54 protein-coding genes (2 of these 54 only partly in view) are annotated in these 56,169 nt (G+C 63.5%); 26 read left to right on the top strand and 28 right to left on the bottom strand.

Annotated elements, in window-relative coordinates; translation table 11 throughout:
- The 3 genes in view from J5M71_RS08860 to J5M71_RS08850 are tightly spaced (at most 36 nt apart) and all read left to right on the top strand, a layout consistent with a single transcriptional unit that may run on beyond the window.
- On the top strand, nt 1-204 hold the 3' portion of the coding sequence (locus tag J5M71_RS08860; RefSeq protein WP_207831556.1) for a DUF2388 domain-containing protein. It extends 90 nt beyond the left edge of the window; only the last 204 of its 294 coding nucleotides appear in the window; the start codon falls outside the window, past its left edge; the stop codon is at nt 202-204.
- A 36-nt stretch (nt 205-240) separates the two neighbouring features.
- Nucleotides 241-561 carry a DUF2388 domain-containing protein gene (locus J5M71_RS08855; protein WP_015268501.1) on the top strand — a complete coding sequence of 107 codons (321 nt, stop codon included), beginning with the start codon at nt 241-243 and terminating at the stop codon, nt 559-561.
- Nucleotides 558-2,513, top strand: a complete 1,956-nt coding sequence (locus J5M71_RS08850) for a DUF4105 domain-containing protein (protein ID WP_207831554.1) — start codon at nt 558-560, stop codon at nt 2,511-2,513. Before J5M71_RS08855 ends, J5M71_RS08850 begins: the two co-directional genes overlap by 4 nt.
- 126 nt (nt 2,514-2,639) lie before the next feature.
- Here the strand turns inward: J5M71_RS08850 and J5M71_RS08845 are convergent, their stop codons facing one another.
- Nucleotides 2,640-3,041, bottom strand: a complete 402-nt coding sequence (locus J5M71_RS08845) for a GFA family protein (RefSeq protein WP_207831552.1) — start codon at nt 3,039-3,041, stop codon at nt 2,640-2,642.
- Nucleotides 3,042-3,309: 268 nt separating this feature from the next.
- Between J5M71_RS08845 and J5M71_RS08840 the strand changes: the two genes are divergently transcribed.
- From J5M71_RS08840 to J5M71_RS08800, 9 genes are all read left to right on the top strand, one after another.
- Nucleotides 3,310-4,617, top strand: coding sequence for a CitMHS family transporter (locus tag J5M71_RS08840; protein ID WP_207831550.1), 1,308 nt, complete (start codon nt 3,310-3,312; stop codon nt 4,615-4,617).
- A 72-nt stretch (nt 4,618-4,689) separates the two neighbouring features.
- Nucleotides 4,690-5,460, top strand: a complete 771-nt coding sequence (locus J5M71_RS08835; protein WP_207831548.1) for a TerC family protein — start codon at nt 4,690-4,692, stop codon at nt 5,458-5,460.
- A 343-nt stretch (nt 5,461-5,803) separates the two neighbouring features.
- Nucleotides 5,804-7,462: a Na/Pi cotransporter family protein gene (locus J5M71_RS08830; RefSeq protein WP_207831545.1), complete on the top strand. Its 1,659-nt coding sequence runs from the start codon at nt 5,804-5,806 to the stop codon at nt 7,460-7,462.
- Nucleotides 7,463-7,492: 30 nt separating this feature from the next.
- Nucleotides 7,493-8,896 carry a pitrilysin family protein gene (locus J5M71_RS08825; protein WP_207831542.1) on the top strand — a complete coding sequence of 468 codons (1,404 nt, stop codon included), beginning with the start codon at nt 7,493-7,495 and terminating at the stop codon, nt 8,894-8,896.
- A gap of 148 nt (nt 8,897-9,044) precedes the next feature.
- Nucleotides 9,045-10,067 carry a DUF5924 family protein gene (locus J5M71_RS08820; RefSeq protein ID WP_207831540.1) on the top strand — a complete coding sequence of 341 codons (1,023 nt, stop codon included), beginning with the start codon at nt 9,045-9,047 and terminating at the stop codon, nt 10,065-10,067.
- A 114-nt stretch (nt 10,068-10,181) separates the two neighbouring features.
- Complete coding sequence (locus J5M71_RS08815; protein WP_207831538.1) at nt 10,182-11,321, top strand: ABC transporter permease; 1,140 nt, start codon at nt 10,182-10,184, stop codon at nt 11,319-11,321.
- Nucleotides 11,318-12,109, top strand: coding sequence for an ATP-binding cassette domain-containing protein (locus J5M71_RS08810; protein WP_207831536.1), 792 nt, complete (start codon nt 11,318-11,320; stop codon nt 12,107-12,109). The genes J5M71_RS08815 and J5M71_RS08810 overlap by 4 nt, the downstream gene beginning before the upstream one ends.
- A gap of 3 nt (nt 12,110-12,112) precedes the next feature.
- Nucleotides 12,113-13,051, top strand: coding sequence for an MlaD family protein (locus J5M71_RS08805; RefSeq protein ID WP_207831533.1), 939 nt, complete (start codon nt 12,113-12,115; stop codon nt 13,049-13,051).
- Entirely contained in the window at nt 13,048-13,665 is a 618-nt protein-coding gene (locus tag J5M71_RS08800) for an ABC-type transport auxiliary lipoprotein family protein (RefSeq protein WP_207831531.1), read from the top strand. Before J5M71_RS08805 ends, J5M71_RS08800 begins: the two co-directional genes overlap by 4 nt.
- Before the next feature lie 25 nt (nt 13,666-13,690).
- On the opposite strand, the gene J5M71_RS08795 is transcribed toward J5M71_RS08800, so the two are convergent.
- The 6 genes from J5M71_RS08795 to J5M71_RS08770 all read right to left on the bottom strand — a co-directional run bounded on the left by J5M71_RS08795 (nt 13,691) and on the right by J5M71_RS08770 (nt 19,193).
- Entirely contained in the window at nt 13,691-14,920 is a 1,230-nt protein-coding gene (locus J5M71_RS08795; RefSeq protein WP_063912382.1) for a spore maturation protein, read from the bottom strand.
- A gap of 238 nt (nt 14,921-15,158) precedes the next feature.
- A complete protein-coding gene (gltP, locus tag J5M71_RS08790; protein WP_207831529.1) occupies nt 15,159-16,487 on the bottom strand; it encodes a glutamate/aspartate:proton symporter GltP in 1,329 nt (442 codons plus the stop codon).
- A 746-nt stretch (nt 16,488-17,233) separates the two neighbouring features.
- A complete protein-coding gene (locus tag J5M71_RS08785; RefSeq protein WP_207831527.1) occupies nt 17,234-17,704 on the bottom strand; it encodes an inhibitor of vertebrate lysozyme family protein in 471 nt (156 codons plus the stop codon).
- A gap of 2 nt (nt 17,705-17,706) precedes the next feature.
- Nucleotides 17,707-17,868: a DUF1328 domain-containing protein gene (locus J5M71_RS08780; RefSeq protein ID WP_003252966.1), complete on the bottom strand. Its 162-nt coding sequence runs from the start codon at nt 17,866-17,868 to the stop codon at nt 17,707-17,709.
- A 38-nt stretch (nt 17,869-17,906) separates the two neighbouring features.
- Entirely contained in the window at nt 17,907-18,197 is a 291-nt protein-coding gene (locus J5M71_RS08775) for a hypothetical protein (protein WP_207831525.1), read from the bottom strand.
- 174 nt (nt 18,198-18,371) lie between these two features.
- Complete coding sequence (locus J5M71_RS08770) at nt 18,372-19,193, bottom strand: BON domain-containing protein (protein ID WP_207831523.1); 822 nt, start codon at nt 19,191-19,193, stop codon at nt 18,372-18,374.
- A gap of 212 nt (nt 19,194-19,405) precedes the next feature.
- Here J5M71_RS08770 and algB point away from each other — a divergent pair, with 212 nt between their 5' ends.
- Both algB and J5M71_RS08760 read left to right on the top strand, forming a co-directional pair.
- A complete protein-coding gene (algB, locus tag J5M71_RS08765) occupies nt 19,406-20,752 on the top strand; it encodes a sigma-54-dependent response regulator transcription factor AlgB (RefSeq protein WP_207831521.1) in 1,347 nt (448 codons plus the stop codon).
- A gap of 11 nt (nt 20,753-20,763) precedes the next feature.
- Nucleotides 20,764-22,530, top strand: a complete 1,767-nt coding sequence (locus J5M71_RS08760) for a KinB sensor domain-containing domain (protein WP_207831519.1) — start codon at nt 20,764-20,766, stop codon at nt 22,528-22,530.
- A gap of 21 nt (nt 22,531-22,551) precedes the next feature.
- On the opposite strand, the gene J5M71_RS08755 is transcribed toward J5M71_RS08760, so the two are convergent.
- From J5M71_RS08755 to J5M71_RS08725, 7 genes are all read right to left on the bottom strand, one after another.
- Nucleotides 22,552-24,156 carry an EAL domain-containing protein gene (locus tag J5M71_RS08755; protein WP_207831517.1) on the bottom strand — a complete coding sequence of 535 codons (1,605 nt, stop codon included), beginning with the start codon at nt 24,154-24,156 and terminating at the stop codon, nt 22,552-22,554.
- 200 nt (nt 24,157-24,356) lie between these two features.
- Entirely contained in the window at nt 24,357-25,145 is a 789-nt protein-coding gene (locus tag J5M71_RS08750) for an N-acetylmuramoyl-L-alanine amidase (protein WP_207831515.1), read from the bottom strand.
- Nucleotides 25,146-25,225: 80 nt separating this feature from the next.
- On the bottom strand, nt 25,226-27,160 hold the full coding sequence (locus J5M71_RS08745) for a diguanylate cyclase (protein ID WP_207831513.1): 1,935 nt from the start codon (nt 27,158-27,160) through the stop codon (nt 25,226-25,228).
- 27 nt (nt 27,161-27,187) lie between these two features.
- Nucleotides 27,188-28,042 carry an endonuclease/exonuclease/phosphatase family protein gene (locus J5M71_RS08740; protein WP_063912373.1) on the bottom strand — a complete coding sequence of 285 codons (855 nt, stop codon included), beginning with the start codon at nt 28,040-28,042 and terminating at the stop codon, nt 27,188-27,190.
- A 12-nt stretch (nt 28,043-28,054) separates the two neighbouring features.
- The gene (gene dsbA / locus J5M71_RS08735) at nt 28,055-28,687 is read right to left on the bottom strand and encodes a thiol:disulfide interchange protein DsbA (protein WP_207831510.1); all 633 of its coding nucleotides are present in this window, start codon (nt 28,685-28,687) and stop codon (nt 28,055-28,057) included.
- A gap of 173 nt (nt 28,688-28,860) precedes the next feature.
- On the bottom strand, nt 28,861-29,478 hold the full coding sequence (locus J5M71_RS08730) for a c-type cytochrome (protein WP_003256951.1): 618 nt from the start codon (nt 29,476-29,478) through the stop codon (nt 28,861-28,863).
- Nucleotides 29,479-29,509: 31 nt separating this feature from the next.
- Entirely contained in the window at nt 29,510-29,812 is a 303-nt protein-coding gene (locus tag J5M71_RS08725; protein WP_016484276.1) for a c-type cytochrome, read from the bottom strand.
- A 201-nt stretch (nt 29,813-30,013) separates the two neighbouring features.
- On the opposite strand from J5M71_RS08725, the gene yihA reads away from it, so the two are divergent.
- Complete coding sequence (gene yihA / locus J5M71_RS08720) at nt 30,014-30,646, top strand: ribosome biogenesis GTP-binding protein YihA/YsxC (protein ID WP_085665602.1); 633 nt, start codon at nt 30,014-30,016, stop codon at nt 30,644-30,646.
- A 413-nt stretch (nt 30,647-31,059) separates the two neighbouring features.
- On the opposite strand, the gene polA is transcribed toward yihA, so the two are convergent.
- Nucleotides 31,060-33,807: a DNA polymerase I gene (gene polA / locus J5M71_RS08715; protein WP_207831508.1), complete on the bottom strand. Its 2,748-nt coding sequence runs from the start codon at nt 33,805-33,807 to the stop codon at nt 31,060-31,062.
- Nucleotides 33,808-33,882: 75 nt separating this feature from the next.
- Here polA and J5M71_RS08710 point away from each other — a divergent pair, with 75 nt between their 5' ends.
- Nucleotides 33,883-34,170, top strand: a complete 288-nt coding sequence (locus tag J5M71_RS08710) for a DUF2782 domain-containing protein (protein ID WP_013970316.1) — start codon at nt 33,883-33,885, stop codon at nt 34,168-34,170.
- Nucleotides 34,171-34,239: 69 nt separating this feature from the next.
- Nucleotides 34,240-35,190, top strand: coding sequence for a homoserine kinase (locus tag J5M71_RS08705; RefSeq protein WP_063912369.1), 951 nt, complete (start codon nt 34,240-34,242; stop codon nt 35,188-35,190).
- 111 nt (nt 35,191-35,301) lie between these two features.
- Here the strand turns inward: J5M71_RS08705 and J5M71_RS08700 are convergent, their stop codons facing one another.
- Nucleotides 35,302-36,258 carry a zinc ABC transporter substrate-binding protein gene (locus tag J5M71_RS08700; RefSeq protein ID WP_207831505.1) on the bottom strand — a complete coding sequence of 319 codons (957 nt, stop codon included), beginning with the start codon at nt 36,256-36,258 and terminating at the stop codon, nt 35,302-35,304.
- 18 nt (nt 36,259-36,276) lie between these two features.
- Here J5M71_RS08700 and zur point away from each other — a divergent pair, with 18 nt between their 5' ends.
- The 4 genes from zur (at nt 36,277) to J5M71_RS08680 (ending at nt 39,145) form a co-directional block, all read left to right on the top strand.
- On the top strand, nt 36,277-36,762 hold the full coding sequence (gene zur / locus J5M71_RS08695; RefSeq protein ID WP_207831503.1) for a zinc uptake transcriptional repressor Zur: 486 nt from the start codon (nt 36,277-36,279) through the stop codon (nt 36,760-36,762).
- Nucleotides 36,759-37,535, top strand: coding sequence for a zinc ABC transporter ATP-binding protein ZnuC (znuC, locus tag J5M71_RS08690; RefSeq protein ID WP_207831501.1), 777 nt, complete (start codon nt 36,759-36,761; stop codon nt 37,533-37,535). Before zur ends, znuC begins: the two co-directional genes overlap by 4 nt.
- Complete coding sequence (znuB, locus tag J5M71_RS08685; protein WP_207831499.1) at nt 37,528-38,310, top strand: zinc ABC transporter permease subunit ZnuB; 783 nt, start codon at nt 37,528-37,530, stop codon at nt 38,308-38,310. Before znuC ends, znuB begins: the two co-directional genes overlap by 8 nt.
- A 127-nt stretch (nt 38,311-38,437) precedes the next feature.
- The gene (locus J5M71_RS08680) at nt 38,438-39,145 is read left to right on the top strand and encodes a PA5502 family lipoprotein (protein ID WP_207831497.1); all 708 of its coding nucleotides are present in this window, start codon (nt 38,438-38,440) and stop codon (nt 39,143-39,145) included.
- Between the two features lie 109 nt (nt 39,146-39,254).
- On the opposite strand, the gene katE is transcribed toward J5M71_RS08680, so the two are convergent.
- Entirely contained in the window at nt 39,255-41,390 is a 2,136-nt protein-coding gene (gene katE / locus J5M71_RS08675) for a catalase HPII (RefSeq protein WP_207831495.1), read from the bottom strand.
- Nucleotides 41,391-41,615: 225 nt separating this feature from the next.
- On the opposite strand from katE, the gene J5M71_RS08670 reads away from it, so the two are divergent.
- Genes J5M71_RS08670 through J5M71_RS08660 form a run of 3 tightly spaced genes read left to right on the top strand, consistent with a single transcriptional unit; the run spans nt 41,616 to nt 44,107 of the window.
- On the top strand, nt 41,616-42,623 hold the full coding sequence (locus tag J5M71_RS08670) for a methionine ABC transporter ATP-binding protein (protein WP_003256960.1): 1,008 nt from the start codon (nt 41,616-41,618) through the stop codon (nt 42,621-42,623).
- Nucleotides 42,623-43,294, top strand: coding sequence for a methionine ABC transporter permease (locus J5M71_RS08665; protein ID WP_063912363.1), 672 nt, complete (start codon nt 42,623-42,625; stop codon nt 43,292-43,294). Before J5M71_RS08670 ends, J5M71_RS08665 begins: the two co-directional genes overlap by 1 nt.
- A gap of 42 nt (nt 43,295-43,336) precedes the next feature.
- Nucleotides 43,337-44,107 carry a MetQ/NlpA family ABC transporter substrate-binding protein gene (locus J5M71_RS08660; protein ID WP_063912362.1) on the top strand — a complete coding sequence of 257 codons (771 nt, stop codon included), beginning with the start codon at nt 43,337-43,339 and terminating at the stop codon, nt 44,105-44,107.
- A gap of 119 nt (nt 44,108-44,226) precedes the next feature.
- Here J5M71_RS08660 and J5M71_RS08655 read toward each other — a convergent pair whose 3' ends face one another.
- Genes J5M71_RS08655 through J5M71_RS08635 form a run of 5 tightly spaced genes read right to left on the bottom strand, consistent with a single transcriptional unit; the run spans nt 44,227 to nt 48,110 of the window.
- Nucleotides 44,227-44,859, bottom strand: coding sequence for an SCO family protein (locus J5M71_RS08655; RefSeq protein ID WP_207831493.1), 633 nt, complete (start codon nt 44,857-44,859; stop codon nt 44,227-44,229).
- Nucleotides 44,856-45,749: a heme o synthase gene (gene cyoE, locus J5M71_RS08650; RefSeq protein WP_207831491.1), complete on the bottom strand. Its 894-nt coding sequence runs from the start codon at nt 45,747-45,749 to the stop codon at nt 44,856-44,858. The genes J5M71_RS08655 and cyoE overlap by 4 nt, the downstream gene beginning before the upstream one ends.
- Nucleotides 45,734-46,813: a COX15/CtaA family protein gene (locus J5M71_RS08645; protein ID WP_207831488.1), complete on the bottom strand. Its 1,080-nt coding sequence runs from the start codon at nt 46,811-46,813 to the stop codon at nt 45,734-45,736. Before J5M71_RS08645 ends, cyoE begins: the two co-directional genes overlap by 16 nt.
- A 9-nt stretch (nt 46,814-46,822) precedes the next feature.
- Nucleotides 46,823-47,404 carry a hypothetical protein gene (locus J5M71_RS08640; RefSeq protein WP_207831486.1) on the bottom strand — a complete coding sequence of 194 codons (582 nt, stop codon included), beginning with the start codon at nt 47,402-47,404 and terminating at the stop codon, nt 46,823-46,825.
- Nucleotides 47,373-48,110 (bottom strand): SURF1 family protein, encoded by a 738-nt coding sequence (locus J5M71_RS08635; protein ID WP_207831484.1) that lies wholly within the window; start codon nt 48,108-48,110, stop codon nt 47,373-47,375. The genes J5M71_RS08640 and J5M71_RS08635 overlap by 32 nt, the downstream gene beginning before the upstream one ends.
- Nucleotides 48,111-48,173: 63 nt before the next feature.
- Here J5M71_RS08635 and J5M71_RS08630 point away from each other — a divergent pair, with 63 nt between their 5' ends.
- On the top strand, nt 48,174-48,377 hold the full coding sequence (locus J5M71_RS08630) for a twin transmembrane helix small protein (protein WP_003258925.1): 204 nt from the start codon (nt 48,174-48,176) through the stop codon (nt 48,375-48,377).
- Between the two features lie 36 nt (nt 48,378-48,413).
- Here J5M71_RS08630 and J5M71_RS08625 read toward each other — a convergent pair whose 3' ends face one another.
- The 4 genes from J5M71_RS08625 to coxB are packed head-to-tail and all read right to left on the bottom strand — an operon-like array spanning nt 48,414 to nt 52,655.
- Nucleotides 48,414-49,301 carry a cytochrome c oxidase subunit 3 gene (locus J5M71_RS08625; RefSeq protein ID WP_087501037.1) on the bottom strand — a complete coding sequence of 296 codons (888 nt, stop codon included), beginning with the start codon at nt 49,299-49,301 and terminating at the stop codon, nt 48,414-48,416.
- Between the two features lie 16 nt (nt 49,302-49,317).
- Nucleotides 49,318-49,884 (bottom strand): cytochrome c oxidase assembly protein, encoded by a 567-nt coding sequence (locus J5M71_RS08620; protein ID WP_063912355.1) that lies wholly within the window; start codon nt 49,882-49,884, stop codon nt 49,318-49,320.
- Nucleotides 49,885-49,894: 10 nt separating this feature from the next.
- A complete protein-coding gene (gene ctaD, locus J5M71_RS08615) occupies nt 49,895-51,484 on the bottom strand; it encodes a cytochrome c oxidase subunit I (protein ID WP_207831482.1) in 1,590 nt (529 codons plus the stop codon).
- 43 nt (nt 51,485-51,527) lie between these two features.
- Complete coding sequence (coxB, locus tag J5M71_RS08610; RefSeq protein WP_207831480.1) at nt 51,528-52,655, bottom strand: cytochrome c oxidase subunit II; 1,128 nt, start codon at nt 52,653-52,655, stop codon at nt 51,528-51,530.
- Nucleotides 52,656-53,024: 369 nt separating this feature from the next.
- Between coxB and J5M71_RS08605 the strand changes: the two genes are divergently transcribed.
- Nucleotides 53,025-53,666 (top strand): hypothetical protein, encoded by a 642-nt coding sequence (locus J5M71_RS08605; RefSeq protein ID WP_207831478.1) that lies wholly within the window; start codon nt 53,025-53,027, stop codon nt 53,664-53,666.
- A 131-nt stretch (nt 53,667-53,797) separates the two neighbouring features.
- Here the strand turns inward: J5M71_RS08605 and J5M71_RS08600 are convergent, their stop codons facing one another.
- Together J5M71_RS08600 and J5M71_RS08595 are read right to left on the bottom strand one after the other, a co-directional pair.
- Nucleotides 53,798-55,330, bottom strand: a complete 1,533-nt coding sequence (locus J5M71_RS08600; RefSeq protein WP_207831476.1) for a SulP family inorganic anion transporter — start codon at nt 55,328-55,330, stop codon at nt 53,798-53,800.
- Nucleotides 55,331-55,520: 190 nt separating this feature from the next.
- Nucleotides 55,521-56,169, bottom strand: the 3' portion of a protein-coding gene (locus tag J5M71_RS08595; protein WP_063912352.1) for a carbonic anhydrase. The gene runs 71 nt beyond the window's last position; 649 of the gene's 720 nt are visible here — the last part of the coding sequence; its start codon lies off the right edge, out of view; it ends in the stop codon at nt 55,521-55,523.

Here is a 56,169-nt window from a genome sequence, read left to right as displayed (position 1 = left end):
GGCTATGTCACCAGCCAGGTCACCACCGCACCGTTCGACCGCAAACTGGTCCGCCAGGCCCACGACGATGCCGCTGCCTTCGTCGCCAGCGACGGCCAGATCCGCGGTGCGTGGCTTGAAGCAGCGCTGGAATCATTACGCCACAATTGCACACGGCAACGCGTCGGCGATCTGGAACTGGCGCAGGCAATTCTCGTCCAATAACTACATCTGACTCCCTGTATTTTTCGGAGATGCTCCATGCGTAAACCGCTGATTGCCGCTACCCTCGGCATGCTGCTGCTGGCCGACCTGGCCCAGGCACAGACCCTGGTGGCCACCAGCAATATCATCGTGCGGGCCTTTGGCCGTTCGATCGATTTCACCTCTGACACCACCACTTCGATCCGCGACTCCAAAGTGGTGCGCGAAGCCCATGACGACGCCGCCAGCTTTGTCGCCAGCAACGGTGAAATTCGCGGCGCCCAGCTCGAGGCCGCCTTCAACACCCTGCGCGAGCGCGTGCCGCAAGCGCGCGACGCCAGCGACCAGGTACTGGCCGAAGCCATCCTCGCGCTGTGAACCGCGTGCGCGCCTGGCTGCTCGGCTGCGCCCTGACGCTGCTCGGCACGCCCGCCCTGGCCGACCTGCAGCTCGCGCTGCAGGCGTCCGGCCTTGATTCGCAGCAGGCCCAAGCCACCCAGGCCCTGCTCGACGAGGCCCTGGGCAAGCTGCCCCCTCGCTTCAAGCAACAGCTGAACCGCCGCGTGCAGGTCAGCTGGAGCGACAACATGCCGGCCGACGCCTATGGCCAGGCATCGTTGGTGTCCACCCTCGAACTCAATCGCCGCCTGCTGCCCAGCCTCACCGATGGCAGTGCCGCCACCGAGCGCACCAACCGCCCGCATGGCACGGTGCGTGAAGAACTGCTGGCCACCGTGCTACACGAGCTCACTCATATCTACGACCGCGCCCGGCTGTGGCCCAACGCCGACAGCGCGCTGATCACCCGCTGCAAGCGCCAGCAAGGCACGTTGGGCAAGGTCGGCCTGCCCGAGGCATGCCGTGGCCAGGCAGAACGCCGCTTCACCCTCAGCGACGACCCGCGCCTGCTCGACCTGGCCGGGTGGCAGCAGTACGTGGGCCGACGCGGCGAGCGCGAGCAGCACAACGGCCAGTTCGTGCGCAGCCCCGACAGCTATGAACTGAGCAGCCCCAAGGAGTACATCGCGGTCAACATGGAGTATTTCCTCCTCGACCCGAGCTACGGTTGCCGCCGCCCGGCGCTGAACCAGTACCTGCGTGAGCACTTCGGCTGGGCACCGCAACAGGACAGCTGCGCCAAGGGCCTGCCGTTCATCAATGCCGGCAGCGACTTCGCCCGCCAGCCGCTGGGCGAAATCGACCCCGAGCGGGTCTATGAGGTGGATTACCTGCTGGCCGAAGCCAACCAGAACCTGGTCAGCCGCTGGGGCCACAGCATGCTGCGCCTGGTGATCTGCAAGCCAGGCCGCCCACGCGGGCCGGACTGCCGCCTGGACCTCGACCAGAGCCTGGTGCTGTCGTACCGCGCCTTTGTCAACGATGTGCAGCTTTCCAGCTGGGACGGGCTGGTCGGCGCCTACCCCTCGCGACTGTTCGTGCTACCGCTGGGCCAGGTGATCGACGAATACACCAAGACCGAGCTGCGCAGCCTGGCCTCGGTACCCTTGCGGCTCAGCCGCGAGGAGATCGAAAACCTGGTGCGCCAGGCCGCCGAAATGCACTGGAGCTACGACGGCAACTACTGGTTCCTGTCCAACAACTGCGCAGTGGAGTCGTTGAAGCTGCTGCGCAGCGGCACCGCCAACCCACGCCTGAACGACCTCGACAGCATCATGCCCAATGGCTTGCTGGCCGTGCTCAAGGGCAGGGGGCTGGCCGACACCAGCGTGCTCGATGACCCCCGCGAGGCGCTGCGCCTGGGTTATCGCTTCGACTCCTACCGCGACCGTTACCAGGCCATGTTCGAGGTGTTGAAGAAACAGTTGCCAATCAAGCAGGCCAAGGTCGAAGACTGGCTGGCTCTGGACGCCGAGCAACGTCGGGGCTGGTTCGCCCAGGCCGACCTGCGCACCAGCGCCGCCTTGCTGCTGCTTGAACAGGCCAGCTTGCGCCGGCAACTGCTGCTGGCCCAGGAAGAGGTCAAGCAGCGCTACCTGAATGCCGCCGCGCGGAACGATGGCAGCGTCAGCAAGGCCGATGCGACCCTCCGGCAGATGCTGGCCAACAGTGGCTTCCTCAGCCGCCCGGCAGAGTTGCTCGATAGCAAAGGCTACGGGCTGCCACAGCCGCAGGAGCGCAAGCACCTGGAACAGGTCAGCAGCGAGCGGCAGGCGCAGTTGCTGCGCTTGAGCACGAGCCTGGACAAAGAGGTGAGGGCGCTGCTGGAGCCGTCGCGGGCCAGGGAAATTGCGGCGGTGGAAGCCAATGTGAAGCAGGTGGGCGAACATCTGCGGGCACTGCACAAGGCCGCCGGTGGCCTGCAATTGTAACGACCATTGTGCCGGCCTCTTCGCGGGCATGCCCGCTCCCACAGGATCTGTACAGCACCTGAGATCTGCGCCGCACCTGTGGGAGCGGGTTTACCCGCGAAAGGGCCGGCACAGACAGCACAAGGCCTACAGGTTCTCCTGCGCCTCCGAAGGCAAATCCTCATCCAGATGCAACCAAGGCAACCGGCTACCCACCCAGATATGCCGGTTGGCCCTGACCCGCTCCGGGTGGTCCAGGGTCGCCACCGTCACATCCACCGTGTCCGGGCTATGCGTGGTCACCAGCGCCACATGCGCCCCGCAATGCCCACAGAAGTACCGGCTGCAACTGGCCGGCGCGACATAGCAGTTCGGCTCGCCCGCCAACCACCGGAACCCCGAGCGGGGCAGGGTGAGCCAGGTCACCACCAGCCCGCCGCTGACCCGCCGGCAGATCGAACAATGGCAGTGGGCAATGTCCGTCAGGTCGCCCTCCAACCGATAACGCAAGGCGCCACAATGGCAGCCACCCTCGGTCACCTCCTGCATCACCTACCTCTCGTCGCCTTTGCTTCGGCGAAAGCTGGCTGAAAGCTTGCCCTCATAGGATAGCCCCCCACTACCGGCACAAGACCGGTCAGCCAGGGCACCCGGTAACCACCGCGCCCGGCCCAATCAACAACAACAATGGTGATTCTGATGTTTTCCTGTGCCCGACTTTCCGTAGCCACCCTCCGCATGCTCCCCGCACAGCGCCATACGCGCTGATTCGCCCGAATCGACTTTCCTTTCGCCGCGCCACGCCTGGAGTACTGCCATGCTGACCTTCCTCGGCTTTGCCATGGTCATCACCTTCATGTACCTGATCATGACCAAGCGCCTGTCGGCCTTGATCGCGCTGATCCTGGTACCGATCCTGTTTGCCCTGTTCGGCGGTTTTTCCGCCAAGATCGGCCCGATGATGCTCGAGGGCATCAGCAAGCTCGCGCCTACCGGCGTGATGCTCATGTTCGCCATTCTCTACTTCGCCCTGATGATCGACTCCGGCCTGTTCGACCCGGCCGTGCGCAAGATTCTCAAGCTGGTCAAGGGCGATCCGCTGAAAGTCTCCGTCGGCACCGCAGTACTGGCCCTGGTGGTCTCGCTCGACGGTGACGGCGCCACCACCTACATGATCTGCTGCGCCGCCATGTTGCCGATGTACAGCCGCCTGGGCATGAGCCCACGGATCATGGCCGGCCTGATCATCCTCGCTGGCGGGGTGATGAACATGACCCCCTGGGGCGGCCCGACCGCCCGTGCCGCCAGCGCCCTGCACGTGGACCCGTCAGACATCTTCGTGCCGATGATCCCGGCCATGCTGTTCGGCGTGCTGGCAATCCTTGCCATCGCCTACCTGTACGGCAGGCGCGAACGTGCCCGCCTGGGCGAGTTGCACCTGCCCACCGACGACATCGATCACAGCGAAATCACCGTTTCGCAGTACCCGGACGCGCGCCGGCCTAAACTGCTGTACTTCAACGGCGCCCTGACCGCTGCCCTGATGGTCGCGCTGATTGCCGGTGTGCTGCCGCTGCCGGTGCTGTTCATGATCGCCTTCAGCATCGCCATGATCGTCAACTACCCGTGCCTGCAGCAGCAGAAAGACCGCATCGCGGCCCATGCTGGCAGCGTGCTTGCGGTCACCGGGCTGATCTTCGCCGCCGGCATCTTCACCGGGATCCTGTCGGGCACCGGCATGGTCGACGCCATGTCCAAGAGCCTGCTGGCGGTCATCCCCGAGGCGCTGGGCCCTTACCTGGCAGTGATCACAGCGATCGTGAGCATGCCGTTCACGTTCTTCATGTCCAACGACGCGTTCTATTATGGCGTGCTGCCGGTGCTGGCCGAAGCCGCCAGCCATTACGGCATCAGCCCGGTGGAAATGGCCCGTGCGTCGATCGTCGGGCAGCCGGTACACCTGCTCAGCCCCTTGGTACCCTCCACCTACCTGCTGGTGGCCCTGGCCGGCATCGAGTTTGGCGATCATCAGCGCTTCACCTTGAAGTGGGCAGTGCTGGTGTGCCTGTGCATAATGCTCGCCGCGCTGCTGATGGGCATTTTCCCGCTGTTCAGTAGTCTTTAATAAACGCGTATTACCCCAACGCGACGCGCCCCTGATCCGGACGCGTCGCCTTTACCGTTCGAAGGAAAACACATGGAATGGCTGACCAGCCCGGAAATCTGGGTTGCCTTTTTTACCCTTACTGCGCTTGAGATCGTCCTCGGTATCGACAACATCATCATGATCTCGATTCTGGTCAGCCGCATGCCCAAGCACATGCAGCCACGCACCCGGATCTTTGGCCTGGCCCTGGCCATGGTCACCCGTATCATGCTGTTGCTGTCGATCACCTGGGTCATGCGCCTTACCGCCGACCTGTTCGTGGTGTTTGGCCAGGGCATTTCCGGGCGTGACCTGATCCTGTTCTTTGGTGGCCTGTTCCTGCTGTGGAAAAGCTCGCAAGAGATCTACCACGGCCTGGAAGGCGAGGACGAGAACCCGGAAGAGCCGAAAGGCGCGGGTGGCAAGTTTTTCTATACCATCATCCAGATCGCCATCATCGACATCGTGTTCTCGCTGGACTCGGTGATCACGGCGGTCGGCATGGTGTCCCATGTACCGGTAATGATCGCCGCAATCATCGTCGCCGTGTTGGTGATGATGCTGTGCGCCGGCACCATCAGCGAGTTCATCGACAAGCACCCGTCGCTGAAGATGCTCGCACTGTCGTTCCTGATCGTGGTCGGTACCGTGCTGATCGCCGAAGCTTTCGACGTGCATGTGCCGAAGGGCTACGTCTACTTCGCCATGGCGTTCTCGCTGGCGGTGGAAGCCATCAACATCCGCATGCGCACCGCCCTGGCCCGCAAGAACGGCAAAGAGCATGAGCCAGTGAAACTGCGCAAGGACATTCCGGGTCAATAAGATCAGGAAGTGCAGGACACAAAGGGCCCTTCGGGGCCCTTTTTCATGCCCGGATCACTGAATTCTGCCGTTTGCTGTACTGGCCTCTTCGCGGGCACGCCCGCTCCCACAGGGATATCACAGGCCCTGAGGGTGGTGTGGTATCTGTGGGAGCGGGCGTGCCCGCGAAGAGGCCGGCACAGACAATCATTCATTTCCCATGTGTTTCAAATCACAGACAGCCATGCGAAGCTGGCGACAGCTACGCAAAACAACTAAAGCTTTGAGTGAGCACTGAAAATTCTTCAAACGCTCACGCTTCTTCTCTTGGCCCGCTGGGCCAATGCAACAGGGGGCCGTCGCCATGCTGACCCTGCTCAACCTGCTCTCGGCCGTTACGCTTCTGGTCTGGGGCACCCACATTGTACGTACCGGCATCCTGCGGGTATTCGGCTCGAGCCTGCGGCGCATCATCGGCCAGAACATGAACAAGCGCCCGCTGGCGTTCGTCGCCGGCATTCTGGTCACGGCCATGGTGCAAAGCAGCAACGCCACTGCCATGCTGGTCACCTCGTTCGTCGGCCAGGGCCTGATGGCCATGACCCCGGCCCTGGCGATCATGCTCGGCGCCGACGTGGGTACCGCGCTGATGGCACGGGTGCTGACCCTGGACCTTTCCTGGCTGTCGCCACTGCTGATCTTCCTGGGTGTGATCTTCTTCCTCTCGCGCAAGCAGACGCGGGCTGGCCAGCTGGGCAGGGTAGGCATCGGGCTTGGCCTGATCATCCTGGCATTGGAGCTGATCGTGCAGGCAGCTACGCCGATTACCCACGCCCAGGGCGTGAAAGTGCTGTTCGCCTCGCTGACCGGCGACATCATGCTCGACGCACTGGTCGGCGCATTGTTCGCCATGATTTCCTATTCCAGCCTGGCCGCTGTGCTGCTCACCGCGACGCTGGCCGGTGCCGAGGTGATCAGCCTGCCGGTGGCCATCGGCCTGGTGGTCGGCGCCAACATCGGCAGCGGGCTGCTGGCCTTCATCAGCACCAGCATGCAAAACGCCGCCGGGCGCCGGGTGGCCCTGGGCAGCCTGCTGTACAAGCTGATCGGCCTGCTGCTGATCATCCCCGTACTGCACCCATTGGTGGGCTGGATGGACTCACTGAGCTTCAGCCCGCAGGAGCTGGTCATCGGCTTCCACCTGCTCTACAACACGCTGCGTTGCCTGATCATGCTGCCCACGGTCAAACCCATGGGCCGGCTGTGCAACGCCCTGCTGCCCGAACGGGAAAACGGCAACGGCCAGATACGCCCGCGCCACCTCGACACCTCGGCGCTGGAAACACCCAGCCTGGCCTTGGCCAACGCATCCCGCGAAACCCTGCGCCTGGGCGATATCGTCGACAGCCTGCTTGAAGCCATGCTCGGAGCCCTGCGTGGTACCCAGACTGCCTTGCCGCAGCAGGTCCGCGCTTTGGGCGAGGACGCCGAAGCCTTGTACAGCGCGATCAAGCTGTACCTGGCGCAGATGTCGCGTGAAGACCTCAGCGAACAGGACAACCGCCGCTGGGCAGAAATCATCGAGCTGGCAATCAACCTCAAGCTGGCCTGCGACCTGATCGAGCGCATGCTACGCAAGGTCCAGCAGCAGAAAACCAGCCAACGCCGGGAATTCTCCCAGGTGGGGCTGGAGGAGCTGACCGGCCTGCAGGAACAGTTGCTGGCCAACCTGCGCCTGGGCTTGTCGGTGTTCCTCAGTGCCGACCCGGAAAGCGCCCGCTTGCTGCTGCGGGAAAAACGCCGTTTTCGCGCCCAGGAACGGCGCCTTGCCCACGCCCATGTCAGCCGCCTGCAGCGCAAGGTAGTGCAAAGTATCGAGACCAGTTCGCTACACTTGGAGCTGATCGCCGACATGAAGCGGTTGAACTCTTTGTTCTGTAGCAGTGCCTATGTGGTACTGGGCGGCTCGGACACGGGCGGGCTGATGCTCGACAGCGTGCCGGACGAAGCCCGTCTGCCGTGATTTCGCCTACCTGAGGACCCGAGCTCGCCCATGCGTTGCCTGATGTTCGTTTGCCTGCTGATCTGCAGCCTGCCCTCATTCGCCCTCGACCGCTCGCGGGTTGAAGGTTACCTGTTGCCCAATGGCCTGCAGGTCATCCTGAAAAACGGCTATGAACGTGACCATGTGGCGATCCGCCTGGTGGTCGGCGTCGGCCTGGATGACTTCAATTGCGAGCAGAAAGAGCTGCCGCACCTGCTCGAACACCTGCTGTTCAGCGGCATCGACGAAACCGGCGAGGGCGGCCTGGAAGAGCGCCTGCAATCGCTGGGCGGTGAATGGAACGCCTACACCAGCAGCGCCGACACCACCTTCGTCATCGAAGCCCCGGCGCGCAACCAGCGCAAAATCCTTGACCTGCTGTTGGCGGTGATTCGTGACACCCGCATCGATGCCAAGACCCTGGCCACCGCCAAGCGCATCATCGAGCGCGAGGATGGCGGCCACTATGGCCACCTGCAGCGCTGGCTCGACCGCCAGGACATCGGCCACCCCGCCAGTGACCAGCTGGCCACCGAACTGGGCCTGAAATGCCCGGAGCGCTCCAACCTCGACGACATGACCCTGGAGCAGGTGACCACCTTACGTGACCGCTGGTATGCGGCCAACAACATGACCCTGATCGTGGTCGGTGGTCTCGACCGCCTGCTGCCGGCCTACCTGGAGCGCACCTTTGGCGAACTGCCCGCCACCGAGCCGGAGGAACGCCGCACCCTGGAAAGCATCGGCCAGCAAGCTGAACAGCGCCGCAACCTGACCCGCGGCTGGCTGGGTGACAGCGTCAAGCTGCACTGGCTGTTCGTCGAGCCGGTGCTGGACAACGATCACCAGGCCACCCTCGACCTGCTGTCGCACTACCTGGACTGGGCGCTGTACGACCAGCTGCGCCTGCGCAACGGGCTGTCCTACGGCCCCTCGGCAAAACGCGAAAGCTTTGGCGACACAGGCCTGCTCAGCCTCAACGCCGACCTGGAGCGCGAGGACATCGACCAGGCGGTCGAGGTGATGCAGAAGTTGTTCGACCACCTGCGCAAGGAAGGCCTCGACCCGGACACCTTCGAGCGTATCAAGTACGCCAGCGTCGCCAAGGAAAGCTGGAGCACCCAGGGCAACAGCGCCTTGGCCGACTACTACTGGGGCGCGCTGAACGACTATAGCGACGGGCGTTTTGCCAACCCGGTGCGCAAGCTGCGCCAGGTCAGCCTGGCGCAGGCCAACGCGGCGCTGAAGCAACTGCTCAAGGAAGATGGTTATGTACGTATCGAGAAGCCCTTGCTTGGCTACGATGAACTCTACGGGCTGGTTGCCTTGCTGTTGGGGCTGATCCTGGCTGCGGGGCTGTTGCGCTGGCGTCGGCATGGTCCGGAAAAGCCGAGCGGTGCTACACGCGAGTAGTGAAACGACGGTATCCTTTTGCCAGTACCGGCCTCTTCGCGGGCACGCCCGCTCCCACAAAGTTCAGTGGCAACCCGGACCCTGTGGGAGCGGGCGCGCCCGCGAAGAGGCCAGCACAGCCACCTCACCCATTCTGTTGTAGCCCCCAATGCCCCAAATCCCCCACATCGTCCAGCGCATCATCGAACTGCTCAAACGCTACCCCGGCATCATCGCGCTCTGCGGTTTCCTCTCCGGTATCGGTAGCTTCATCCTGGTCGACCGCCAGGCTGGCCTGGCCAGCTGGGTAGCCGTGCTCATGTTGGTCAGCTGGCTCTGGCTGATGCTGGAAAACACCCTCACCGGCCTGTTCGCGCGCACTTTCAACCGCGAAATCCCGCAGCCGCTGCTACGCTACGCGACGCAGATGATCCACCAGGAATCGCTGTTCTTCGTGCTGCCGTTCTTCTTCATCACCACCACCTGGAACAGCGGCCAGCTGGTATTCACCGGCCTGCTCGGTGCGGCCGGGCTGATTTCGATCATCGACCCGCTGTACTACAAATGGCTGGCACCGCGGCGCTGGCTGTTCCTGGCGCTGCACACCCTGACCCTGTTCGCCGCCCTGCTGACTGCGCTGCCGATCATCCTGCACCTGACCACCGCGCAAAGCTTCAAGCTAGCCCTGATCGCGGCCATGGCCCTGTCGTTCCCCAGCCTGGCCAGCAGCTTCCCGATCAACAACTGGCGCCGCGCCGTGGCCCTGGTGCTGGTCACCCTGGCGGTCGGCGGCGGGGGCTGGCTGCTGCGCTCCTGGGTACCACCGGCGACCCTGTGGATGACCGAGGTGGCGGTCAGCACCGAAGTGCTGAACCGCCAGCCGGGCGATTCGCTGCACGAAATAGCCGCCAGCCGCATCCGTAGCAGCGGCCTGTACGCCTACACCGCAATCAACGCGCCACGCGGCCTGAACGAACGGATCTACCACGTGTGGCAAAAGGACGGCCAGGAAGTCGACCGCATTGCTCTGGACATCCACGGCGGGCGCAAGGAAGGCTACCGGGCCTGGACCCACAAGCAGAACTTCCCGCCGAACCCGGTGGGCAAGTGGCAGGTGAGGGTACTGACCGAGGATGGGCAGGTCATCGGCGTGCTGCGCTTCAAGGTGATAGATGACGCGCAGGCGCAATGATTGAAAGGGGCCGCTTTGCGGCCCTCTGTCCTCAACAGACAGCACATAATCACCAAACAGCCCATGTCCGCTGCGCTATGATCAGCCCCTAAGCCTTAGCGCCGAGTCAGTAGCATGGAGCCGATGACCACCCCCAGCGCCACCCTGGACACCAGTAGCCAACCGGCCTGCCTGCGCATTACCGGTGACTGGACCCTGGCGCACTACGCCAGCCTCAAGCGTGAGAGCGAGCGCCTGCGCGCGCAGTACGCTGCCGCTGCCGATGCCGTCGCCGACCTCAGCCAACTGGGCCGCCTGGATACCGCCGGTGCCTCACTGCTGGCCGAACTGCTCGGTTCCGAACGCCTGTCACGCTGCACCCACGAGCTGCCCGACGCCAGCCGCGCACTGCTCAAGAACGTCTACTGCTCGGTGCAGGACTACTGCATACCGGTCAAGGAACCCGAGCGTAACGTGCTGCTGTTACTGCTGGAGCGCATCGGCTGCGCCGTCGGCGCCTTGTGGCAAGACACCCTGCAGGTGCTCGGCTTCGTTGGCCTGATCCTCGAAACCCTGCTGCGCCGCGCCCTGCAACCGCAGCGCTGGCGCTTCACCCCGGTGGTGGCGCACATCGAACAGACCGGCCTGGACGCCGCGCCCATCGTCGCCCTGCTGACCTTCCTGGTGGGCGCGGTGGTGGCCTTCCTCGGCGCCACGGTGCTGGCCGATTTCGGCGCGACCATCTTTACCGTCGATCTGGTGGCATTTTCGTTTCTGCGCGAGTTCGCCGTGCTGCTGACCGCCATCCTCATGGCCGGCCGCACCGCCAGCGCTTTCACCGCGCAGATCGGCTCGATGAAGGCCAACGAGGAAATCGACGCCATCCGCACCTTGGGCCTGAACCCCATGGAGCTGCTGGTGGTGCCGCGAGTACTGGCGCTGTTGATTTCGCTACCGTTGCTGACCTTCATCGCGATGATCTGCGGCATCGTCGGCGGCGCGGTGGTGTGCGCGCTGACACTGGACATCTCGCCAGCCATGTTCCTGTCGCTGCTACAAAGCGACATCGGCGTGCAGCACTTCCTGGTCGGCCTGGCCAAGGCACCGTTCTTCGCCTTTCTGATCGCTTCCATCGGCTGCCTGGAGGGCTTCAAGGTCAGTGGCAGCGCCGAATCGGTAGGGGCGCACACCACCTCGGCGGTGGTGCAGTCGATATTCGTGGTCATCGTGCTGGACGCGGTGGCCGCCCTGTTCTTCATGGAGATGGGCTGGTGAGTGGTCAGGAACGCGTGATCGAGGCCCGCGGCATCTGCAATCGCTTCGGCCGCCAGAGCGTCCACGAAAATCTCGACCTTGACCTGTACCGCGGCGAGATCCTCGCCGTGGTCGGCGGGTCGGGCAGCGGCAAATCGGTGCTGTTGCGCAGTATCATCGGCCTGCGGCGGCCCGACGAAGGGCAGATCAAGGTGTTCGGCCAGGACTTGGCCGGCCTGCGCGAAGAGCAGCGCTCACTGGTCGAGCGGCGCTTCGGCGTGCTGTTCCAGAAGGGCGCACTGTTCTCTTCTCTGACTGTCACCGAAAACGTGGCATTGCCGCTGATCGAGCACGCCGGGCTGTCCCGCGCCGATGCCGAGCACCTGGCCGGAGTGAAGCTGGCCCTGGCCGGGCTGCCGATCTCGGCCGCCGACAAATACCCGGCCTCGCTGTCGGGGGGTATGATCAAGCGTGCCGCGCTGGCTCGGGCCTTGGCACTGGACCCTGACATTCTGTTCCTCGACGAACCCACCGCCGGCCTGGACCCGATCGGCGCCGCCGCCTTCGACCAGTTGATCCTGACCCTGCGTGATGCCCTGGGCTTGTCGGTGTTCCTCATCACCCACGACCTCGACACCCTGTACACCATCACTGACCGCATCGCCGTGCTGTCACAGAAGAAGGTCCTGGTGGCCGGCCCGCTTGCCGAGGTCGAGCAGACCAACGACACCTGGATTCAAGAATACTTTCATGGCCCACGCGGGCGCGCAGCCGAGCAGGCCGCTACCCGTGCCGGGCAGGAGCGCTGAGCAATGGAAACCCGAGCCCATCACGTTCTTATCGGCCTGGTCACCGTCCTGGTGGTGGCCGGTGCCATGCTGTTCGGCCTGTGGCTGGCCAAGTCCAGTGTCGACGATGCCTTCAAGGACTACGAAGTGGTGTTCAACGAAGCGGTCTCCGGCCTGTCCCGCGGCAGCCCGGTGCAGTACAACGGCATCAAGGTGGGCGACGTGTCTACCCTGCGCCTGGACCCGAAGGACCCGCGCCGGGTACTGGCACGGGTGCGCCTGAGTGCCGACACTCCGGTAAAGGAAGACACCCAGGCCAAGCTGACCCTGGCCGGCGTGACCGGCAACTCGTTCATCCAGCTCAGCGGCGGTACCCCGCAAAGCCCAGAGCTGAAAGGCAAGGACGGCAAACTGCCGGTGATCATCGCCTCGCCCTCGCCGATTTCGCGCCTGCTCAATGACAGCAGCGACCTGGTGACCAACATCAACCTGCTGCTGCACAACGCCAACCAGATGTTCTCCGAAGACAACATTGGTCACCTCAGCAACACCTTGGCCAACCTCGACAAGACCACCGGTGCCTTCGCCGGCCAGCACGGCAGCATCGCCCAGGCCATCGAACAACTGGTGCAAGTGGGCAAGCAGGCCAGCGCCACCCTGGCCGAAACCCAGGCACTGATGCGCAACGCCAACGGCCTGCTGGGCAGCGAAGGCAAGCAGGCGATCGGCAGCGCCGAGCAGGCCATGCAGTCGCTGGCCGAGAGCACCGCCACCATCAACCGCCTGCTCCAGGAAAACCACGAAGCCATCGGCGACGGTGCCCAGGGTCTGAACCAGCTGACCCCGGCGATTCGCGAATTGCGCGAAACCCTCAACGCACTCAAAGGCATTTCCCGGCAACTGGAGGCCGACCCTGGCGGTTACCTGCTCGGCCGCGACAACAACAAGGAGTTCCAGCCATGAAACCGTCGCTGCACCTGCTGGCCCTGGCGGCCGCGCTGAGCCTGGCCAGTGCCTGCTCGATCCTGCCGCAGAGCGAACCCGTCGACCTGTACCGCCTGCCGGTGAGCCAGCCCAGCCGCGCGGTGCCGGCGCTGGACTGGTCATTGCGCCTGAACAAGCCGCTGGCCAGCGACGTGCTGGCCGGGCCACGAATTGCCGTGATTCCCCAGGGCGATGTGGTCAGCAGCTACAAGGGCGCGCGCTGGAGCGATGCAGTGCCGGTGCTGCTGCGCAACCGCCTGCTCGACGGCTTCCAGCGTGACGGCCAGGTACAACGCCTGAGCGCCGACGACAGCAACCTGCAAGCCGACTACGAGCTGGCTGGCGAGCTGCAGGCGTTCCAGACCGAATACCACGCGGGCGGGGCAGTGGAGGTGGTGATCCGCTATGACGCACGCCTGGTCCAGGGCCGCAACCAGCGTATTCTGGCCAGCAAACGCTTCGAAATCCGCCAGCCGCTGGCCGACAAGCAGGTGTCAGCGGTGGTTGCCGGCTTCGGCAAGGCCTGCGACCAGCTGACCGGGCAGGTGGTGAGTTGGACCATTGCGCAAGCAGCCAGCGTTCCGGCTCACTGACCCCTGCCTGCTTTTTGTGGGAGCGTCAGGCGAAGAACCAGTAGCAGACGAAGATCGCCGCGATCACCCCGGACAATTCCGCCAGCAATGCGCACCCGACCGCGTGACGCACCCGCTGGATACCCACGGCACCAAAGTACACCGCCAGCACGTAGAAGGTGGTTTCGGTACTGCCCTGAATCGTCGCTGCCACCAGCGCCGGGAAGCTGTCCACGCCATGGGTCTGCATGGTCTCGATCAGCATCGCCCGCGCCGCGCTGCCGGAGAACGGCTTGACCAGCGCCGTGGGCAGGCCCTCGACGAAGCGGGTGTCCAGGCCGAGCCAGGTCACCGCATGGCGGATACCGTCCAGGGCCAGTTCCAGGGCGCCTGAAGCCCGCAGCACACCCACCGCCACCAGCATCGCCACCAGGTAAGGCAACAGGCCCTTGGCCACGTCGAAGCCTTCCTTGGCGCCTTCGACAAAGGCTTCATACACCTTCACCCGCTTCAAGGCACCGACCACCAGGAACAGGATGATCACGCCAAACAACGTGAGGTTGCCCAGGATCGACGACAGGCTGGCCAGCGCGGCCGCCGACAGGGTGCCGAGGAAGGCCATGAACCCACCTAGCAACAGGGCCCCCGGGATCAGGTAGGCGAGCACTACCGGGTCCCATAGGCGCAGGCGCTGCATCACCGCCACCGACAGCAGGCCGACCAGGGTCGAGACGCTGGTGGCCAGCAGGATCGGCAGGAACACCATGGTCGGGTCCGCCGCACCTTGCTGGGCCCGGTACATGAAGATGGTCACCGGCAGCAAGGTCAGCGACGAGGCGTTGAGCACCAGGAACAGGATCTGCGCATTGCTCGCCGTGGTGCTGCTGGGGTTCAGCTCCTGCAGCGCGCGCATGGCCTTCAGGCCGATCGGCGTGGCGGCGTTATCCAGGCCCAGGCCGTTGGCGGCGAAGTTCATGGTGATCAGGCCCAGGGCCGGGTGGCCGGGTGGCACTTCCGGCATCAGCCGGGCGAACAGCGGGCCCAGCACCTTGGCCAGCCACTCGACGATGCCCGCTTTCTCGGCGATCTTGAGAAAGCCCAGCCATAGGGTCAGCGTGCCGAACAGCAGCACCATCACCTCGACCGACAGCTTGGCCATGGCGAATATGCTCTCGACCATCGCCGCGAAGATGCCGGCGTTGCCGCCTACCAGCCATTGGGCCAGGGCGGACACTGCCGCCACCAGGAAAAAGCCAAGCCAAAGGCCGTTGAGCATCCGTGTGTTCCCCCTGAAAAATGCCCGAATGATAGCGTATCGGGGCGCATGGCTGGAGACCGCAGGCGAGGGCTGCGCCCTCGTATCGCGACACAAGGCCGCTCCCACAGAGCTCGCTATACGCCGGCCATTGTGGGAGCGGCCTTGCGTCGCGAAAGGGCCGCAAAGCGGCCCCAGGATCTCGCAGGCAACAAAAAGCCCCGACAAGTCGGGGCTCTTGGTCATGCAGCAGTCAGGCTCAGCGCTTGGCGGTTTCGCCAACCATGGAGGCTTCCTGCTTGCCGGCCATCAGCGAGGCGTAGTACTTCTCGCCCTTGGCGGCGTCGTACATGCCCTCCCAGCGAGCGATGACCAGGGCTGCCAGGGCATTGCCCACAACGTTCAGGGCGGTACGGGCCATGTCCATGATGCGGTCGACACCGGCGATAAAGGCCAGGCCTTCCAGCGGGATGCCCACGCTGCCCAGGGTGGCCAGCAGGACCACGAAGGAAACACCCGGTACGCCAGCGATACCTTTGGAAGTGACCATCAGGGTCAGCACCAGCAGCAACTGCTGGCTCCACGACAGGTCGATACCGTACAGCTGGGCAATGAAGATGGCCGCAATGCTCTGGTACAGGGTCGAGCCGTCGAGGTTGAACGAGTAGCCGGTCGGTACCACGAACGAGCAGATCGACTTCGGTGCACCGTATTTCTCCATCTTCTCGATCACGCGCGGCAGCACGGTCTCCGAGCTGGAGGTGGAGTAGGCAAGGATCAGCTCATCTTTCATGATGCGCATGATCTTGATCACCGAGAAGCCGAACAGGCGGGCAACCAGGCCCAGCACCATGAAGGCGAAGAAGGCGATGGCGAAGTACACCAGCAGCACCAGCTTGGCCAGCGGCAGCAGCGAGCTGAAACCGAAGTTGGCGACGGTCACGGCGATCAGGGCGAACACGCCGATCGGAGCGTAGTTCATGATCATGTGGGTGACCTTGAACATGGTCTCGGAAACCGCCTGGAAGGTACGCACCAGAGGGTCGCGCAGCTCTGCCTGCAGGCTCGACAGGCCCAGGCCGAACATCACCGAGAAGAAGATGATCGGCAGCATTTCGCCACGCATCAGCGCTGCGAAGATGTTCGACGGGATCAGGTTCAGCAGGGTTTCGATGAACGCGTGCTCATGCTGCACTTCGGCCGCGGTGGCCTGGTACTTGGAGATGTCCACGGTACCCAGGGTGCTCATGTCGATGCCGGCGCCCGGGTGGAACAGGTTGGCCAACACCAGGCCGACGACGATGGCGATGGTGGTAACCACTTCGAAGTAGATGATGGTCTTCAGGCCGATGCTGCCAAGTTTCTTCGCGTCGCCAACCCCGGCGATACCCACGATCAGCGACGAAATCACGATCGGGACGACGATCATCTTGATCAGGCGAATGAAGATGTCACCAGCGGGCTGGAGGACGTTGCTGATCCACCATGCCTTTTCTGCACTGAAATGATTCAGTAGAGCGCCGATTGCAACACCCAGGACCAGACCGATGACGATCTGCCAGGCGAGGCTCAGTTTTGCCTTCTTCATGTCTTTACCCTTTGTTCTAGTGGTCATGGGCACCCGACGGAAACGCGCGTTACAGAGCCTTTGGCTAGGTCACGAGCAGCAGATGCTTCCGTCCGGCGACTTCATGTAAGGACACCGCAGGCGAGCGACAGGGCGCTCGGGCCAGCGAAAAAGGCGGCAACTATTGCGATGGCAAAGGGGGAAATCTAATGCCGGAAGCGCATAGCCCATGCCGTTTATGCATAACATTTCTGACCAAACCAGAAGGTTCGCAAGTGCTTGATTTACAACGTTCGGAATCCCGAACAAGACCAACCCGCCATATTTAGGCAGATTTGGCAGAGTGGAAAGGGCAAGGAAGATGGCCTGTTCGACAATCCGAATGGCTGAAATGCCACTTGTACAAGCACCGGGTTGGTCGAAAAAAAATGGATGTACGGTCGAGACAAAATGTGTCTCGAAGAGGAAATCGCGCAGGGGAAGAGACGTTTCCTACATGGCTCCTCGGAAGTCAGGTCTGGTCAGGTGCCCCTATGACACCGCCGACCTGAAACTTCCGATTCCGCCTTTCCTGACCCGGCCCATTGCTGGAGGCACTCCCTGTACCCCTAGGCCACTCCGATCCTGCAACAATCAGAACAGCCCGGCCCCTTGGTCATGCGCTGCCCCTCCTCGGGGCGGCGCATCATAGAAGCCTGAAATATAGAAAGGTTCAGCTTCTATTACGTGACAGTGCATGACTTTTCATCCGTACCGGGTGCAAACCCTCAGTACCAGTTCGGGTCACGCTTTAGCTGCTCCTTCAACATCGCCTTCATACCGTCGTCCGGCTCACCCAGCCAGCGGTACTGCGCATGGCGGGTGGGCGACTTGTCGTTCGGCAAACCTTCGGGTACCTCCACGAGCATCCCGTATGCATCGTCCTTGTCCCAGGTGAACGCCACGATCAGGCGCTTGTAGGTGCAGTTGTCCTGGCCTTCGCACAACGGGCCGACGAGGTACTTGTCGCCGTCTTCGGTAACGGCGGACATCTGCTGCTGGGCACTGCCGGTCAGATTGACCACCCAATCGGGCAGGCGTTCCTCGCCTTTGATCGTGTCCTGCCAGGTTTCCCGGTACTCCGGGTCCGAACCGAGCAGCTGGTCGACCCGGACCTGGCCGTCATTGGCCGCCATCGCCACCGCGCTGCCACCCAGTAACAGGGCGGCAGCCAGGGCTGTCCAACGCTTACTGCCCATCTTCAACCTCGTCCACGTCCAAAGAAGAAAGAGGCCACGAACAGCACCAGGAAGACAATGAACAGAATCTTCGCGATACCCGTGGCAGCGCCCGCGATACCACCGAAGCCCAGTACGGCAGCGACAATGGCGATGATGAGGAAAGTGATAGCCCAGCTCAGCATGGTGGTTCTCCTTTCTTTATCGAAATCGGTCCGGCGAGTCAGAACACCCAGCGGTCCTGGGGTACGACATTTTCCAGGGTGCCCGGGGAGGCAGTGGCCTGGCCGGAAGGCAGCGGGTCGGCGGCCCTGACCAGAGTGTTGGCACGGGTTGCCTGAATCTGCGTCAACAGGGCGGTCTGCGCCGCCACTTGCTCGGCCAGGCGCGCGGTCTGCCAGCTGTAATAGAAGAGGCCAGCGGCCAAGGTCAGCAACAGCGCCAGGCCGAGTGACAGCATCTGGCGCAGGGGCAGTGCGGCGTTCTGCAAGCGGTTGACGGATTGGCGGTTCATGCCTGCTCCTCCTGCTGTAGTTCTTGTTCAAACCTGAACAGGTAACTGCAGCCTGCATGCCAGCCTTTTTCTTCCAATAAAATTCTTTTAAATCAGATATTTATGGAAATACGGCAAACCCGGCAAGGACGTATCCTGCACGATGCCGCCCGGGTCGTCGTGCGAATTGCACGATCAACCCTCGACCTTGGTCGCCACCTTGAGCAGGTCGGCATCCACCCCGCGCACGCCGATGATCTGCCGGGCGATCTCCACGGCTATGGTTTTCTGCTCGCTGCTGACCACCTCGCCCGAAAGCCGCACCAAACCCTCTTCGCTGGCCACTTTCAGGTTCGGGCCATCGAGATTGCGGCTGAAGCGGTAGCTGTTCTGGATCTTGTCGATAATCCAGCTGTCACTCGGTTGCGGCCCGGTCGGCGCGCCCACCGGGACTTCCCGGGCCTTGGCCATGGCGGCGGTATCGAGGCTGACCAGGTTGTTGACCAGGTGCACACCCTCGGTAGTACGCGCCACCACCCCGGCCAGCTCCTTGGCCTCGGCGCTGTCGACCTTGCCGCGCAGGGTCACCACACCTTCGCTGCTCTGTACATCTATAGGCGCCTTCTCGGTGGCGCGGCTCCATAGCAGCCGCGCACGGATCACCGCGGCCAGGGTGGCATCCTCCAGGCGCTGGGCGTAGGCACGCAGCGCCAGCGGGCGCTCCACCAGCTGGGCATCGACCCGCAGCTGGTTGTCCACCTGCTCGATGCCACGGGTTGCCAAGGCCACATGCTCGGCCAACTGGCGTTCGACTTCGTTCTCCACCTCACCGGAAAGCCGCGCCTGCTTGCCGTTCACCTCGACCTCGATACGAAATGGGTCAAGCATGCGGTTCAGCGACAGGGCCGTTTGCAGTGCCCCCTCCAGGCGGGCGTCCTGCACCGGGCCGGCGAATGCCGGGGTGAAAACCGGCAGCAAGGTGGCGGCCAACACGGCGGCGCGAATGGAAAAAGACATGGCAGTGCCTCCTTTTGTAGAGCAAAAGCTAAAATTCCTCGCAACCAATGTGCCACCGTAGACCTCTAAGGAAATCATCGGGATATCGCAGCCGCCAGGCGTTGATTGGCCATTGGCTAGCATGCAAAGCACGGGCTCCTTCACAATTGACCATGCAACTTGCCCGATTTTTCCCACACTAAATGAAGATCTATCCTTAAGGAGCGCAGCACATGGAGTCAGCCCCGGATAACCAAGGCCGCATTCTGCTGGTGGATGACGAGTCCGCGATCCTGCGCACCTTCCGCTACTGCCTGGAAGACGAAGGCTATAGCGTGTCCACGGCCAACAGCGCCGCCCAGGCCGAAACCCTGCTGCAGCGCCAGGTATTCGACCTGTGCTTCCTTGATCTGCGCCTGGGCGAAGACAACGGCCTCGATGTGCTGGCGCAGATGCGTATCCAGGCGCCCTGGATGCGAGTAGTGATTGTCACCGCGCACTCGGCGATCGACACGGCGGTGGACGCGATCCAGGCCGGTGCCGCCGATTACCTGGTCAAGCCGTGCAGCCCCGACCAGCTGCGCCTGGCTACGGCCAAGCAGCTGGAAGTGCGCCAGCTTTCCGCTCGCCTGGAGGCCCTGGAAGGTGAGGTTCGCAAACCCAAAGACGGCCTCGACTCGCACAGCCCGGCCATGATGGCGGTGCTGGAAACCGCCCGCCAGGTCGCCACCACCGACGCCAACATCCTCATCCTGGGCGAGTCGGGCACAGGTAAAGGTGAGCTGGCCCGAGCCATCCATGGCTGGAGCAAGCGCGCGCGCAAAGCCTGCGTGACCATCAACTGCCCGTCGCTGAACGCCGAGCTGATGGAAAGCGAGTTGTTCGGCCACACCCGCGGCGCCTTCACCGGTGCCAGCGAAAGCACCCTGGGGCGAGTCAGCCAGGCTGATGGGGGCACGCTGTTCCTCGACGAAATCGGCGATTTCCCACTGACCTTGCAGCCCAAACTGTTGCGCTTCATCCAGGACAAGGAATACGAGCGCGTCGGCGACCCGGTCACCCGCCGCGCCGATGTGCGTATCCTCGCCGCCACCAACCTCAACCTCGAAGAGATGGTGCGCGAAAGCCGCTTCCGCGAAGACCTGCTGTATCGCCTGAACGTCATCACCTTGCACCTGCCGCCCCTGCGCGAGCGCAGTGAAGACATCCTGACGCTGGCAGATCGCTTTCTCGCCCGCTTCGTCAAGGAATACGCCCGGCCTGCTCGTGGCTTCAGTGACGAAGCCCGCACGGCCCTGCTCAACTACCGCTGGCCCGGCAACATTCGAGAATTGCGCAACGTGGTGGAGCGGGCCAGCATCATCTGCCCGCAGGAACGTGTGGAAATCAGCCACCTGGGCATGGGCGAACAGCCTGCAAGCAACGCCCCGCGCGTCGGCGCCGCGCTGAGCCTGGATGAGCTGGAACGCGCCCACATCGGCGCGGTGCTGGCCGCCAGCGACACCCTGGACCAGGCCGCCAAGACCCTGGGGATCGATGCCTCCACCCTGTACCGCAAACGTAAGCAGTACAACCTGTGAGGTGGCCGCCCATGAAGCTGCGCACGCGGCTTTTCCTCAGCATTTCGGCGCTGATCACCGTGGCCTTGCTCGGGCTGCTGCTGGGCCTGGTCAGTGTGCTGCAGATGGCCACAGTGCAACAGCGACTGGTGCGCGATACCACCCACGCCCTGGAAGTGGGGCTGAAGTTGCGCCAGAACCTAGGCGAACAGATGACCCTGATCCTCGATGACCAGACCTCCCCGGAGAGCCTGCGGTTGCTGCAGGACAACTTCCAGGTCCTGCTCAACCAAGGGCTGGAACAAGGCGGCGAACGCACCGGCTTCAGCAAGGCCAGCAGCAATTACCAGGCCTTCCTCCAGGCCTACCGCGACAGCCCGGCGCCGGCCCGTAGCATGGGCGTGGAGCAGCCACTGGGCGCCGCGTTCAACCAGGTGCGCACCGACCTGATCGATTCCCACAAGCAGGCCCTGGAACACATCACCCGCAGCGAGGAGCACACCCGCGACCACGCCCTGCTGGTCAGTGGCGTACTTGGCCTGATGGGCCTGGTGGTGCTGGTATTGGGCTTCATTACCGCGCACAACATCGCCCGGCGCTTCGGCCAGCCGATCGAAGCCTTGGCCAAGGCGGCCGACCAACTGGGCAAGGGCAATTTCGATGTCACCCTGCCGGTCACCCAGGCCACCGAACTGAATCAGCTGACCCGCCGCTTCGGCTTGATGGCAGAAGCCTTGCGCAAGCACCAGGCCACCAACGTTGACGAGCTGCTGGCCGGCCAGCAACGCTTGCAGGCCGTACTGGACAGCATTGACGATGGCCTGCTGATCATAAACCGCCAGGGCCGCCTGGAGCACCTCAACCCGGTTGCCCAGCGCCAGCTGGGCTGGACCGACAGCCGTGTGGGCAGCAGCCTGGCCGAAGCCCTGCAGCGCCCGGAGCTGGAACAGCAGCTACGCCAGGTACTGCGCGGCGGCAATCTCGACCGCCAGCCGGACGACCTGAGCATGGAGGTCGATGACGAAACGCGCCTGCTCGCCTACAGCCTGACCCCGGTCAGCCACCCGCAAGGGCCGATCCTTGGCGCGGTGATGGTGCTGCACGATGTCACCGAGCAGCGAGCCTTCGAACGCGTGCGCAGCGAGTTCGTGTTGCGCGCGTCCCACGAGCTGCGCACCCCGGTGACCGGCATGCACATGGCCTTCGGCCTGTTGCGCGAGCGGCTCAAGTTCCCGCCCGAGGCGCGCGAGCATGACCTGCTGGAAACCATCGGCGAGGAAATGCAGCGCCTGACCCAGTTGATCAACGACCTGCTCAACTTCAGCCGCTACCAGAGCGGGATGCAGAAGCTCGACCTGACCCCCTGCGCCATAGACGAGCTGCTAGAGCGTGTAGAACGGCGCTTTGCCGAACCGGCGGCGCACAAGCAGATCGAGTTGATCACGGAACTGGAGCCGCCGCTACCGCGTATCCAGGCCGACATCGCCCAGCTCGACCGGGTGCTGGACAACCTGTTGAATAACGCCATCCGCCATACCGCCAACGGCGGGCGTATCCGCCTGCACGCACGACGGCATGCGGAGCGAGTGATCATCAGTGTCGAGGACAACGGCGAAGGCATTGCCTATGGGCAGCAGGGGCGCATCTTCGAGCCCTTCGTACAGGTAGGGCGCAAGAAAGGCGGCGCCGGGCTGGGCCTGGCGTTGTGCAAAGAGATCGTGCAGCTGCACGGCGGGCGCATGGGCGTATTTTCCCGGCCGGGGCAGGGGACCCAGTTCTACATGGCGCTGCCGGTCTGAATGAGGCCGACGCAGGATCGCTCAATGCTCAACCCGCCGCGGCAGCCGTCCGCGGGTCACCAGTTCGGCAAACTGCCGAGCATTCAATGGCCGGGCAAACAGCCAGCCCTGGCCATAATTGACCCCTTCGCTGTTCAGCAGCACCGCCTGGTCTTCACACTCGATGCCTTCGGCAATCACCCGCAGGTGCAGGTCATGAGCCATGCGGATGATATGCGGGGCCACTCCGCTGCTGGCGGCGTCATGCCCCAAGGCATCAATAAAGGCCTTGTCGATCTTCAGGCAGTCCACCGGCAGGGTCTGCAAGTAGGCCAGGCTGCAATAACCCGTACCAAAATCGTCGATCAGCACCTGATGCCCCACCGCGCGCAGCGCCTGCAGGTTGTCGCGGGCCACCACCACGTCGATCAGGCCGCGTTCGGTCACTTCGAAGGCAATCTGGCTGGCCGCCACCCGGTGCAAAGCCAGCAAGCGCGCCGCCACCCGGCCAATGCGCGGCACCATCACATCGCAGGCCGCCAGGTTCACCGAAATGTACAGGTTGGGGTGCGAGCGCAGCAGTTGCCCTAGCTGTTCCAGCACACGCTGCAGGACAAAGTCAGTGATCTGGCGAATCTGCCCGGTGTTTTCCGCCAACGGGATGAACAGGTCCGGGCTGGTCAGGGTGCCATCCGGGCGGCGCCAGCGCACCAGGGCCTCGGCACCCACACAGCGCCGGCTGTCGAGTTCGAATATCGGCTGGTAGAGCACCTGCAGCTCGCCACGGCGCAAGGCATTCTGCAATTCGGAGCTCATCGACCGCCGCTGCAGGATCAGTTGCAGCACCAGCCAGCCGATGCAGCAGGCCGCCAGTACACTGCCGGGGAACAGAAGCCAGAGCATGCCGTTCATCCTCAACGGCAGGCTCGCCCGGGGGGCAATCAGCACCAGCTGGTAGTCCGGTGACTTGGTCGGCATACGGTAGATCAGGCGGTCGCTGAGTTCGAGCAGTGACTTGTGGCTGGTCGACCAGGCCGAGGGCGGCGGCCATACCTGCGGCGGGCCCAGTACGGGGATAGCCCTGGTGCCGTTGTCCAGCACCACCACCAGGCTGCCGCCCGGGGGCAGGTCGACCACATCGGTCAGGTGCCCACGGGAGGTGGAGACCACGAACTTGCCCCGCCCCAGCATCAGCGCGGCCAGGTTCTCGTTCGGTTCGGTCGTGGTGTTCAGCCAGTAGCTGTAGGTCGGCCCCTGGATGTCGGGGGCCCGCAGGGGTTCGAACGCGCGCTCATCACCGCGGTTGGAGCAGACGACATCACCATCCACGTAAGCGGCTTCATAAATGAAGCGTGAACTCAGGCCTACCTGCTGCAATGCCGTCAACATCGCCGGGCTGCAGCCGCGCAAGGGCTGCGCCTGCAGCAGGTCGACGCCTTCGCGCAACTGGCCGAACACCTGCTCGAGGCGCTCAAGAAAGCGCTCGCCCTGGGCGTTCATCTGTGCACTCTCGCTTTGCTTCATCTGTTGCAGGGCAATGCCGATGCTGGCGGAGAGCAACAGTGCCGCGCTGGCCAGTGCTGCCAATGTGGCCAGCATCCAGGGACGGTAAAAAATTTGGCGCAGCAAGGCGATGAAGGCTGACATCGAAGGCATCCAGTTGATAACTAAGGTATAGCAACTGAATCGGGAATCACCTTCGCCGTTTGGCGCTTCGTTTGCTTGTTGGGAGATGGCCACCGGCCAAGACTGCGCTGTCGCAAAGAACTCGATTTGCAAGCGCTACGCGGCCCCTGTGGGAGCGGGCGTGCCCGCTCCCACAGGGGCCGCGTAGCCTCGCTGACGGCTCAACGCATCCGGTTGAGCACCTGCAGCATCGCCGCCGTCTGCGCATCCGGCATGCCATCGAAGCGCTGTGGGCGGAAACGCATCTGGAACGCGGCGATCACATGGCGGGTGGCAACATCCAGTACCCCGGTCTGCTCGATCGCATAGCCAAACCGCGCCAGTTCCTGCTGATACCAGCCAACGCTTGGCGGGTTGACGCTGAAATAGGCCTGCTGCCGTGCCACGGCATTGGCATCCGGCCAGACACCCAGCCCGGCGTCGGCCAGGCGCTTCCACGGGAACAGCGGCCCCGGGTCCAGCTTGCGCAGCGGCGCGATATCGCTATGGCCAATGATGTGCCGTGGCTCGATGTTGTTACGTTTGACGATGTCCTTCAGCAGCGCGATCAGCGACTGGACCTGCGCTTCGCTGTAAGGGTGCCAGACCCGGCCATTCGGCGTGTCGGTGAAGCCTGGGTTGACGATTTCTATACCGATGGACGAGGAGTTCAGCCAGGTTCGCCCCTGCCACTGGCTATCACCGGCATGCCAGGCACGGCGGCTTTCATCCACCAGCTGGTACACCGTCGCCGGGCCATCACCAATCAGGTAATGGCTGCTGACTTCGCCATGGGTCAGCAACGCCAGGGAACGCTCCAGTGAAGCATTGGTGTAGTGCAGGACAACGAACTGGATGCGGTTGTCCTGGTTGACCGAGGGATGGCTACGGTCGATGCGCAGGCCCGTCGAGCAACCAGCGACAGACAACAACAGGAAGGAGACCAGGGTTTTTTTAAGCGTGGAAAGCACGTCAATAGCCTCAGCGAATGAGCGCTACAGTATAACGTGCTCCCCGATGACCGTGCTTGCCGCGAGTCAGCGGCTGCCGGCTATGCCTGCTCGACGCGATTGCGCCCCAACTCCTTGGCCCGGTACAGCGCCGCATCGGCGCGCTTGAGCACCTGGTCACCGCGCTCACCGGAACGGAATGCACCCAGGCCGATGGACGTGGTGATCACTACCCGTTCGCCCTTGAAGTGGAACGGGCATGCCTCGACCGTGGCCCGCAGCACCTCGGCTATCTGGGCGGCGTCGGCCGGCGAGGTTTGCGGTAGCAGCAGGACAAACTCCTCGCCGCCAAAGCGGGCGATGAAATCACGGCCGCGCAGGCGCTTGCGCAACTGGTCGGCGACGATCTTCAAAACCTTGTCCCCGGCCAGGTGCCCATAGCTGTCGTTGATACGCTTGAAATGGTCCAGGTCGAGGATCGCCATCGCCAGATGACCGCCGTGCGCCTGCCATTCGAGTATTTCGCGCTCGACCCGCTCGCTCCAGGCCGCACGGTTGGGCAGGCCGGTAAGGGGGTCGAGCAGGGCTTTCTGGCGCTGCTCTTCCAGGTGCTCGCGGTAGCCGAGCGCCTCCTGCTCCATGCTCGCCACCCGCTCCGACAGCCCTTGCAGCCGTCCGGCCAGCTCCTGCTCGCGGCGATCGCGCTCGTGCTTGTGCTCGTCCATGGTCACCAGCAGGCCTTCCAGACGGTTTTCCAGAATGTGCTTGAGGCTGTCCACATCGGCGGCACCTTGCACACTGCTCTGCAGCCCATCGACGTGCTCACGCAGCTGGGTATCCAGCTCGCGGGCGGCCGAGCTGTTATCGGCATGGCCGGCGCTGGCCTCGTGCAGGTGGCTCTGAAAACCTTCCAGGCGTTCGTTGAGCTGCTGCAGGTAGGTTTCGAATTCGTGCTGGCCGCTGTCGGTGATCGCCAGCATGAGCACAGCCAGGTCATCCAGCACCGGGATCAGCTCATACCAGTTCAGGCCGCGGGCGACCCGCTCGCGCATGTTCAGTGCCTGGGCCTTGTGCCGCTCCGGCAGGCTGAGGTCATCGAGCAGGCCGATCAGGGTTTGCTCGATGTGCGCAGCAACCTGGCTGTAGGGCGGCTCTACCGCGTAAGGCAGGGCATAAGGGCCGTCTTCACCGAAGGTTTCTTCCAGTGTTTGTACCGGTTGTGCTTTAGCCGGTGCCTCACTGGCGGCAACTTCCGGGGCTGGCACGTCGTCCGGTAGCGGCTGCGGCAGCGGGGCTGGCGACAGTTCGGCCGTTTCGATCAACGCGGGGCCAGCAACCTCCAGCTCGGGCTTGGGCGTTACCGGGGCCTCGACAACAGAGGCTGGAAAGGCTGGTAGCCGCTGTAGCGCATCCACATCGTCGGCATCGACACTGCCCGGTGCTGCCAAGGGCTGCGCCTCGGCAACAGGCGACGCCAGCGGCGCAAGCGCTGGCTCGCCTTGCACGTCATTCTCGCGGCTGCCGAACAAACGCTGCAAGAACCCCGGCCGGGCATCTTCCCCCGATTTGCCCAAGGCTGACAGCGCGCGGCCCTGCAAGCCGCTCAATTCACCAAGCAACGGTGGCAGGTCGCGTGACTGGGCCACGCCGCCGTCGAGCTTCTTCGCCAGTTTTTTCAACGGCCGCGAGACATCGTTTGGCAGCGGCAGGCCTTGCAGTTGACCGACCAGCGCGATCAGCGCATCGCTGACCTGGTTCATGCGGGTTTCCCGGCGCTGTTCGGAGTCCAGCACCGCCTTCTCAAGACGCGGAATCAGCCCGGCAAGGCCGGCGTCCATGTTGTCGCTGCGGATGACCTCGCGCATTTCCTTCATGCACTGGTCCACCACCTTGTCACTGCCTTCGGCAGCCAAGGTGCTGCGTACCAGGCCGCGGCGCAGCAGGTCGAGACGGGCGTCCCAACGGCGCTCGAGCTTTTCCTGCTGCTCGATGCTTTTAAGGTATTTCTCTTTCCAGCGCTCAGCGTCTTCAGTCATGCCCGGGTCCGCAAACGGTGATGGCAATTAGCTCAGGACCGGCAGCGTATCCACAGTCAATGCATCAGGCAATCGAATCTCGACAGCAACGGGAAGGTGGTCGGAAATTGGCTGCGCCAGCACCTCGACACGCTCCAGCGTGAGGCTTGGGCTGAGCAGGATGTGGTCCAGGCAACGCTGTGGGCGCCAGCTGGGGAAGGTGGCTTCGACTTGCGGGGCAATCAGGCCCAGGTCGCGCAGCGGCGAGTGCTCCAGCAGGTCGGTGGCATGGGTATTCATGTCGCCCATCAGCACCTGGTGGCGGTAGCCACCAATCAGCTCGCGGATGTAGCCCAGCTGCAGGGCGCGGGTCTTGGCGCCGAGGGCCAGGTGCATCATCACCACGATCAGCGCATCTTCACCCTCGCCAAAACGCACCAGGATCGCACCACGCCCAGCTGGGCCGGGCAGCGGGTGGTCTTCGAGCAGCTGCGGCTTCAGGCGGCTGAGCACGCCATTGCTGTGCTGGGCAAAACGCCCAAGGTTGCGGTTGAGTTGCTGGTACCAGTAGGGGAAGGCGCCCAGGTGGGCCAGGTGCTCGACCTGGTTGACGTAGCCCGAGCGCAGGCTGCCGCCATCGGCCTCCTGCAAGGCCACCAGGTCGAAGTCGCCCAGCAGTTGGCCAATCTTCTGCAGGTTGCCGGCACGACCGTTGTGCGGCAGCAGGTGCTGCCAGCTGCGGGTCAGGTAATGCCGGTAGCGCTCGGTGCTGATGCCCACCTGGATGTTGAAACTGAGCAGCCGCAGGCGACCATCCTCCGGCAGGCCCGGGGCCTGCAGGTGATGTTCGTTGACCTGCGGCTGGTGCAAGCCAATGCCACGCGCGGTTCTGAAGCGGCGCATGGGTTACGCCGCTTACTTAGCGGCGCGCTCCTTGGCGATCAGCTGGTCGGCAACGTTCAGTACGCCTTCCGGCCCGCCGGCGGTACCCAGGTCGAAGCGGTATTTGCCGTTGACCACCATGCTCGGTACGCCGGTGATCTCGTACTTCTTCGCCAGCTCCTTGGCCTGGTTGACCTGGCCTTTGATGGCGAACGAGTTGAAGGTGGCGAGGAACTTGTCCTTGTCCACGCCCTGGGTGGCGAAGAAGTCGGCCATGTCCTGCGGGTCGGTCAGGCGCTTGCGCTGGTTCTGGATGGCATCGAACACCGCGGCGTGCACCTTGTGCTCGACGCCCATGGCTTCCAGGGTCAGGAACATCTGGCCGTGGGCGTCCCACGCGCCACCGAACATGGCCGGTACGCGCTTGAAGTTGACGTCCTTGGGCAGCTTTTCAACCCATGGGTTGATGGTTGGCTCGAAGTGGTAGCAGTGTGGGCAGCCGTACCAGAACAGCTCGACCACTTCGATCTTGCCAGGCACGGAAACTTGAACAGGGTTGCTCAGCTCGAGGTATTCCTTGCCGGCAACAGGCTCGGCGGCCTGGACGGCAGTCATACCGAATACGCTGGCAGCGACCAGCGCGGCGCTGAGAATCAGTTTACGCATGCTTTACTCCTGGGCAGTCATTGTCGCCACGACGCGACCTGTACTGAGACAGGCCGGGAAGGGGCCGAGTTCTGTAGTGTAACGGCTGCGGACGGAAAAAAGGGCGGTCCGGCCGCCCTTTCATCATTGGCCTACAACATTAACTGAAAGTTAATGCGCCGCCTGTAATGGCCTCAGTGCAGGCCCTGGATGTAACTGGCCAACGCCTCGATGTCGTGGTTGCTCAGCTTGCCGGCGATGGTGCGCATGGTCATGGCATCGCCATCGTTGGTGCGGTTGCCTTCGCGGAAGTCGGTGAGCTGCTTGGTCACGTACTGCGCGTGCTGCCCGCCCAGGTGCGGGAAGCCGGCCAGGGCGATGCCGGCGCCGTTCGGCGAGTGGCAGCCGGTGCAGGCGGGCATGCCTTTTTCCAGGTCGCCGCCGTTGAACAGCGCCCGGCCACGTTCGACCAGCTTGGGATCGGCCGCGCCCACGCTGCCTTTCTGGCTGGAGAAGTAGGCGGCGATATCGGCCAGGTCCTGGTCGCTGAATGCGGCCAGCATGCCGGTCATCTCCAGCACGGTACGCTTGCCCGACTTGATATCGTGCAATTGTTTTTCGAGGTAGCGCTGGCCTTGGCCGGCCAGTTTCGGGAAGTTCGGTGCCAGGCTGTTGCCGTCGGGGTTGTGGCAGGCGCCACAGACGGCCGTCTTGGCCTGGCCGGCGGCGGCATCGCCTTTGACGGGTTGCGCAGCAGTGGCCGCACCTGCGACACCCAGGGTCAACAGCAGACTCACGACTAGTTTGTTCATCAGCTAATCCAACACGGCTAAGGGTGAAATGTTATGTATCGGGACTGCCACTCATCCAAAGGATGACCAAACGGTAGTCCTCGGCACTGCAGTCCATGCACAATCCACGCGGCGGCATAGCCTTGAAACCCTGGGTCACGTGCTTCACCAGTACATCCATGCCTTGCGCCAGCCGTGGCTCCCATGCTGCCCGGTCACCCTGCCTGGGTGCCTGTGGCAACTGCCCGGTGTGACAGGCCGCACACGTGCGGTTGTACAACACCTCGGGATCCTGTGTAGCCTGTGCGCTGAAAACCGGCAGGAACATACCGACAGCAAGCAGCCATTTCGCCATGCGGAACGACCTTCAGGGTTGGGGGCCGCGCTGCGTTCTGTTGCGCGAGCTATTGTTCGACACCCCATGCCCGTTCTCCTTCGCCGGGAGAATGAGCACACAAAAACTGGGGCATTATATACTTCCGCCATCCAAACGGAAACGACACCGCTTGCCAGGCTCGGGCCCAAAGAGTCAGGCAACACCCACATCGGATATCCCATGCAAGTCAAGAACCCCATCCTCGGCCTCTGCCAGAAAGCCAAATTCGCCCTCAGCGCTGCCAAGGTCGAACAATGCCCGGACGACCAGGGTTACGAGGTGGCTTTCGCCGGCCGCTCCAACGCCGGCAAATCCAGCGCCCTCAATACCCTGACTCATGCCAGCCTGGCGCGCACCTCGAAAACCCCCGGGCGCACCCAGCTGTTGAATTTCTTCAGTCTGGACGATGAACGGCGTTTGGTCGACCTGCCTGGCTACGGTTATGCAAAAGTCCCGATTCCGCTCAAGCAGCACTGGCAGAAACACCTGGAAGCCTACCTGGGTAGCCGGGAGTGCCTGCGTGGCGTGATCCTGATGATGGATGTGCGCCACCCGATGACCGACTTCGACAAGATGATGCTCGATTGGGCCAAGGCCAGCAGCATGCCGATGCACATCCTGCTGACCAAGGCCGACAAGCTGACCCACGGCGCAGGCAAGAACACCCTGCTCAAGGTGCAATCGGAAATCCGCAAGGGCTGGGGCGATGGCGTGACCATCCAGCTGTTCTCGGCGCCCAAGCGCCTGGGCGTGGAAGAGGCCTACCGGGTGCTGGCGGACTGGATGGAGCTGGAAGACAAGCCAGTCATTTGAAGGTTTGCTCAACCTGTGGGAGCAGGCATGCCCGCGAAGAATCCAGCGCGGAGCATGGCCTGGGCTTCGCCCAGGTTCGCGGGCGCGCCCGCTCCCACAGTGTTCCTTCACCAGACTCAAGGCAAATTCCGGGCAAAAAAAACCCCGGACTTCGTATGGGGAGGGAGAAGTTCGGGGTCCAAGTCCGGACCGCTAGGGCGGGGTCCAGATATCTGCCAACACTTAACACAACATAGGAGCATCGAAAGGCTTCACCAGCCATTCAGTTACTCTGAGTTCCGCTTCACCGGTTAAGTTCCAAAGCCCTGAAAACTATTTGCGATAGTTTCATGAAACCTCAGCACCACTGGCACTGAGCGGAGCCAGGACCCGCGTCCCCATGTCACGGATCCTGCCCAGCTTTCCCCGCTCGATCAGTGAGCTTCGTCCCAGTTCGCACCAATTCCTGCCTCGACCAGCAGCGGCACATCCAGCTGCGCAGCCCGGCTCATGTGCTGGCGAATTTCATCTTTCACCTGCGCCACCAGGTCCTCGCGCACTTCCAGCACCAGTTCATCGTGTACCTGCAGGATCACCCGGGCATCCAGCCCGCTCTCGGTCAGCCAGTTATCCACATTGACCATGGCCCGCTTGATGATGTCAGCCGCCGTGCCCTGCATCGGCGCGTTGATCGCCGTGCGCTCGGCGCCTTTGCGCAGGGCCGGGTTCTTGGCATTGATATCCGGCAGGTACAGGCGGCGGCCAAACAGGGTTTCGACAAAGCCTTGCTCCGCCGCCTGGGCGCGAGTGCGCTCCATGTAGGCCAGCACGCCCGGGTAGCGAGCAAAATAGCGGTCAATGTAGTCCTGCGACTGCTTGCGGTCGACGCCGATCTGCTTGGCCAGGCCAAAGGCGCTCATGCCGTAGATCAGGCCGAAGTTGATGGCCTTGGCGCTACGGCGCTGGTCAGTGGTGACGTCGGCCAACGCCACGCCGAACACTTCCGCCGCCGTGGCACGGTGCACGTCCAGGTCATTGCGGAACGCATGCAGCAACCCTTCGTCCTTGGCCAGGTGGGCCATGATGCGCAACTCGATCTGCGAGTAGTCCGCCGCCAGCAGCTTGTAGCCCGGGCTGGCAATGAAGGCCTGACGGATGCGCCGGCCTTCGGCAGTACGGATCGGGATGTTCTGCAGGTTCGGATCGCTCGACGACAGCCGGCCGGTGGCCGCCACCGCCTGCTGGTAGGAGGTGTGGATACGCCCGGTGCGCGGGTTGATCTGCCCCGGCAGCTTGTCGGTGTAGGTGCTCTTGAGCTTGCTCAGGCTGCGGTACTGCATCAGTACCTCCGGCAACGGGTAGCCTTGCTCGGCCAGTTCGTCGAGCACCGCTTCTGCCGTGGATGGCTGGCCCTTGGTGGTCTTGCTCAGCACCGGCATGCCCAGCTTGTCGTAGAGGATCGCGCCCAGCTGCTTGGGCGAGCCAAGGTTGAACTCCTCTCCGGCCAGCTCATAGGCACGCTGCTCCAGCTCGGCCATCTTCACCCCCAGCTCACCGCTCTGCACCTGCAGCAGCGCGGCATCGACCAGCGCCCCTTGGCGCTCGATCTTGGCCAGCACCGGCACCAGCGGCATCTCGATGTCCATCAGCACCGGCTGCACGCTCGGCGTCTGCGCCAGGCGCGCCTGTAGCGCGTGGTGCAGGCGCAGGGTGATGTCGGCGTCTTCGGCGGCGTAGGGGCCGGCCTTGTCCAGGTGGATCTGGTTGAACGTCAGCTGCTTTGCGCCCTTGCCGGCGATGTCCTCGAAGGCGATGGTGGTGTGGTCGAGGTACTTCTGCGCCAGGCTGTCCATGTCGTGACGGGTGGCGGTGGAGTTCAGCACGTACGACTCGAGCATGGTGTCGTAGGCCACGCCGCGCATTTCGATGGCGGGGGAGCCGTTGGCGAGGATGTTGATGTCGTACTTGGCGTTCTGCCCGACCTTGGCCTTGGCCGGGTCTTCCAGCAGCGGCTTCAGCGCCAGCAGTACGGCGGCGCGGTCCAGTTGAACCGGCGCCCCTTCATAGTCATGGGCCAGCGGCACATAGGCCGCTTCATGGGGATCGACAGAGAACGACAGGCCGACCAGCTGCGCCTGTTGGGCGTCCAGGCCGGTGGTCTCGGTGTCGAAGGCGAACAGTGGCGCCTGGCGCAGCTTCTCCAGCCAGAAGTCGAAACGGGCCTGGTCGAGGATGGTTTCGTACCTGGGCTCGACCTTGGCCGCCGGCTCCGCGACCGGCGCGATGTCGTCACCGGCCTTGGCCGCGTCGCGCTGCACCTCGGCGACCCAGCTCTTGAACTCCATCTCGGTGTACAGCGCCAGCAACGCTTCACGGTCCGGCTCGCCGCACACCAGGGCATCTACTTCGATGTCCAGGGGCACATCGACCTTGATGGTAGCCAGCTCATAGGACAGGAACGCCGCGTCGCGGTGCTCCTCCAGCTTGGCCGGCAGGGTCTTGGCACCACGAATGGCCAGCGTCGGGACCTTGTCCAGGTTGGCGTACAGGTCACTGAGGCCGCCGCCGATGCCGGTCAGCAGGCCGACTGCGGTTTTTTCGCCCACACCCGGTACGCCGGGGATGTTGTCGACCTTGTCGCCCATCAGTGCCAGGAAGTCGATGATGTGTTCCGGGCCGACGCCAAATTTCTCGTGCACGCCGGCCACGTCCAGCACGCTTCCGGTCATGGTGTTGACCAAGGTAATGTGCCCGTCCACCAGCTGCGCCATGTCCTTGTCACCGGTCGAGATGATGACCGGCCGGCCCAGGGCCGCACTGCTGCGCGCCAGGGTGCCGATCACGTCGTCGGCCTCGACCCCTTCGACGCACAGCAGCGGGTAGCCCAGCGCCTTGACGCTGGCATGCAGCGGCTCGATCTGCACCCGCAGGTCGTCCGGCATGCTCGGGCGGTTAGCCTTGTATTCGGCGAACATGGCATCGCGGAAGGTACCGCCCTTGGCATCGAACACCACCGCGAACAGGCTGTCGGGGTATTGCTTGCGCAGGCTCTTGAGCATGTTCAGCACCCCCTTCACCGCGCCGGTCGGCATGCCCTTGGAGGTGGTCAGCGGCGGCAGCGCGTGAAAGGCGCGGTACAGGTAGGAGGAACCGTCCACCAGGACGAGGGGCGCTTGGCTCATGAGCAGAATCAACCTTTTCGACGGGTCCGGCGCTAGAATAGCCAGAATCATTGACGACAAAGGGACAAGGTTATCATGCGTACACTCAATCGCCTGTTACTGCTCGGTCTGTTGGCAACCATGCCAGTCGTCACCCTGGCGGCGGACGACGCCCCCTCGGCCGATCCCGAGGTGACCATTCGCACGGAAGGCGACAAAACCATCCAGGAGTACCGGCAGAACGGCTTCCTGTATGCGATCAAGATCACGCCGAAAAACGGCAAGCCTTATTTCCTGGTACGCGCCGATGGCTCTGATGGCAATTTCATTCGATCCGACCAGCCGGACATGCTGATTCCGTCCTGGAAGATCTTCGAGTGGTAATCTGACGCGCACCGTTCACATCAACCCGGCACTTCCCGGCGGAAGTGCCCGTATGGGCAAATTTTCATCATGTCAGTTTTCACCCCCGTGACCCGGCCTGAGCTGGAAACCTTTCTGGCGCCGTACGCGCTGGGTCGTCTGCTCGATTTCCAGGGCATCGCCGCCGGCACCGAGAACAGCAATTTCTTCGTCAGCCTCGAACAGGGGGAGTTCGTCCTGACGCTGATCGAGCGCGGGCCCAGCGAGGACATGCCGTTCTTCATCGAACTGCTCGACACCCTGCACGCTGCCGACATGCCAGTGCCCTACGCGATACGTGACCGCGACGGCAACGGCCTGCGCGAGCTGTGCGGCAAGCCGGCGCTGCTGCAGCCACGGCTGTCGGGCAAGCACATCAAGGCACCGAACGCCCAGCACTGCGCACAGGTTGGCGAACTGCTGGCGCACATTCACCTGGCCACCCGCGAGCACATCATCGAGCGCCGCACCGACCGCGGCCTGGACTGGATGCTGGCCTCGGGTGCCGAGCTGCTGCCGCGCCTTACCGCCGAGCAAGCCACGCTGCTGCAGCCGGCGCTGGATGAAATCAGCGCGCACAAGGCACAGATCCTTGCCCTGCCACGGGCCAACCTGCATGCCGACCTGTTCCGCGACAACGTGATGTTCGAAGGCACCCATCTGACCGGTGTGATCGACTTCTACAACGCCTGTTCCGGGCCGATGCTGTATGACATCGCCATCACCGTGAACGACTGGTGCCTGGATGAACACGGCGCGATCGATGTGCCGCGCGCCCAGGCACTGCTGGCGGCCTATGCGGCGCTGCGGCCGTTTACCGCGGCCGAGGCCGAGCTGTGGCCGGAGATGCTGCGCGTGGGTTGCGTGCGCTTCTGGCTGTCGCGCCTGATTGCGGCGGAATCGTTTGCCGGGATGGATGTGATGATCCATGACCCGAGCGAGTTCGAAGTGCGCCTGGCGCAGCGCCAGCAGGTGGCTTTGCACCTGCCCTTCGCCCTCTAGAGCGTGTCTGCTTCTTCGCGGGTAAACCCGCTCCCACAGGTACGGTGACAGGCGTGAGGCTGGCGCTATCCCTGTGGGAGCGGGTTTACCCGCGAAGAGGCCGGCACAGGCTTACAGCTGCTCCAGACACCCCACCAGGTCGCCACCCAGCTTCTCCAGCAAGCGTTCATAGCCCTTGCCATCCACCGGGTCGGTACCGCCCAGGGCATCCAGCTCGGCCAGGCGCACCGGCAGCCCTGCTGTCAGGGTCTCGGCCAGTCGCGGCCGCAGTGGCGGTTCGCTGAACACACAGGTCTTGCCTACTTCCTGCAGGCGCTTGCGCATGGCTGCCACGTGCTGCGCACCCGGTTGCACCTCGGACGCCACGCTGAACACCCCGGTGTGCTTCAGGCCATACTCGGCCTCGAAATAGTCGAACGCTTCGTGGAACACGAAGTACGGCTTGCCGGCAATCCCGGCCACCCGCGCCTTGATCCGCCCATCCAGTGCGTCCAGGCGTTCGTCGAAGGCCTTCAGGTTGCTCTGGTAGCGCGCCGCATTGGCCGGGTCGACCTGCGCCAGGTCAGCCGCCATTTTCGCCGCGATTACCCGCGCGTTGACCGACGATAGCCACAGATGCGCGTCCAGGCTGCCCGGGCGGTGGTCGTGGTCATGGTCGTCGTGGTCTTCTTCCTCATGGGAATGGCTGTCCTCGCCAAAGTGGCGCAGCTTCATGCCCGGCAGCGACTGCACGGCCACCGTGGGTTTGCTGCGATTGCCCAGTACCCGCGGCAGGAAGCCTTCCATGTCCGGGCCGATCCAGTACAGCAGGTCGGCATCACCCACTCGCCGAACGTCGGACGGGCGCAGTGCATAGTGATGCGGCGAAGCGCCCGGCGGCAGCAATACCTCCGGGCTGCCAACACCGTCCTGCACGGCGGCGGCAATCTGCTGCAGGGGTTTGATGCTGGTCAGCACGCGTACGTCGGCCTGGGCGGAAAATGCGATGAAAGCGACAAAAAGGACTAGGAATCGGGACACGGTGAATACTCGAGTCATCAGAAACAGGTAACATAATAACGTCTCCATCCAGAACCGTCGCTGCCCATGTCCATCACGCCGCTGGCCAACCGTCCTCACGATCACTCCCATTGCGTACACAGCGCACTGGCTGAAGCCGACGCCTTGTGCACCCGCCAGGGCTTGCGCCTGACCGCGCTGCGTCGTCGAGTGCTGGAACTGGTGTGGCAAAGCCACAAGCCGCTGGGCGCCTACGACATCCTCGCCGTGCTCAGTGAGCAGGACGGCCGCCGCGCCGCGCCACCCACGGTATACCGCGCCCTGGACTTCCTGCTGGAAAACGGCCTGGTGCACCGCATCGCCTCGCTCAACGCCTTCATCGGCTGCAGCCACCCGGAACACCTGCACCAGGGCCAGTTCCTGATCTGCCGGGCCTGCCATGTGGCCATCGAGCTGGAACAGGAGAGCATCAGCGAAGCCATCATCAGCAGCGCCAAGGGCGTGGGCTTCACGGTCGAGACCCAGACGGTGGAAGTGGTTGGCCTGTGCAGCAATTGCCGGAGCGCGGCATGAGCGATGCACTGATCCGCCTGGAGCAGGTCGGCGTCACCTTCGGCGGCGAGGCGGTGCTCGACAGCATCGACCTGTCGGTCGCACCCGGCCAGATCGTCACCCTGATCGGCCCGAACGGGGCGGGCAAGACCACCCTGGTGCGCGCCGTGCTCGGTCTGCTCAAGCCGCACCGCGGCAAGGTATGGCGCAAGCCGAAACTGCGCATTGGCTACATGCCGCAAAAGATCCAGGTCGATGCCACGCTGCCGCTGTCGGTGCTGCGCTTCCTGCGCCTGGTGCCCGGTGTAGACCGTGCGGCAGCCCTGGCGGCGTTGCAGGAGGTAGGCGCCGAACAGGTCATCGACAGCCCGATCCAGACCATTTCCGGCGGTGAGATGCAGCGCGTGCTGCTGGCCCGCGCGCTGCTGCGCGAACCCCAGCTGCTGGTGCTCGACGAGCCGGTGCAAGGCGTTGACGTGGTCGGCCAGACTGAGCTGTACAACCTCATTACCCGCCTGCGCGACCGCCACGGTTGCGGCGTGCTGATGGTTTCCCACGACCTGCACCTGGTGATGAGCGCCACCGACCAAGTGGTGTGCCTGAACCGCCACGTGTGCTGCTCGGGCCACCCCGAGCAGGTCAGCGGCGACCCGGCATTCGTCGAGCTGTTCGGCCAGACCGCAGCACCGAGCCTGGCCATCTACCATCACCATCACGACCACAGCCACGACCTGCACGGCTCGGTGGTCGCCCCTGGCACCCATGTTCACGGAGCGCACTGCAAGCATGGCTGATTTTCTTCTCTACGCCCTGCTTGCCGGTTTGTCCCTGGCGCTGGTGGCCGGCCCACTGGGCTCCTTCGTGGTGTGGCGGCGCATGGCCTACTTTGGCGACACCCTGTCCCACGCCGCGCTGCTCGGCGTGGCCCTGGGCTTTGCCCTGGACGTCAGCCCGGCGCTGGCGGTAACCGTGGGCTGCCTGTTGCTGGCGATCTTGCTGGTGACCTTGCAACAACGCCAACCGCTGGCCTCCGACACCCTGCTCGGCATCCTCGCCCCCAGCACCTTGTCGCTGGGCCTGGTGGTGCTGAGCTTCATGCACGATGTGCGCATCGACCTGATGGCCTACCTGTTCGGCGACCTGCTGGCCATCAGCACCACCGACCTGGGCTGGATCCTCGGCGGCAGCGCGCTGGTCCTGCTGCTGCTCGCTGCGCTGTGGCGGCCTTTGCTGGCAGTCACCGTGCACGAGGAGCTGGCCATGGTCGAAGGCCTGCCGGTGGCCGGCCTGCGCATGGCGCTGATGCTGCTGATCGCGGTGGTGATTGCCGTGGCCATGAAGATCGTCGGCGTGTTGCTGATCACCTCGCTGCTGATCATCCCCGCTGCTGCGGCGCAGCGTCACGCCCGCTCTCCCGAGCAGATGGCCCTGGGCGCCAGCCTGCTGGGCGTGACCGCGGTATGCGGCGGCCTGGCCATGTCCTGGTTCAAGGACACCCCCGCCGGCCCGTCGATCGTGGTCTGCGCGGCAGTGCTATTCTTGCTGAGCCTGGCCCTGCCCAAACGCTGAAAAACAGGGCGCGTGAAGGCGCGCCCTGCAACCTTTTCGCACGTAAAGGGTCTGTAAGACTTGTTTTCGAGCGTGCGCACCTGGGTGTAGACTTGCTCGCTTTTTGCGCAAATAGAGAGTCGCAGGAATGAAGCCGTTCGCCTTCCGTTATCTGCTTGTTGCCGCGTTTTCCCTGTTCCTGGTCGCGTGTTCCAGCGCGCCGGTCGAACAGGCCACCGCACCTGCCCAAGCCGATGCCTGGCAGCAGTTGCAACAGAACATTGCCAGCAACGAGCTGGCCACCGCCGAGGACCAGCTGGCAGCCCTGCAAGCCCAGGCGCCCGATGACGCGCGCCTGGTGCAATACCAGCGCCAGCTCGCCGAAGCCTACCTGCAACGCAGCCAGATCTTCCTGCAAAAGGGTGATGTGAATGCTGCCGCCACCGCCCTGGCCCGTGCCCGCGCGCTGATGCCGCAGGCCCCGGCGGTGACCGGTGGCGATGCCGTGACCCAGGCGCGCAAGGCCGAGCTGGAGAAGGCGGAAGCGGCGTTGAAAGCGGCCGAGGCCAAGCCCAAGGCGCGCATCATCGACCCGTCCGCACCGAGCACCGTGGTGGCCTTGAAGACCACCGACAGCCGCGCCATGCGCCGCCAGCTGGATGACATTGCCGCCGATGTGGTGAGCTACCAGTGCGACGTGGTGTTCCAGGTGCCGCGCACCGAGGATGCGCCTTGGCTGAAGACCTTGCTGGAGAAGCGCGTGCGCAAGATCGACAGCGGGTTCGAGTTGAAGCAGAAGCACGAGATTCAGCGGTCGCTGCCGGCGCAGGTGGTTCTGGTTCCGCATCAGCGTTAAGAATCTGGGGGCGCTGCGCGCCCCTTTCGCGACACAAGGCCGCTCCTACAAGGGAATGCGATCTCCTGCAGGAGCGGCCTTGTGTCGCGATGGGCTGCAAAGCAGCCCCTTAGGCCGGCACAGCCTCCGCAGCCGCCTCCCGCTCCCACACTCGATGCCCTTCTACCGCTTTGACGAAGGCATCCACGGTCTTCTGCTCATCTCCCAGCAGCAACCCCTTGTCTTCTTTCAGCCCCAAGCTGCCCAAAAGCTCTTTGGTCAACACCATCGCCTTCAGGTGCTTGTAGCCCTCCAGCAGAAAATGCTTGGCCAAACCGCTGGCCGCCAGCGCATCGGTCGAAGCCTTGCCCCCAGGCACGACAATCCCGTCAAACATGATCGAGGGCATCCCTTCCATGGAAGCATCCACCGGTAGTTGCTTGCCGTCCGCAGCCTTCACCGGTGCTGAGGTCGGCCCAAGGAGCAATGGTCGGGCACTGTGTGCTTCCAGGGCTTTGACCAGCTTGTCCACGCTGCCAGCGTCTACGCCATCTGTCACCAGTACGGCGATCTTGCGGCCCTTGATGCCAACCGAGCCCGGGTGGTTCATCTGGCTCAGGGCAGGCGACTGCGCAAGCTGGCTACCCTTCACTTGCACCGTGCCTGCACTCGGCGCAGGCAAGCCGAGGTTGGCAGCCACCGCAGCCGCCAGCTTCAAGTCGATATTGGCAAGAATTTCATTCACTTCCCGAGCACGAATCGTCTCACGTTCCACTTTGCCCAGCTCAAAGCTGTAGGCCTTGATGATGTGCTGCTGCTCGGTCGGGCTCATGCTCTGGAAGAACAGCCGCGCCTGCGAGAAGTGGTCACCGAACGACTCGCTGCGCTGGCGGATCTTGTGCGCATCGATGCGTTCCTGAAAGCTCTCGAAACCACCATCCTGTGCGGCAGGTGGGGTTTCCTTTGGCCAGCCGCCATCGATGGAGTTTGGCTCGTAAGAAGCGCGCCCCTTGTGCACCACATGCTGATGCAGGGCGTCGCGCTGGTTGTTGTGATTGGGAGCGACGGGGCGGTTGACCGGGATCTGATGGAAGTTGGGCCCACCCAGGCGGCTAAGCTGGGTGTCGGTGTAGGAGAACAGCCGCCCCTGCAGCAACGGGTCGTTGGTAAAGTCGATGCCCGGTACGATATGGGCCGGGCAGAACGCCACCTGTTCCACTTCGGCGAAAAAGTTGTCCGGGTTGCGGTTCAGGACCATCTTGCCCAATGGTGTAACCGGCACCAACTCTTCCGGGATTATCTTGGTCGGGTCCAGCAGGTCGAAATCGAACCTGTGCTCGTCCGCTTCCGGCACGATCTGTACGCCCAGTTCCCATTCCGGGTAATCGCCGGTCTCGATAGCCTCCCACAAATCGCGTCGCTGGAAATCAGCGTCCTTGCCGGCCAGCTTCTGTGCTTCGTCCCATAGCAGGGAATGCACGCCCTGGCGCGGTTTCCAGTGGAACTTGACGAAACTGGCCACACCCTGGGCATTTATCAGGCGGAAGGTATGCACCCCGAAACCTTCCATCATCCGCAAGCTGCGCGGGATCGCACGGTCCGACATTGCCCACATGACCATATGGGCAGACTCCGGGACCAGCGAGACGAAATCCCAAAAGGTGTCATGGGCCGAGGCACCGGTCGGGATCTCGTTGTGCGGCTCCGGCTTTACTGCGTGGACAAAATCCGGGAATTTGATTGCATCCTGAATGAAGAACACCGGCATATTGTTGCCCACCAGATCGAAGTTGCCTTCGTCGGTGTAGAACTTGACCGCAAAACCCCGCACGTCGCGCACGGTATCGGCTGAGCCACGCGGGCCTTGCACCGTGGAAAATCGCACGAAAACGGGCGTGATTTTCTCCGGGTCCTGCAGGAAGCCAGCCTTGGTCAGCTCGGCGTGGTTGCCATAGCTCTGGAAATAGCCATGCGCTCCCGTCCCTCGCGCATGCACGATGCGCTCCGGGATGCGCTCGTGGTCAAAGTGCGTGATCTTCTCGCGCATGATGAAATCTTCGAGCAGCGAGGGGCCTCGGTCACCGGCCTTCAGTGTGTTCTGGTTGTCGGCGATGCGCACCCCCTGATTGGTACGCAACGCACGGCCTGTGGCATCGCTGCGGTCAGCCTCCAGGCTTTGCAACTTGGCGTTGGTATTGGCCCGGTCCGGGGTCTGGGTGCCGGCGGCCTCGCTGTGCTTTGGCGCGTCCGTGTTCTTGCTGGGCATGGTCGGCTCTCCTCATCAGTCTACAGGCGTGCCCGTTCGGGCTTGTTCAGGTAGTGACCGGAGCGCTTTGCCGAGCGTTCAATCAGAATTACCGGTTGTCGCGATATGCCCGAAGGATTGGTGCATTACGAAATAAATGCTAAGAACAGCTATGGGAAAAGGCTAAAATGCGCGACCCCAGCTAACCGCTGACCCAAATTCCATGCGCCCCACAAGGTTCGCTACGTGATCGAGTTCCAACAGGTACACAAGACCTACCGCGTCGCCGGTAGGGAAATCCCCGCACTGAATCCGACCAGCCTGACCATCGAAGATGGCCAGGTGTTCGGCCTGATCGGCCATTCCGGCGCCGGCAAGAGCACCATGCTGCGTCTGATCAACCGCCTGGAAGAGCCCTCCGGCGGCAAGATCATCGTAGATGGCGAAGACGTTACCGCGTTCAACGCCAGCCAGCTGCGCGGCTTCCGCCAGCAGGTCGGGATGATTTTCCAGCACTTCAACCTGCTGGCCTCCAAGACCGTCGCCGACAACGTCGCCCTGCCACTGACCCTGGCCGGCGAGCTGTCGCGCAGCGAAATCGACAAGCGCGTGACCGAGTTGCTGGCCCGTGTCGGCCTTTCCGACCATGCCAGAAAGTACCCGGCGCAGCTGTCTGGCGGCCAGAAGCAGCGCGTCGGCATCGCCCGCGCCCTGTCCACCAACCCGAAGATCCTGCTGTGCGACGAGGCCACCAGCGCCCTCGACCCGCAAACCACGGCCTCGGTCCTGCAATTGCTGGCCGAAATCAACCGTGAGCTGAAACTGACCATCGTGCTGATCACCCACGAAATGGACGTGATCCGCCGGGTCTGCGACCGCGTGGCAGTGATGGACGCGGGCCAGATCGTCGAACAAGGCTCGGTGGCCGAGGTGTTCCTGCACCCGCAGCACCCCACCACCAAGCGCTTCGTCCAGGAAGACGAGCAGGTCGACGAAGGCGAGCAGCGTGACGACTTCGCCCACGTACCAGGCCGTATCGTGCGCCTGACCTTCCAGGGCGACGCCACCTACGCGCCGCTGCTGGGCACCGTGGCCCGCGAAACCGGTGTGGACTACAGCATCCTCGCCGGGCGTATCGACCGCATCAAGGATGTCCCCTATGGCCAGCTCACCCTCGCCCTGATCGGCGGTGACATGGAAGCGGCGTTCGCCCGCTTCAAGGCAGCTGACGTACATATGGAGGTACTGCGTTGATGGACGCCCTGAATTTCTTCGCCAACGTCGACTGGGCCGAAATCTGGCTGGCCAGCGTCGATACCATGATCATGCTGTTCGGCTCGCTGTTCTTCACCGTGCTGCTGGGCCTGCCCCTGGGCGTGCTGCTGTTCCTCTGCGGGCCGCGGCAGATGTTCGAGCAAAAGGGCGTCTACGCGCTGCTGTCGCTGATCGTCAACGTCCTGCGCTCGCTGCCGTTCATCATCCTGCTGATCGTGATGATCCCGATCACCGTGCTGATCACCGGCACTTCGCTGGGCGTCGCCGGCGCCATTCCGCCGTTGGTGGTAGGTGCCACACCGTTCTTCGCGCGCCTGGTGGAAACCGCCCTGCGTGAAGTGGACCGCGGCATTATCGAAGCCACCCAGTCGATGGGCGCCACCACCCGCCAGATCATCACCAACGCGCTGCTGCCAGAAGCCCGCCCGGGCATCTTCGCGGCCATTACCGTAACCGCCATCACCCTGGTGTCGTACACCGCCATGGCCGGTGTGGTCGGTGCCGGCGGCCTGGGTGACCTGGCCATCCGTTTCGGCTACCAGCGTTTCCAGACCGACGTGATGGTCGTCACCGTGGTGCTGTTGCTGGTACTGGTTCAAGTCCTGCAGAGCGTGGGCGACAAACTGGTCGTGCATTTTTCCCGTAAGTAACCCCCGTTCGGGGGCCGTCGCGGCCCTCACAAGGAGTGATCAATGAAGAAGCTGCTTGCTGTTGTCGCCGCTGTCGCGGCCTTCTCGGCCCACGCCGAATCGCTGACTGTCGCCGCCACCCCGGTGCCGCACGCCGAAATCCTCAACTTCGTCAAACCTGCACTGGCGAAAGAGGGCGTGGAGCTGAAGGTCAAGGAATTCACCGACTACATCCAGCCGAACGTGCAGGTTGCCGAAAAGCGCCTGGACGCCAACTTCTTCCAGCACCAGCCGTACCTGGATGAGTTCAACAAGGCCAAGGGCACCAACCTGGTGAGCGTGGCTGGCGTGCACATCGAGCCGCTGGGCGTGTACTCGACCAAGATCAAGAAGCTGGACGAGCTGTCCTCCGGCGCCACCGTGGTCATCCCCAACGACGCCACCAACGGCGGCCGCGCGCTGCTGCTGCTGGACAAGGCCGGCGTGATCAAGCTCAAGGACAACAAGAACATCCTGGCCACCGTGAAGGATGTTGCCGAGAACCCGAAAAGCCTGAAGTTCCGTGAGCTGGAAGCAGCCACCATTCCACGCGTGCTGACCCAGGTCGATGCAGCCCTGATCAACACCAACTACGCGCTGGAAGCCAAGCTGAACCCGGAGAAAGACGCCCTGGTCATCGAAGGCAGCGACTCGCCTTACGTGAACATCCTGGTTGCCCGCCCGGACAACAAGGACTCGGACGCGATGAAGAAGCTGGCCGCTGCACTGCACTCGCCTGAGGTGAAGCAGTTCATCGTCGAGAAGTACAAAGGCGCTGTGGTGCCGGCGTTCTAAGCCGTCACATCGCGCTGGACTCTTCGCGGGTAAACCCGCTCCCACAGGGATAGCGCAAGGCTCACGGCCTACGCTGTACCTGTGGGAGCGGGTTTACCCGCGAAGCTTTTGGGGTTAACTCAATCCCGCTTCACAAGCCCGGGCAACTGCGCCACCAGCTTCTGGTTGTTGAACGGCGCCCGAATGAACCCGCGCTGACGCCCGTCCGGGCCCACAACCGCCAGGTTGCCGCTGTGATCCACGGTATACCCCGGCTTGCTGGTATCGGCCGGAATGAACGGAATGCTCAAGGCATTGGCCAGCTTCTGGGTATCCTCGATCGACCCCACCACCCCGACGAAATCCTTGTCGAAATAACCCAGGTACTGCTTCAGCTGGTTCGGCGTGTCGCGGTTCGGGTCTACGCTCACCAGCACCACCTGCAGCCGGTCGATGGCCTCCTTGGGCAACTCGCTCTTCACCTGGCGCAGCTGGGCCAGGGTGGTCGGGCAGATGTCCGGGCAGTAGGTATAACCGAAGAACAGCAGCGACCATTTGCCCTTCAGGTCATCCAGCTGCACCGGCTGGCCGTCCTGGTTGGTCATGGTCACGTCAGCCACGGTACGGCTCTGCGGCAGCAGGATGATGCCGGCATCGATCAGCTCGGTGGGGTTGGGCTGGTCGCGGCCATTGAGCACCTTGTTGACGGTCAGGCCCAGGATCAACGCGACCAGGGCAACGAGGATGAAGACGGTTTTCTGGGTTCGGGTCATAGGTTCAGCAACAGGTAGTGGTCGAGGAGCAACGCGATGAACAGCGCGAACAGGTACCCGATAGAGTACTTGAAGGTGCCGATCGCCGCGTGCGGCCGGCTGCCACGGTACAACACCCAGGCCCATTGCAGGAAGCGCAGGCCCAGCACCAGGGCGCAGGCCAGGTACAGCGGGCCGCTCATGTGGATGGCGTAGGGCAGCAGGCTCACCGCCAGCAATACCAGGGTGTACAGCAGGATATGCAGCTTGGTGTAGCGCTCGCCGTGGGTCACCGGCAGCATAGGGATATCGGCCTTGGCGTATTCCTCCCTGCGGTGAATGGCCAAGGCCCAGAAGTGTGGCGGGGTCCAGGCGAAGATGATCAGCACCAGCAGCAGGGGCTCGGCGCTGACATGGCCACTGACCGCCACCCAGCCCAGCAACGGCGGGGCGGCACCGGCCAGGCCACCGATGACGATATTCTGCGGCGTGGCACGCTTGAGAAAGCCGGTATAGAGCACCGCATAGCCGAGCAATGAGGCCAGCGTCAGCCAGGCGGTGAGGGAGTTGGTGAACACCAGCAGCAGGGCCATGCCCAGCAGCGCCAGCGCCAAGGCGAACAGCAGCGCCGGCAGCGGCTCGACCCGGCCTTGGGCCAGGGGCCGCTTGTGGGTACGCGCCATCAGTGCGTCGATGCGTCGGTCCACCACATGGTTGACCACCGCCGCGCCGCCTGCACACAAGCCAATGCCCAGGTTGCCGAACAGCAGCACGCTCCAGCTGACACCTGCACGGGTGGCCAGGAACATGCCCGCCAGCGAGGTGATCAGCATCAGCACCACCACCTTGGGCTTGGTCAGCTCCAGGTAATCACGCCAGCTGGCCCGCCGTGCGCTCAGAAGCGTCGCCACGAATCATTCCTCATGTGGTGGGAGATACCCACGCCAGCCACAGGTCGCAGGCGCCAGCCATGGCCGACACCCACGCGAACCTTGTCGACCACGCGGATGCGGTAGTTCACCAGCACCATGCTCAGCAACAACAGCGCCCCACCCGCGTTGTGTGCCACGGCCACGGCCAGCGGCAGGTGCAGCAGCACATTGCTGATGCCCAGGCCGACTTGCACCAGCAGCGCCAGCAGCACCAGCCGCGCCAGGCCAGGGAGGCCGCAGCGGTGCAGCTTCCAGCTGAGCATCAGCAGCACGCAGGTCACCAGCAATGCACCCAGGCGGTGGCTGATGTGGATGGCCGTGCGCGCATCACTGTCCAGCTGCCCGCCCAGGTAGTTGGGCCCGACGTGCTGGGTCAGGTGAAAACCGTTGCTGAAGTCCGCCGCCGGCCACCACTGGCCGTGGCAGGTGGGCAGGTCGATGCAGGCGACGGCCGCGTAGTTGGCACTGACCCAGCCGCCCAGGGCGATCTGGCCGATCACCACCAGCAAGGCCAGCGCGGCGATCCGGCGCAGGCTCAATGGCAGCTTGGGCAAGGGCGCAAAGGCCCGGGACAGACGCAGGGACAACAGGAACAACAGGCTCAGGGTAGTGAAGCCACCGAGTAGATGCGCGGTGACCACCTGCGGCCACAGCTTGAGGGTGACCGTCCACATGCCGAAGGCGGCCTGGGCCAGCACCACGCCCAGCAACAGCAAGGGCAGGCGATAAGGCTGGCCATCGCGTGTATGCCGGCGCAGCGCCTGCACGGCGAGCAGGGCTATGACCATCGCCAGGGTGCCGGCAAAGTAGCGGTGGACCATCTCGGCCCAGCCCTTGGCAGCTTCCACCGGGTGCTCGGGGAAATGCAGCTCGGCATGGGCCAGCTGCGCTTCGCTCTTGGGCACGCTGATGAAGCCGTAGCAACCCGGCCAGTCAGGGCAGCCGAGGCCGGCGTGGGTCAGGCGGGTATAGGCACCGAGCAGGACGACCAGCAGTGCCAGCAGGGTGGCGAACACAGCAAGGCGGAATCCGGGTCTGGCCATGGCAGGCTCCTAGCCAATGTTGGACAGCTTGAGCAGGTGGCGCAGGTCGTCCAGCACATGCTTGCCGTTGACCTTGGCGTCGTAGCGCAGCACCAGGTTGCCGTGCGGGTCGACGATCCACAGCTGCGGGCCGGCCTCACCGACCTGCTGCAGGTAGCGTTGCGCATCCAGCGGGTAGCGTTGCAGCTGCGGATACTCACGGCCAATCAGCGCCTGGTAGTCGGCGCTCAGCGGCTGGGCGGTCGCCAGCGCATGGCTGGCACGGCTGGCATCGCGGCCCAGACCAACCTGGATCTGCCGGGCCAGGTACACCAGGCGCTGGCAGTCCTCGGCACACACCTCGGGCGCGCTCACCAGCAGCTGCCAGTGCTCGTCCTGGCCTGCCACGCCGAGATCGGCGCGGCTTTCACCGTTGCCGATCATGGCGCCGTGGTAGCTGCGGCCTTCCGGCACCCAGAACTTGAGCTTGTACATGCTGGTGGCCAGGACCATCGGCCCGAGCACCACCAGCAGGATCAGGAAAAGCTGCAAACGCCCGCGGGCTCTGGGTTTGCTACGTTCAGGCACTTCCAGTGGAGTGGCGGTGGCCATGAGGTTTCTCCTTGTTGTGGTGCCAGCCGAAGTAGAGGTAGAGCAGTACCAAAGTGGTTGCCAGGGCGAACCATTGCACGGCGTAGCCCAGGTGTTTTTCCGGGCCCATGGCAACGACCGGCCAGTCCAGGCGATAGGTCGCCGGGCCGGGCTCCAGGCGCAGCTCATGGGCGAAGCCTTCGCGATCGAGCTGTTGCCATAGCTGGGCGGCATCCACGGCGGTCAGCAGGTGCGGCCACTGGCCGCCTGCAGGGTCGGGATGCAACTGGAATGTGCTGCCAGGCGCGACATATACCGAGGCATCCAGCGCCAACGCCTGGGCAGGGGTATCGAAATGCACAGGCACGCGGCGATCCGGCCAGGGTAGCCAGCCGCGGTTGACCAACAGCCACAGGCCGCTAGCCTGGTCGTGGAAGGGTTGCAGCAGCTCGACACCGGCCTGGCCATCGCGCATGCGGTTGTCCAGCAACAGGCTGTGCCCGGCGTCGAAGCGGCCATGGAGATGCACGCGGCGGAAGGCATTGTCCTGGTTCGCGGTCAGCTGGGCGGTGGCCAAGGGCGCTTCGATCCGCCGCTCGGCATAGGCGGCCAGCAGTACGCGCTTTTCCTCGGCACGGCCGAGTTGCCAGCAGCCAAGCGCGATCAACCCCGGCAGCAGCGCAAGCACCACCAGGGTTGGTACCCAGCCCGGACGAAACGGCCTCATCGGAGCCTCGCCGGGCCGATCGCTATACTTATCCACATCACCGCATCCCCCCGGAGTATCGCCATGCTCAAGGCCGCGATTGTCCTGATGCTGTTGGCCACGATTGCCAGCCTGTTCAGTGGCCTGGTGTTTCTGGTCAAGGACGATGAAAACTCGACCCGTTTGCTGAAAGCGCTGACCGTGCGGGTGACCCTGGCGGCCCTGACCATCGGCCTGGTGGCCTGGGGCTTCATCAGCGGTCAGCTCGTCTCGCACGCCCCCTTCTGAAGTTCTCACCTACCCCTGTGGGAGCGGGTTCTTTATTCACAACACATAGACAAAGATGAACAACCCCACCCACACCACATCGACGAAATGCCAGTACCAACTGGCCGCCTCGAAACCAAAGTGTTTCTCCGGGTTGAAATGCCCGCGCAAGATGCGCACGAACATCACGATCAGGATGATCGTGCCCAAGGTAACGTGGGCGCCGTGGAAGCCGGTTAGCATGAAGAACGTCGCGCCATAGATCCCCGATCCCAGGGTCAACCCCAGCTTGGTATAGGCCTCGTGGTACTCGTAGGCCTGCAACGCGATGAAGCTGGCGCCCAGGATGATGGTCAGCGCCATCCAGAATTTCAGCGGGCCACGGTGGTCACGGCGCAGGGCATGGTGGGCGATGGTGATGGTCACGCTGGAACTGACCAGCAAGATGGTGTTGATCAGCGGCAGGTGCCACGGGTCGATCACTTCCTTGGGCGGCGGGAACAGTTTCGGGTCGGGCGTGTGCAGCAGCGGCCAGGTGAATTCGAAGGTCGGCCACAACATGTGCGCAACACCCTTGGCCCCTTCACCGCCAAGCCACGGCCCGGCCAGCACGCGCACGTAGAACAGCGCACCGAAGAAGGCCAGGAAGAACATCACCTCGGAGAAGATGAACCAGCTCATGCCCCAGCGGAACGAGCGGTCCAGCTGCGGGCTGTACAGCCCCGCGCGGCTCTCCCGTACCACCGAACCGAACCAGCCGAACAGCATGTAGGCCAGGAACAACGCGCCGATGAAGAAGATCAGCGGCCCGTGCGACTCGGGATGGCCAGCCTTCATGTCGTTGAACCAGGTACCCAGGCCGAACACCGTGATGAACATGCCGATGGTGGCGATGATCGGCCACTTGCTCTGCGCCGGGACGTAGTAGTGCTCATGACTTGCCATTGCTGTTCTCCTTCCCTTAACGGGCGCCCTGGACGTCCTGGGCCGCGACATGCGCGACCGGCGGGTGGCGAGCGGTGATGTCGAACAAGGTGTAGGCCAGTGTCAGGTGCTTCACGCTGGCCGGCAGGTCGCGGTCGACGATGAAGCGCACCGGCATCTCGATGCGTTCGCCGGGCTGCAGCACCTGCTGGGTAAAGCAGAAGCACTCGGTCTTGTGGAAGTACGCCGCGGCCTCGGCCGGGGTGATGCTGGGGATGGCTTGCGCACTCATCGGCCGGTCGGTCGGGTTGTGAGCGATGAAGATCATCTGGTTCACCGCCCCCGGGTTGACCTCCAACTGATCGGCGGTGGAGTAGAAGTCCCAGACCATGTCGCTGGCATTGGTCGACATGAACTGCACCCGCACCGACCGCGTGGGGTCGCTGATCTGGCTGCCTTCATACTGCCCACCGGTCTTGCCGTTGATACCGAAGGCCTTGCACATCACGTCATAGATAGGCACCAGGGCAAAGCCGAAGGCGAACATCACCACCGTCAGCATCAGCAGGCGCAACACCAGGCGCTTCAGCGAAAGGCCGTTCATGGCACGGTTCCTATTTCACTTCCGGTGGCGTCTGGAAGGTGTGATACGGCGCAGGCGAAGGGATCGACCACTCCAGGCCCTCGGCGCCATCCCAGGGCTTGGCCGGTGCCGGCGCGCCGCCACGAATACACTTGATGACGATGAACAGGAAGAAGATCTGCGTGGCGCCGAACATGAACGCGCCGATCGACGACACCATGTTGAAGTCTGCGAACTGCAGGTTGTAGTCGGGAATCCGCCGTGGCATGCCGGCCAACCCCACGAAGTGCATGGGGAAGAAGGCCATGTTCATGCCGACGAACGATAGCCAGAAGTGCAGCTTGCCGAGGGTTTCGTCGTACATGTGGCCGGTCCATTTCGGCAGCCAGTAGTAGGCCGAGGCGAAGATGCCGAAGATCGCCCCAGGCACCAGCACATAGTGGAAGTGCGCCACCACGAAGTAGGTGTCGTGGTACTGGAAGTCCGCCGGGGCGATCGCCAGCATCAGCCCGCTGAAACCGCCGATGGTGAACAGGATGACGAAGGCGATGGCGAACAGCATCGGCGTCTCGAAGGTCAGCGAGCCTTCCCACATGGTGCTGACCCAGTTGAACACCTTCACCCCGGTAGGCACGGCGATCAGCATGGTGGCGTACATGAAGAACAGCTCGCCGACCACCGGGATACCGACCACGAACATGTGGTGGGCCCAGACGATGAACGACAGGAAGGCGATGGCGCCGGTGGCGTACACCATCGAGGTATAGCCGAACAGTGGTTTGCGCGAGAACGCCGGGATGATCGAACTGACCGCGCCGAAGGCCGGCAGGATCATGATGTACACCTCGGGGTGGCCGAAGAACCAGAACACGTGCTGGAACAGCACCGGGTCACCACCGCCGGCGGCACTGAAGAAGCTGGTGCCGAAGTGGATGTCCATCAGCATCATGGTCACCACGCCAGCCAGCACCGGCATCACCGCAATCAGCAGGAACGCGGTAATCAGCCAGGTCCAGACGAACAGCGGCATCTTCATCAGGGTCATGCCCGGGGCACGCAGGTTGAGGATGGTGGCAATCACGTTGATCGCGCCCATGATCGAGCTGATGCCCATCAGGTGGATGGCAAAGATGAAGAAGGTGACGCTGGCCGGCGCATAGGTGGTGGACAGCGGGGCGTAGAAGGTCCAGCCGAAGTTGGGCCCGCCGCCCGGGCTGAACAGGGTCGAGACCAGCAGCAGGAAAGCCGCCGGCAGCAGCCAGAAGCTGAAGTTGTTCATCCGTGGCAGGGCCATGTCGGGCGCGCCGATCATCAGCGGGATCATCCAGTTGGCCAGGCCGACGAAGGCCGGCATCACCGCACCGAACACCATGATCAGGCCGTGCATGGTGGTCATCTGGTTGAAGAACTCCGGCTGGACGATTTGCAGGCCGGGCTGGAACAGCTCGGCGCGGATCACCATGGCGAACGAGCCACCGAGCAGGAACATCAGGAAGCTGAACCACAGGTACATCGTGCCGATGTCCTTGTGGTTGGTGGTCAGCACCCAGCGCATCAGGCCCTTGGCCGGGCCGTGTGCATGCTCATGGCCGTGGGCGTGGTCGTCGATCACTGCACTCATGTCCTGTCTCCTGCAATCCATTGATTGCCGCGAGTAACCCGGTTCATTGCGCTTCTGCCTGCTTCAGCGCCAGCACGTCCTTCGGCGTGACCATGTCACCCTTGTTGTTGCCCCAGGCGTTGCGCTCGTAGGTGACCACGGCGGCGATATCGACTTCCGAGAGCTGCTTGCCGAACGCGGCCATGGCGGTGCCGGGCTTGCCGTGGAAGACGATGCCCAGGTGGGCTTCCTTCGGCCCGGTGGCGATCTTCGAGCCCTTGAGCGCCGGGAACATTGGCGGCAGGCCCTGGCCTTCGGCCTGGTGACAGGCCACGCAGGTAGTGTGGTAGACCTTGTCACCACGTTCCACCAGTTCTTCCAGGGTCCATTCCTTGCTGGTCAGCTCCTTGAGCTTGGCAGCTTCAGCCTTGCGCTCGCCCAGCCAGGTGTCGTAGTCGGCCTTGGACTTGACCTCGACCACCACCGGCATGAAGCCGTGGTCCTTGCCGCACAGCTCGGTGCACTGGCCGCGGTAGATGCCTGGCTTCTCGATACGGGTCCAGGCTTCGTTGACGAAGCCGGGGATGGCATCACGCTTGACCGCGAAGGCCGGCACCCACCAGGAGTGGATGACGTCGGCAGCGGTCACCAGGAAGCGCACCTTGGCGCCCACCGGCAGCACCAGCGGCTGGTCGACTTCGAGCAGGTAGTGCTCGTCCTTGGGTGCCTTGTTATGGATCTGTTCGGTGGGGGTGGCCAGGTTGCTGAAGAACTCCACGTCCTGGCCCAGGTATTTGTAGTGCCACTTCCACTGGTAGCCGGTAACCTGGATATCGATGTCCGACTCGCTGGCATCGTAGATGTCGATCAGGGTCCTGGTGGCCGGGATGGCCATGGCCACCAGGATCAGGAAGGGGACCACGGTCCAGAGGATTTCCACCCAGGTGTGCTCGTGAAAATGCGCAGCCTGCTGGCCGGTGGAGCGGCGGTGGATGACCATCGACCAGAACATCGCACCGAACACCACGATACCGATGATCACGCAGATCCAGAAGATGGTCATGTGCAGGTCGAAGACGGCGTTGGAGACTTCCGTCGCCCCCGGGTGCATGTTCACGGTCCAGGCGGCGTTGGCCTGACCAAAAACCGACCACAACAGGAGGCCCATCCAGACATGTGGATGTCGCATCATTGCGGGTTCCCCTTCTCGTTCTTGTAGTCCCGGAGGCGTGGCCTGCGGCAAGAGGGAACGGTGGTCAAGACTGCCTGGCTTCGACGACCGAGCCCCTGCTAAAAGCAGTCGGGCCTCATCAACGAATCACGTTCACCGGGAGTATAGACAGCGACCAACGGCACGCAACGAAGCCCGTGAAATGAACTCGATGAAATGGCTGAATAGCCTGAAAACCGCGCGCTTGACACGGCATGGCACAATAATGGCGTTTCGATATGCCTGAGCATGCACACGTTTGCGCGACTTATAACAAATGCGTCTTAGGTATTCTGTATACCGAGCTAATTTAGTGTCTTCCGTTTGAAACGTAATGTCCCTGGAGTTGTCATGAACATCGCTGCTGTACGCGAGCAGGTAAGCCAAGCCCATCAACACGAAGGCCAGACCGGCCAACTGAAAAAGCGTCTCGAGCTGCAACTGCCCCACCTGCACCCCTCGATCCAACTGCCTGAGCAGGACGCCCAGGGTACTTTGGCGCGCTTCGTCAGCGCCTACATCGACCAGGTTCCGGAACTGCTGGAGGCCGCCCACGCGGTTGCCCGCGAGGCCGGGATCGAATCGCAGATCAAACCTGTACTGAAAATTGCCGAAGCCTACTTCCTGCAGCCACCCAGCGTGATGCAAGGGCATGTGGGCCTGGACTGCCTGCTGGATGAGGCCTACCTGGCGCACCGCCTGGTGGAAGAGGTGAACGACCTGTACATCCGTCACTTCCAGCAGCCGCTGATCCCGGTCGACACCACCGTCGCCAACCTGATTGCCCACCAGTTGATTGGCGAGACCTTTGCCAACCAGCTGGATGAAGTGGTGCACCATTCGGTGGACGAAATGTTGAACGACGAAAGCTTCGCGGTGGAGTCGGTGGAGGCCTACCGCGAGAAACTGAGCAGCCCGGAAACCGGTGCGGCGTGGAAGCGCTGGCCGTGCCTGTCTCGTCAGCTGGGTGTGGAGTTGGGCCAGCCGGCCTGATTTCCTGTCCCGGCCTCTTCGCGGGCACGCCCGCTCCCACAGGTACTGCACAGGGTTCAAAGCCTGTGCAGTACCTGTGGGAGCGGGCGTGCCCGCGAAGAGGCCAGTTCAGGCGATACAGGCTTTCAGCTTCAAGCCCCAACCCCCGCCGTAGTCCGCATCCGCCCCTCGATCCGCCGTTTCAGGCGCCGCTGCTCGATCAGCAACCGCGACCCATTGGCCGAATTGCTGCGACCCCAGTCCTCCAGCAGCTCAAGGCACGAGTGGTCGATATAGCTCAGGTTACCCAGCGGCACGTGCAGCGTGGTCCCCGCCGGCACGCTATCCAGCACCTGAGTCAGCGCCGGCACCTTGAGGAAGGTGGCGGCACCACTAAGCCGCAGTTCCATGTGCCCAGCCTTCTCCAGGCTGACCAGGTTGATCTTCAACCGCGCCGCCTTCAGAGCCAGCTTCAGCAAGGTCAGGGCAAAGCCCAGCAGCACGCCGGTCAGCAGGTCGGTAAAGATGATCGCCAACGCCGTCGCCGCGTAGGTGAACATCGGCATACGGCCATAGCGGCCAAGGCCGCGAAACGCCTTGAAATCCACCAGCTTGACCCCGGTAAACACCAGCACACCCGCCAGGCTCGCCACCGGGATCTGCTGCAAAACGCTGCTCAGCGCAACCACGAATGCCAGCAACCAAAGGCCATGGAAGATTGCCGAAGCCCGGGTCTGTGCACCCGCCTGCACGTTGGCCGAGCTACGCACGATCACCCCGGTCATCGGCAACGCGCCCAACACCCCGCACAGCATGTTGCCGATGCCCTGGGCCGACAGCTCACGGTCGAAGTCCGAACGCTGGCCGCTGTGCATGCGGTCAACCGCTGCAGCCGACAACAAGGTTTCGGCACTGGCGATGAAGGCCAGGGCAAACGCGGCAACCAGCAGGGTAGGGTCGGCCAGTTGCATCAGGTCACCAGGGCGGATCCAGTCGATGGCCTCGGACAGGTCGGCCGGCACCTGTACGCGGTTCACCGGCAAGGCCAGCCACATACTGATTGCCGTCATGGCCGACACGCCCAGCAGGGCACCCGGGACGAAGCGCAGCCGCTGCGGCCGCAGGCGCTCCCAGCCCCACATGATGGCGATGGTGCCCAGGCCCAGCGCACCGGCCACCCAGCCGGAGCCGGCGTTTTCATGTGGCAGGGCTGCGGCCACCGTCGCCGGGAACTCCAGCAGGTTCTGCATGCCGGAAGGCTGCGGCGCGGTGTCGAACATCACATGCACCTGCGACAGCACGATCAGCACGCCAATCCCGGCCAGCATGCCGTACACAACCGCCGGCGCGGTAACCCGGAACCAGCAGCCCAGGCGCAAGCGCCCAGCCAGCAATTGCAGCAAGCCGGCCAGCAGCAGGATCGGCCCGAGCATGGCCATGCCATGCTGGCGCACCAGCTCGAACACCAGTACCGCCAGGCCCGCTGCAGGGCCACTGACCTGCAGCGGCGAACCGGCGAGGAAACCCACGACAATGCCGCCGATAATGCCGGTAATCAGGCCTTTGGCTGGCGGCATGCCCGAGGCGATCGCAATGCCCATGCACAACGGCAGGGCAACCAGGAAGACCACCACCGACGCCAGCAACTCACGCGGCAGGGCCGTTTTCAACTGTGTAATGTTCACCGTGTTTCTCCTTTCTCTGTCACACAGCCATTCCCCTGGCCGTGGGCACGTTTGCCCCTGACGAGCGCGCAGGCGCGGGCCGCCAGCGGGCGTGCCGGCAGGCAGTCAGGGAATTCAAGGCAGCCGAAGGCCGCGCCACACCCTAGGGGGTGCAGCCGGCTATCAAGGTTTCAGCGGGCGGATGGGTCGCTTAGTAGCGGCCTCTCGGAGTAGCGCAGGGGACCGGCTCGCCGGCGGCCAGGGGCAGGAAGCTATCGCTGGCGGCGTCGTAGGCTTCGATCTTGCTGGTCTCGATGTCGTAGACCCAGCCATGGATGAACAGCTCACCGGCGGCCAGGCGCGAAGCCACCGAAGGGTGGGTGCGCAGGTGATGCAGCTGGGCGATGACGTTTTCCTTGGTCAGCACTTGCATCGTTTCGTGTTCGCTGCCGCACGAGCAGTTGTTCTCGACCACGGTACGGGCCACTTCGGCGTGGCGCAACCAGGCGGATACGGTCGGCATCTTGGTCAGCGATTGCGGGTTGAGTACCGCGCGCATGGCGCCGCAGTCGGAGTGGCCGCAGACGATGATGTGATGCACTTTCAACGCCAGTACGGCGTACTCGATGGCGCTGGAAACGCCGCCGTTCATCTGGCCATAAGGCGGTACCACGTTACCGACGTTACGGGTCACGAACAGGTCGCCAGGCGAACTCTGGGTGATCAGCTCGGGAACGATGCGCGAGTCGGCGCAGGTGATGAACATGGCACGCGGTGTTTGCGCGGTGGCGAGCTTCTTGAACAGCTCTTGCTGCTCGGGGAAAACGTCATGGTGAAAACGCAGGAAGCCGTCGACGATG

Source organism: Pseudomonas sp. 43(2021), from assembly GCF_017490805.1.
In the GTDB taxonomy this organism is placed as follows: domain Bacteria; phylum Pseudomonadota; class Gammaproteobacteria; order Pseudomonadales; family Pseudomonadaceae; genus Aquipseudomonas.
The sequence above is the reverse complement of the archived record's forward strand: the minus strand, read 5'-3'. Positions and strand labels throughout refer to the sequence as shown.

Bases quoted from the DNA above. Each gene is read 5' to 3' on its own strand.
- J5M71_RS08785 (WP_207831527.1), bottom strand. From the start codon at position 17,704: ATGGGCAGTAAGCGTTGGACAGCCCTGGCTGCCGCCCTGTTACTGGGT.
- gltP (WP_207831529.1), bottom strand. From the start codon at position 16,487: ATGAAGAAGGCAAAACTGAGCCTCGCCTGGCAGATCGTCATCGGTCTG.
- J5M71_RS08795 (WP_063912382.1), bottom strand. From the start codon at position 14,920: ATGCTCAACGGCCTTTGGCTTGGCTTTTTCCTGGTGGCGGCAGTGTCC.
- J5M71_RS08780 (WP_003252966.1), bottom strand. From the start codon at position 17,868: ATGCTGAGCTGGGCTATCACTTTCCTCATCATCGCCATTGTCGCTGCC.
- J5M71_RS08835 (WP_207831548.1), top strand. From the start codon at position 4,690: ATGGAATGGCTGACCAGCCCGGAAATCTGGGTTGCCTTTTTTACCCTT.
- zur (WP_207831503.1), top strand. From the start codon at position 36,277: ATGTCCATCACGCCGCTGGCCAACCGTCCTCACGATCACTCCCATTGC.
- J5M71_RS08630 (WP_003258925.1), top strand. From the start codon at position 48,174: ATGCTCAAGGCCGCGATTGTCCTGATGCTGTTGGCCACGATTGCCAGC.
- J5M71_RS08710 (WP_013970316.1), top strand. From the start codon at position 33,883: ATGCGTACACTCAATCGCCTGTTACTGCTCGGTCTGTTGGCAACCATG.
- J5M71_RS08840 (WP_207831550.1), top strand. From the start codon at position 3,310: ATGCTGACCTTCCTCGGCTTTGCCATGGTCATCACCTTCATGTACCTG.
- znuC (WP_207831501.1), top strand. From the start codon at position 36,759: ATGAGCGATGCACTGATCCGCCTGGAGCAGGTCGGCGTCACCTTCGGC.
- J5M71_RS08770 (WP_207831523.1), bottom strand. From the start codon at position 19,193: ATGTCTTTTTCCATTCGCGCCGCCGTGTTGGCCGCCACCTTGCTGCCG.
- J5M71_RS08645 (WP_207831488.1), bottom strand. From the start codon at position 46,813: ATGGCCAGACCCGGATTCCGCCTTGCTGTGTTCGCCACCCTGCTGGCA.
- J5M71_RS08825 (WP_207831542.1), top strand. From the start codon at position 7,493: ATGCGTTGCCTGATGTTCGTTTGCCTGCTGATCTGCAGCCTGCCCTCA.
- ctaD (WP_207831482.1), bottom strand. From the start codon at position 51,484: ATGAGTGCAGTGATCGACGACCACGCCCACGGCCATGAGCATGCACAC.
- J5M71_RS08665 (WP_063912363.1), top strand. From the start codon at position 42,623: ATGGACGCCCTGAATTTCTTCGCCAACGTCGACTGGGCCGAAATCTGG.
- J5M71_RS08845 (WP_207831552.1), bottom strand. From the start codon at position 3,041: ATGCAGGAGGTGACCGAGGGTGGCTGCCATTGTGGCGCCTTGCGTTAT.
- J5M71_RS08660 (WP_063912362.1), top strand. From the start codon at position 43,337: ATGAAGAAGCTGCTTGCTGTTGTCGCCGCTGTCGCGGCCTTCTCGGCC.
- J5M71_RS08740 (WP_063912373.1), bottom strand. From the start codon at position 28,042: ATGCGCCGCTTCAGAACCGCGCGTGGCATTGGCTTGCACCAGCCGCAG.
- J5M71_RS08705 (WP_063912369.1), top strand. From the start codon at position 34,240: ATGTCAGTTTTCACCCCCGTGACCCGGCCTGAGCTGGAAACCTTTCTG.
- J5M71_RS08855 (WP_015268501.1), top strand. From the start codon at position 241: ATGCGTAAACCGCTGATTGCCGCTACCCTCGGCATGCTGCTGCTGGCC.
- znuB (WP_207831499.1), top strand. From the start codon at position 37,528: ATGGCTGATTTTCTTCTCTACGCCCTGCTTGCCGGTTTGTCCCTGGCG.
- coxB (WP_207831480.1), bottom strand. From the start codon at position 52,655: ATGATGCGACATCCACATGTCTGGATGGGCCTCCTGTTGTGGTCGGTT.
- J5M71_RS08775 (WP_207831525.1), bottom strand. From the start codon at position 18,197: ATGAACCGCCAATCCGTCAACCGCTTGCAGAACGCCGCACTGCCCCTG.
- J5M71_RS08730 (WP_003256951.1), bottom strand. From the start codon at position 29,478: ATGAACAAACTAGTCGTGAGTCTGCTGTTGACCCTGGGTGTCGCAGGT.
- J5M71_RS08820 (WP_207831540.1), top strand. From the start codon at position 9,045: ATGCCCCAAATCCCCCACATCGTCCAGCGCATCATCGAACTGCTCAAA.
- yihA (WP_085665602.1), top strand. From the start codon at position 30,014: ATGCAAGTCAAGAACCCCATCCTCGGCCTCTGCCAGAAAGCCAAATTC.
- J5M71_RS08655 (WP_207831493.1), bottom strand. From the start codon at position 44,859: ATGACCCGAACCCAGAAAACCGTCTTCATCCTCGTTGCCCTGGTCGCG.
- J5M71_RS08830 (WP_207831545.1), top strand. From the start codon at position 5,804: ATGCTGACCCTGCTCAACCTGCTCTCGGCCGTTACGCTTCTGGTCTGG.
- J5M71_RS08805 (WP_207831533.1), top strand. From the start codon at position 12,113: ATGGAAACCCGAGCCCATCACGTTCTTATCGGCCTGGTCACCGTCCTG.
- J5M71_RS08800 (WP_207831531.1), top strand. From the start codon at position 13,048: ATGAAACCGTCGCTGCACCTGCTGGCCCTGGCGGCCGCGCTGAGCCTG.
- J5M71_RS08640 (WP_207831486.1), bottom strand. From the start codon at position 47,404: ATGGCCACCGCCACTCCACTGGAAGTGCCTGAACGTAGCAAACCCAGA.
- J5M71_RS08680 (WP_207831497.1), top strand. From the start codon at position 38,438: ATGAAGCCGTTCGCCTTCCGTTATCTGCTTGTTGCCGCGTTTTCCCTG.
- J5M71_RS08605 (WP_207831478.1), top strand. From the start codon at position 53,025: ATGAACATCGCTGCTGTACGCGAGCAGGTAAGCCAAGCCCATCAACAC.
- J5M71_RS08815 (WP_207831538.1), top strand. From the start codon at position 10,182: ATGGAGCCGATGACCACCCCCAGCGCCACCCTGGACACCAGTAGCCAA.
- J5M71_RS08620 (WP_063912355.1), bottom strand. From the start codon at position 49,884: ATGAACGGCCTTTCGCTGAAGCGCCTGGTGTTGCGCCTGCTGATGCTG.
- J5M71_RS08700 (WP_207831505.1), bottom strand. From the start codon at position 36,258: ATGGAGACGTTATTATGTTACCTGTTTCTGATGACTCGAGTATTCACC.
- dsbA (WP_207831510.1), bottom strand. From the start codon at position 28,687: ATGCGTAAACTGATTCTCAGCGCCGCGCTGGTCGCTGCCAGCGTATTC.
- algB (WP_207831521.1), top strand. From the start codon at position 19,406: ATGGAGTCAGCCCCGGATAACCAAGGCCGCATTCTGCTGGTGGATGAC.
- polA (WP_207831508.1), bottom strand. From the start codon at position 33,807: ATGAGCCAAGCGCCCCTCGTCCTGGTGGACGGTTCCTCCTACCTGTAC.
- J5M71_RS08725 (WP_016484276.1), bottom strand. From the start codon at position 29,812: ATGGCGAAATGGCTGCTTGCTGTCGGTATGTTCCTGCCGGTTTTCAGC.
- J5M71_RS08745 (WP_207831513.1), bottom strand. From the start codon at position 27,160: ATGACTGAAGACGCTGAGCGCTGGAAAGAGAAATACCTTAAAAGCATC.
- J5M71_RS08760 (WP_207831519.1), top strand. From the start codon at position 20,764: ATGAAGCTGCGCACGCGGCTTTTCCTCAGCATTTCGGCGCTGATCACC.
- J5M71_RS08625 (WP_087501037.1), bottom strand. From the start codon at position 49,301: ATGGCAAGTCATGAGCACTACTACGTCCCGGCGCAGAGCAAGTGGCCG.
- katE (WP_207831495.1), bottom strand. From the start codon at position 41,390: ATGCCCAGCAAGAACACGGACGCGCCAAAGCACAGCGAGGCCGCCGGC.
- J5M71_RS08755 (WP_207831517.1), bottom strand. From the start codon at position 24,156: ATGTCAGCCTTCATCGCCTTGCTGCGCCAAATTTTTTACCGTCCCTGG.
- J5M71_RS08635 (WP_207831484.1), bottom strand. From the start codon at position 48,110: ATGAGGCCGTTTCGTCCGGGCTGGGTACCAACCCTGGTGGTGCTTGCG.